Origin of the sequence: Rickettsia montanensis str. OSU 85-930 (assembly GCF_000284175.1) — a bacterium.
Classification (GTDB): Bacteria; Pseudomonadota; Alphaproteobacteria; order Rickettsiales; family Rickettsiaceae; genus Rickettsia; species Rickettsia rickettsii.
This window is the reverse complement of the sequence record NC_017043.1, coordinates 863,411-921,081: the sequence shown is the minus strand read 5'-3', so window position 1 is coordinate 921,081 and position 57,671 is coordinate 863,411. Positions and strand designations below refer to the sequence as shown.

Here is a 57,671-nt window from a genome sequence, read left to right as displayed (position 1 = left end):
GCTCAAACTTTACCTGTTTTATATTCTGCAAATATGAGTATAGGAGCTAATTTGCTTAGCTATCTAGCTAAAGAAGTAATAAAAATACTAGATGATTACGATGTTGAAATTCTAGAAACGCATCACCGTAATAAAAAAGATTCACCCTCAGGAACTGCTGTTATGCTTGCTGAAACAATTGCAAGCAAAAAAGGATTAAATATAACATTTAATCGTGGTAATAGACTAAGAAGCGAAAAAGAAATAGGTATTTCCTCGCTTCGTGGTGGAAATGTTCACGGTATGCATGAAATATCTTTCCTAGGTGACGATGAAATAATCACCTTAAAACACGAAGCTCTGAATAAAAATTCTTTTTCTATTGGTGCAATTAAAGCCGCTATTTGGCTACAAGATAAACCTTCTGCTTTATATTCAATGCAAGATATTTATAAAATATAATTAATATAGCTTGAAAAAATACCTTTAAGAGGCTATATTTTATTATGTAAATAACATAATCCCAAGGTTACTTATGATCGATTATACAAAAACTTTAACTGCCGCCTCAAAAAATAAAACTTTTGATGATGGCTTAAGAAAATACATGCTTAAGGTATATAATTATATGGCTTTAGCACTTTTACTAACCGGTGTAGCAGCCGTAACGACTATATCAGTTGAGCCTATTTATAATTTAATGTTTCAAACAGGTTTCGGTACTATTATAATGTTTGCTCCGCTCGGTATTGCTTTATATTTCTTTATGGGCTTCGGACGAATGAACCTGCAAACGGCACAAATATTATTTTGGGTTTATGCCGGTTTAACCGGTATGTCGCTTGCATATTTAGCTCTTATTTATACCGGTGCATCAATAGCTCGTACTTTCTTTATTTGCTCTTCCGTTTTTGGAGCAATGAGTTTATACGGTTATAGTACAAGTAGAGATTTAACATCTATGGGTTCATTTTTTGCAATGGGTCTTATAGGTCTTATCATTGCTTCATTAGTCAACTTGTTTTTAAAAAGCTCGGCTCTTTCTTTTGCTACTTCTCTTATTGGAATAGTAATATTTATGGGATTAATTGCTTGGGATACTCAAAAGATTAAGTCTATGTATTACATGGCAGGAAACGATGAAGTAGGACAAAAGCTTTCTATTATGGCAGCCTTTACTTTATATTTAGATTTTATAAATCTTTTCCTATATTTAATGAGATTTTTAGGCAATAGAAGAGATTAATTGGTATCATTCTTGCAAAGTCATGATTTTATTTCTCATTGCTTCGGTTTTTTCATTGTTATATCGCGATCAAATCTATAGTACTGAATAATTTTTAAAAAGACCTCGATGTCATATCCCCGCAAAGGCGGGGGCCTTGTTGCACGGCTTGGAAAACTTATTCAATATCATTCCCACGTGGCATTGTTGCGTGGATACCGAATCATCATTGCAAGCGGTCGCAGCGAACTCGACAATCCAGAAAAAATAATAAAAAATTCTGTAAATCAGAATGTTTACTGGATTGCTTCGTCAATTGCTGCGCGGTTTCCTCACAATGATGAGGATTTTGACCCACGCAACAACACTTTTTCACTATTAGTTAATATTAATCAGGTTATTTTTATGTCTAAAGAGAAAACCCAACAGGAGTTATTATTACAAGAGCAACTTTTTAAAGCTCTGAAAACTAACGATACAGAATTGAATGCCAAAATATCTAGAGCTTGCGAAGGCATTGCCGAATCTGTTATTGACCTTTCTAATGACCAATCTCCTACTGCTGAAAGCCTATATATTAGCTACATGGCCCTAGCCGATTTAAACACTAAGGATTTAGCTAAAGTTACAACAATAATAAAAAACTCGTTTCCAGGAGATAAAAACAAGGAATTAAGGGAAATAATCGATGCACCTCTTTTACAGCATTTAGTTATGGCAGAGGCAATAGAACGACAGGTTGGATTAGATGATAGCCGATATAACGCAGATTACAGAAAACGTGAAGGAATAAGAAATCCTAATGACCCTAAAAAAGCAATTGATGCTATGCTACGTGATAAGAGGGTGGCACAGCAAGCTGAGTTTGAGGGGAAAGGAAAAAAGGCAGCAGGAGTCTCGGCCGGTTATGTTGCTAAAGATAACGCCGGTAATACTTTTATTTTAAAACATTTTTATAAAACTCATGCTGCATGCCAAAAAATACAAGATAATAAGGCACAAAAACAGGCTATTGCTGACCGAAGAGACGGAGTACAAGAATTAATAGGCTCTACCATGTATCAATTTTTATTACATGATCGCGCACCAAAAGAAGGGCTGGTAACAGCGGATGAAAAACACCCTGATTCACTTTATGTACGTTCTAAATTTTTTGATAATGCTGTAACACTAACAGAATTTTCCGGTTTATCAGGTCAAACTAGAGTCAGAGCTAATGATCAAAATTTAAAAAAGTTGGAAGGATTTGAAAAAGCCATAGCTGCTTGTCATATGCTGGGGGAAGTAGATTATCATGCTGGTAATTTAATGGTGCAGGATGGTAAAACAATAACCAAAATTGATCATGGTCGCTCTTTTTTAGCATTTCATAAGAATTTTGGCAGTATGATTCAATCGACAGCTAAAATGTTTGCACATCCTGGTGTTGGCTACAGTGCTGCTATTAAAGCAGGTAATTTCTCATTTAGTATCAATAAATATAGCGAGTCGTTAAATCAAATGATAAGTCAATTTGATGAGAAACAGATGGAAGCAATAGTTGATCAAAAAATTGATGAATTAAAAAAAGCTGGGTTTGATCCAAAAAATATTGCGTTATCCACTAATATTAAAAATTTTGATGATTTGAGAAAACACTATAAAGGCAGTATAAAAGAAAATCTTGTTAATATGCAAGAAGTGGCCAAAGGAGCTGAGATAGTAACAAAATTCAGTAATGTTTTACCTGAATTTAACAATGGTGGTTGGTTAGAGGCTTTCGCTAATTCACCTGTAAAAGACCCGGTACTCTATGCAATAGATAATAACATTACAATTGAAGATAAAGATGCTAAAGAGTGGGCGTATGAAAATAATTACCAAATTAAAATTTCTATAGGCTTGAAAAAAGACATAATCAAGGAACAACAATGGAACAAAACTTTGGATGGAAAATGGAAAGAAAAAGAAGTTGAGGTTAAGACAGATAAAGTAGAAGTACAAATTTCTGATCCTGCAAAATCAATGCGTATACAAGACGAATCTACAGGCGAAAAATTGGCATCACTAATTGTTGATTTTACAAAGCAGGCAACAACTCAAAACGTAACCGATAAAGCAGTAGCAAAATTCTACGACAATATAATGAAAGCGCTAAAAAAAGAAAATTATCTTACTGAGCAAGATATTGAGGGTATAAAGAAAAATTTAAAATATCAGGATAATATCGAAAACACGACCAACTTATTAAATGCTAAATCTTTCAAGTTAAATTCTAAAGATACTATATATTACAAGGTAGGAAATTTTTGTGAAAAGAGAGGTTTACCTAGTATCTCAAATTATTTTATAAAACAAATTGCTCCTGAGAATTTAAATAAAATTCATAATACAGAAAAACTTATAGCGGAAAGTATAAAAATTGGTAATGTACTACAACAGAATAAGCAAGCAGGACTCCAAACAAAAAGAGTAGAAACGGTAAAAGGAATCGCATTCTCTAAATTACAAGCTAGGAAGGAAATACATCAACAAAGGTAAGCATTGTTGAGTGTATGCCTTAAACGTCATTGCGAGCAGTCACAGAGTCGTTGTTGCATGGTTCTAATGTCATTTCTCTAGCTAAACTAGAAAAAAATTTAAAAAAGACTAGATCCTGCGATCAAGTCGCAGGATGAGATTAATAGTTACTGGCTTTCCACTTTTAGCTAGAAATGACATACTATAGGCCAAGTTGCGGTATGACATAATGACATACAACAACTATAAATTCTTATTCTTTTTCTGCATTTTTTCTAGCAGACGGTGAGAGCATCATGCTTAGCTCTTTTAGAGCTTTATCCTCTACATAGCTTGGGGCGTTCATTAGTAAATCTTCAGCCTGCTGGTTTAAAGGAAACGCAATTATTTCCCTTATATTTGTTGCTTCCGCAAGCAGCATAACGATTCGGTCAATACCGGGGGCTATTCCACCATGTGGTGGAGCTCCAAACTTAAATGCTCTAATCATCCCTCCAAATCTCTTATCAACTTCCTCTTCACTATAACCTGCTATGGAAAATGCTTTATACATAATTTCCGGCTTATGGTTTCTAATAGCACCGCTGGAAAGTTCAATACCGTTACAAACAATATCATATTGGTATGCGGTAAGTTCTAATAACTCTTCAGTGGTTTTAGCTTGCTCTAAAGCATCTATTCCACCCTGCGGCATAGAAAACGGATTATGGCTAAAATCAATTTTTCCTGTTTCTTCATTTAACTCATAGAATGGAAAATCGGTAATCCAGCAGAATTTAAAACAATCTTTTTCAAGTAAATCAAGCTCTTCACCAAGTCTTATTCTAACCTTACCGGCAAGTTTAGCAGCTTTCTCTTTCTTATCGCTAGCGAAAAATACAGCATCACCGTCACTAATACTAGCTGTAGCTTTTAGACTCTCTAATTGCTGCGGGCTTAAGAATTTTACTACCGGTCCTTTTGCTTCACCGGTTTCACTAAACTGAATATAGCCAAGTCCACCTGCTCCTTCTGATATCGCAAACTCTATCATTTTATCGAAGAAACTACGAGGCAGTGCAGCTGCCTTAGGTGCAGGAATTGCACGAACTATGCTACCTTTTTTAATATTCTCTCTAAAGATTGTAAAATCGGAATCTCTAAATATCTCAGTTACATCAGCAATTATAATAGGGTTACGCAAATCAGGCTTATCAGAGCCGTATTTTAGCATAGATTCATTATATGGAATACAAATGAAAGGAGTCTCTGATACTTTCTTATCCGTGAATTTAGTGAATAAATCATACATCACAGGCTCAATAGTACTAAATACGTCTTCCTGTGTAACAAAGGACATTTCTACATCTAGCTGATAAAACTCGCCGGGTGATCTATCGGCTCTTGCATCTTCATCCCGAAAACAAGGAGCAATTTGGAAATAACGATCAAAGCCTGATACCATCAATAACTGCTTGAATTGCTGAGGTGCTTGCGGTAATGCATAGAACTTACCCGGATGCATTCTACTCGGTACTAAAAAATCCCTAGCCCCCTCAGGTGAGCTTGCTGTTAAAATCGGAGTTTGAAATTCGGTAAAACCGCTTGCCGTCATCAAATGACGAATATGAGAAATAATTTGTGAGCGGAGTATTATATTATTATGTAATTTCTCACGTCTAAGATCTAAAAAGCGATGTTTAAGCCTAGACTCTTCGGGAGCGTCTTTTTCGATATTAATAACAAAAGGTAGAGTGTCCGCAGCTGATTCAACACTAAATTCCACAGCTAGCACTTCAATATGACCTGTCGGAAGCGTATTATTAATCGCGTCCTCTGATCTTGCTACAACTGTACCCCTTACCGTAATTACCGACTCATAACGCAAACGACTTGCATCCTCCATAAGCTGCGGGTTTTGATCGGTAAACACGATTTGAGTTATACCGTAATGATCACGTAAATCTATAAAAACTAGATTCCCGTGATCTCTTCTTCTATGTACCCAACCGGATAGCTTAACTTCTTTTTCTACATCGGATATTTGTAATTCGTTACAATTATGACTTCTGTATTTATGCATTTTTATTTTTTTATTATACGATTTTCCCTATATTATATACATAAAATCGCAAATTTTCGCAAATAAAAACTAAAAATTTATCTTGCCAAAGTTTTATCTTGATATTGCAGCAGCTTTTGGCTTTGATGGGTGTTGCTGATAATTTTGTTGTTGAGGTTTTACTTGATTTAACTCACCTTTAATCCATTCATATATTGCTTTCTTAGGATTTTTAATTATCTCTGCAACATTTTCGACTAGATTTATTATTCCTTTAACTAACGATAATACATCTTTTGCTATTTCACCTATAGAATTATTACCTGCTTGTAGTTTTTCTTGGTCTTGCTTAGACAAATTACTACGTATCCTATTCATTCTTGATTTAAGCTCATCTTGTTTTAGCTCTTCTTTTGTAAAATGTGACTTAAGTTTTCTATCAACAATTTTTTGTTCTTCCGGAGTTAAATTTTTATATTGATCAACAAGCTTATTAACTTTTTCTTGTTCTTCCGGTAGTTTTGAAATATTTTCAGCAATATTTGGCATTTGTTTCTCTTATAAAGTTAAAACATATTAATTTTGCGCATTATATATATATTTTAACTTTGTACAAGAAAAACTTTAATAGAAATTAACCTTTGAACGCAGCCTTAATACCTAGAAAGTCTAAAAAATTTCGTAATTCTTGACGTGCAAGCACGTGTGAGCTATTAAATGCTCTATCATATTTTGCAGTTTTTAGATCAAGTAATGTTAGACCTTGTAAAAATAACTCCCTATATATTACACGTTCACTAAATCCTTCTGCGAGTTTAAAGTTAATTCTTTTAGCAAGTTTAGCTAACACATTTCCTACGCGTCTTTTATTTAATGCATCAAGATTACTTAAACGATTACGAAGTATTACCCAATCTATACTAATTCTATCACGACTAGCACGTTCCATTTTCTGCTCCCAAATCATTTGACTATATATTGATGGGCTAATAATTTCATCCTTGCTATCAACTTTTGCTATTACGTCTAAATCTAGAAAGCTATCATTAATCGGTGTAATAATTGTATTGGCGTAAGAATGAGCAACCCTTGATAAAGGAGTATAACTGCCTGGGGTATCAATCACTACATAATCGACATCCTGATTATTTTTGAGTATCTGCTCAAAACTCTTTGCTTGCTCTTCTACTTCGCTTTCCGATATATGAAAATGTTTCGGTACTAATACAGATTTATCAGGATTTTGTTTATTATGTAAATCTCGATTTTTTAAATAATTCGTTAACGAACTTTGACGTGAATCGGTATCTATACTTACTACCGAATAATTTTGATAAAGCAGAGCGATTATTAGATGCATAGAACAGGTAGTTTTACCTGCTCCGCCTTTCTCATTACCTATAACAAATATATAAGGTTTATTCATTGTGTTCATAATTATATTCAGAATAAACGAATAATAAATAGACGAAGTTTAATGTCATTCTTAGCTCAGTATTGCCCATGTGGATAGTTTTTTCCGTCATTGCGAGCAGCCTTAGGCTGCTCGCAATGACAACTCGGTATCCATACGGGCAATGCAACGCAAGAATAGCATTTAAGTATATTCTTTGATAAATTTCTCTAGTAATCTCACGCCGTATCCTACTGCCCCCTTAGGACCGAGTGCTGAAGCTTTATTACTATTTGCAACGCCTGCTATATCTAAATGAGCCCAATCTACTCCATCTTTAATGAAACGTTTAATGAAATGTGCAGCTATGCAGCTTCCAGCAGCTCCCGGTACGTTCCCGATATTTGCCATATCGGCTATGTCGGAGTTAATCATTGCATCATACTCATCGTGCAGTGGCATTCTCCAAAGTTTTTCATTAACTTCTTCCCCTACTTTTATTAACTTATCAGCTAACTCATCATTATTGGAAAAACAACCAGCATATGTATTACCAAGTGCTACGGTTATTGCTCCTGTTAGAGTTGCAACGTCAATCACGCATTTAGGCTTAAATTTTTCTTGTGCATACCAAACAGCATCAGCAAGTACTAAACGCCCTTCTGCATCGGTATTTAAAACTTCGGCAGTTTGCCCTGACATGGTAGTTACTACATCCCCTGGACGCTGTGCATTACCGGACGGCATATTTTCGACAAGCCCTACAACACCGACTATATTTATAGGTAATTTTTGACCGGCAATCGCAATGATGGTACCCACAACTGCTGCAGAACCTCCCATATCATATCTCATTAAGTGCATATTACTTGACGGTTTTAATGAAATACCACCTGTATCAAAAATCACTCCTTTACCGACCAAAGCAATAGTCGGAGCATCTTTACTACCGCCTTTATATTCCATCACCACTAACTTTGACTCGTTTTGTGAACCTTGCCCCACACCAAGTAATGCTCCCATACCAAGGTTTTTCATCTCACGTTCACCGATAACATCAACATCTACTCCTAGCGGTTCAAGTATATCAACTATTCTTTCGGCATAAACTTGAGGGGTTTTAATATTTGACGGTTCATTACTTATATCTCTTGTAAAAAATACTGCTTCAGCAATTAATTTTTTGATTTCAAATAATTTTGCCGCTTCAGTGCTATTATCGGTAAAAATTTCAATTGACTCTACTGCGAACTTCTCTGCTTCTTTTAAGGTAGTTCTATATTTATCAAATCTGTAAGAAGCAAGAAACGCACCGCTAGCAACTAAAGATGCAAATGTTTGAGATGTAAACCTGCTAATTCTATTTGTAAGTTTTAAGCCGATAGTAGAAATTTTACAATCGGTTGCATACTGTAAGATTTTGCCGCCTAACTCTTCAATTTTTGCTTCAGTTAATTTTTCTTCATTCCCAAGACCTGTTATTATCAAATATCTAACCTCGCCTGATTTAATAACGGACGGAATAACCTTAATCTGTCCATATTTACCGGTAAATTGCAGTTTATTCTGAATAGTTTTAGAAATTAATCCATGATGTTGTTGATCAAGTCCTATTAAATTACTATCAAGCTTTAACTGTTCATCAATAAACACTACTAGACCTTGATTAGTAGATGAGTCTTCATTCACAAAGTTTATGTTAAGCATACTTACTCCTTATATTATTTTTGATTTTGGATCATTCTATTTATCTTGATAAAACTTTGCAAGTATTATATGATTTAAAACAAAATCTCATTAAATAGTATTTGACAAATGTTAACATCTTTTATATCTTGCTGACGGATTTAGTTAAATTTTAAGTAAAAGTAATAATATGCCAGTACATGACATCACCTCTCATTTAATTAATCAGAAGTATAAAATGATTAAAGCATCATGTGAGTTAAACCAAGGTATGGCTGAGATTTATAGTCTCACGCCTCATCCGGTGCGATATACTTGCCTTAACTATTTAAAGTTATTATCTCTACCTATATCGCTAGCATTTTATGTAACAAAGCTTTGTTTTACGACTAATCCGGGATGGACATGGATCGGGGTTAATATTTTGTATAAGAAGATTGGTCAAGCAACAGCCAAAAAAATATTACACGGCTTACCTGACGAAGTAGAACCAGATCAAAATATACCTAAAGTTGTCGAGTATATATTTAGAAAATATGAAGAAAATCCTACACTAATCCCTCTTATTGAACCTACATTTATACAAAAATTTTTAGCAAAGGCCGGTAAATATATTCCTGCTTTGCCTAAAATAGTAAGGTTTTGGAACGAAGGGGGAATTAGCTATTCTGATGAAATACAAACAAAACGAGCATTAATTAACGTTATTTATAAACAAATTATTGCTAAAGCTTATGAAGTAGGTAAAAAAGGAGGAAAACTTGAAATAACGGATGTGATAGCACTTTTCCCAGAGATAAATTTTGAAAAAAAAGTCAATGCTGAATCAGAAAACCTTGAAACAGATAAGGTAGAAGTAAGCAATGAAGAGTCTTTAATTTCTGAATTGCCTGTTAGACACCTTTCTAAACCAGCTTATAGAGAGGAATTTAAAAGAGATACGGAACGCAGCACCGCAGCGTATATAGACATACGTGAGGATGCGAGTACCGGATCGACGTCTAAATTACCTCTAGAAGCGAAGTTTGGAAAGATGTCTATTGATCAAAAACACGAAGAAGCTACGATTACTACTAATGCAAATAATGATATTAACCCATTAGTAAGCTTACTCATGTTAAAAGCTTTACATGATGCAATTTGTCAAGAGGTACTGAAAAATTATGTTAAACATCGTTTAGCAAAAATTCAGATATCTAAAAATCAAGAAACATTTGAAAACTTCCAATATGAAGATTCTTTAGCAAAGTTACAATTATACGGTAATTATAATTATGATGACAATAATACGTGTATCTTTGAACAACCAGTATCTTATTTAGGTCAAACCTACGAGCATTTAACAGCACCGATTGCTTGTTATTAAAGCGTCATTTCGCAAGCGGGAAATAAAAAAAAGCCTATAAAAACCAAGTTTTTTTAGGCTTTTTTTGTCAATAATGCGTAGTAAGGTTATTTTTCTGGACTCCCGCTTCTAGCTAGGAAGGCATTGTTGCGTGGATACCACCTAGTCATTGCGAGGAAATTACAAAGTAATTGACAAAGCCAGCTCAGGAGTTTGTTATTATTTCATGAGATTGCCACGCCAGCATAAATGCTGGCTTGCAATGACGGGTTTTTTATAAACTATCCGGTACATACGAAGATCAACTTGGAAAAGAGCAAAGAGTCTGTAAGTCGAGGAGCGGAGCGTATATTAAACGTTCAGCATCCTAGGACTTACAAAGACGACACAGCCAATTTTTCAAGTTCTATCTTAGTATATTTATACATTCTCTTCATCAAGCTTTACAGCTGCTTTACGCATTTTATCCATAAAGTAACCGGTTCCGGCAGGTACTAATCGTCCAACTATCACGTTTTCTTTTAGTCCTCGCAACTTATCTACTTTACCGGCAATAGCTGCTTCAGTTAAAACTCTAGTAGTCTCTTGGAATGATGCCGCAGAGATAAACGACCTAGTTTGCAGAGAAGCTTTAGTAATACCTTGTAATATTAATTGTGCTTCAGCAGGTTTTAAACCGTTTTTCATAGCTTTTTCATTTATCTCATCAAATTCATGTCTATCTATTTTTTCACCTACTAATAACGTAGTTCCGCCTGAATCCGTAACCTCTACTTTTTGTAACATCTGACGGATAATAACTTCTATGTGCTTATCATCAATCTTTACACCTTGTAGACGATAAACGGCTTGAACCTCCTTAACAATATAATTTGCAAGAACCTCTACGCCCATTACCTTTAAAATATCTTGAAGTACCAGATTACCGTCAATCAATAAATCACCTTTTTTAACAAAATCACCTTCGTTAACTACAACATGCTTGCCTTTTGGTACCATATACTCAATAGACATTGTTTCATCAATCGGATGTATAATAATACGCCTCTTAGATTTATAGTCTTTACCGAATTCTACTCTACCGTCAATTTCTGCAATAACTGCATGATCTTTAGGGCGTCTTGCTTCTACAAGCTCGGCAACTCTCGGTAAACCACCGGTAATATCTTTAGTAGTGGTTGATTCTTTCGGTATACGTGCAATGATATCACCTACCGATATTTGTACTCCGTCTTCTACGCTTAAAACTGCTCCAACCGGCAAGTAATATCTAGCTTCTAAACCGTTTGATAAGGTGATAACTTCACCTTTAGCATCTAAAAGCTGTATACGCGGGCGTAATTCTGCACCGCGTGAATATTGCTTTGATTCAATAATAACTTTACTCGGTATTCCGGTAGCTTCGTCAGTTACGTCACGAATAGAAATACCCTCAACCATATCTTTGAATAAAACTTTACCTGACTTCTCCGTGATAATCGGTATAGTATAAGGATCCCACTCTGCTAGTTTTTGAGTTTTAATCACCATATCACCGTCATCAACAAGTAATCTAGCACCGTATGGAATTTTATGACGAGCCTTTTCATTACCGTTATTATCAAGCAATAATAATTCACAATTTCGGCTCATAACAATTTTGCGTTCTTCGGAATTAATAACAACGTTACGGCTTATAATTTTCACTTTTGCGTCATAGGAAGCGTCTACGGAAGAAACCTCAGCACCTTTTGTTGCCGCTCCTCCGATATGGAAAGTTCTCATTGTAAGCTGCGTACCCGGTTCACCGATAGATTGAGCAGCAATAACCCCGATTGCTTCACCCTCCGATACTAATGTACCAGTAGCAAGATCCCTACCGTAACATATGCTACATATACCGGTAGTACTTTCACAGGTTAATACGGATTTTATCATAATTCTGTCGAGTCCCGCCGACTCAATCTGCTCTAACTTTGCTTCATTAATAAGCTCGCCTTTATTGAGAATTAGATCATTAGTTACCGGATGAAATATATCAATAGCAGCAGTACGACCTAAAATCTTTTCAGCTAAAGGTACTATAACTTCTCCGCCTTCAATAACACTCTTAACTTCAATTCCTTTATCAGTTCCACAATCTTTTTCAGTAATAATACAATCTTGTGCAACATCTACTAATTTTCTTGTTAAGTAACCTGAACTTGCCGTTTTTAAAGCCGTATCTATTTGCCCTTTACGCATTCCGTTAGCAGAATTAAAACACTCAAATTCAGTTAATCCTTCCTTAAAGTTAGAGATAATAGGAGTTTGTATAATTTGACCGTTTGATTTGGTCATTAAACCCCGCATACCGCCTAGCTGCTTAATTTGCTGGAAAGAACCTCTTGCTCCAGAAATAGCCATCATATATATAGCATTTATTTTCTGATGATTTGGATCATCATTAACCGGAGGCGTAGCAATCTCTTTCATCATGTCGTTTGCTACTCTATCGGTACATCTTGACCAAGCATCGACTACTTTATTATATTTCTCTCCGTAAGTAATTAAACCGTTTGAATATTGTTGTTCAAATTCTTTTATTTCAAGCTGAGTTTCGTTGATATGAGTACTCTTAGATTCCGGTACTACCATATCGTCCATTCCAAAAGAAATACCTGAAGAACAAGCATATTTAAAACCTAGTTTCATTAGCTGATCGGCAAAAATTACCGTAGCTTTTTGACCGCAGTGACGATAAACTAAATCTATAACTAATGATATGTCTTTTTTAGTTAGTTGTTTATTAATAAACTTGAATTCTATATTAGGGTTAGAAGGCAATAACTCACCGACCATTAACCTACCGTAAGTAGTATCAATGATAACAGGGACCATTTTACCTTCGGCATTTAACTGATTTCTGCGATATTTTATCTTTGTATGAATAGTTATAAATTTATTATATAAAGCATGTTCCATCTCAGCTAAATCTGAGAACATCATCCCTGCGCCTACTTCATTATCAAATGCAAGGGTTAGATAATATAAACCAAGCACTATATCTTTATCCGGTACAATGATAGGACGACCATTTGCAGGGCTTAAGATATTATTTGTAGACATCATAAATACCCTAGCTTCAAGCTGTGCTTCAATCGATAACGGGATATGTACTGCCATCTGATCACCATCAAAATCCGCATTGAACGCAGTACACACAAGCGGATGAAGCTGGATCGCTTTACCTTCAATTAATAGCGGTTCAAATGCTTGAATACCAAGCCTATGTAACGTCGGAGCCCTATTAAGTAAAACCGGATGCTCTCTAATTACCTCTTCAAGCACGTCCCACACTTCGGATTTTTCAGCTTCCACCATTCTTTTAGCGGCTTTAATAGTTGTAGCGATGCCGTACAACTCAAGCTTAGAATAAATAAACGGCTTAAATAACTCCAGAGCCATTTTTTTAGGTAAACCGCACTGGTGAAGTTTAAGCTCAGGTCCTACCACGATAACCGAACGTCCTGAGTAATCAACCCTCTTACCTAGCAAGTTCTGACGGAAACGCCCCTGCTTACCTTTAAGCATATCACTTAATGACTTAAATGGACGCTTATTAGCATTTTTCGCTGCTCTACCGCGACGACCGTTATCAAATAACGCATCCACCGCTTCTTGTAACATTCTTTTTTCGTTTCTGACTATTATATCAGGAGCTTTTGACTCTATTAATTTCTTTAAACGATTATTTCTATTAATTACTCTTCTATAAAGTTCATTTAAGTCTGAAGTAGCAAATCTTCCGCCGTCAAGCATAACAAGCGGTCTAATTTCAGGAGGAATAACCGGTAAAACATCCATAATCATCCATTCCGGCTTGTTTTCCGACTCTAAAAAATCCTCTACTAATTTTAAACGCTTTACTAATTTTTTCTTTTTGACTTCTGAAGAAGTGGTTTGTAATTCCTCGTATAATTCTTGCTTTAACTTTGAAAAATCAAGCTCTTTAAGCATTTGTTGTATTACTTCTGCACCTATAGAGGCAGTAAATGCATCTTCACCGTACTTATCTTTTGCTTTCTGTAATTCTTCCTCTGTTAAGAGTTCGCCTTTTTGTAAAATCGATAGCCCTGGGTCAACTACTACATAATTTTCAAAATAAAGAATCTTTTCTACATCTCGCATTGTCATATCAAGAAGTGTACTAATTCTTGAAGGTAGCGACTTTAAAAACCAAATATGAGCAACGGGAGCTGCAAGTTCAATATGCCCCATTCTTTCACGTCTTACTCTAGAAACCGTAACTTCAACGCCGCATTTCTCACACGTAATGCCACGGTTTTTCATCCGCTTATATTTACCGCAGAGACATTCATAATCTTTTACCGGACCAAAAATTCTTGCACAAAATAAACCATCTTTCTCAGGTTTAAAAGTTCGATAGTTAATTGTTTCAGGTTTTGTTACTTCACCGAAAGACCACGAACGTACCTGATCGGGACTTGCTATATTAATCCTTATCTGATCAAATTGTTGAGTATTACTTAATTGTCCGTAAAAATTTACTACGCTCATAAATACTTTTCCTTAAAAATTACTCGTATATACTCGGTGAATTTCAAAAATTGGCGTTGTCGTTCTACAAGTTCTGCGGTGCTCACGTATTAATTATACACTCCGCTCCTCGCTTTGTGAACTCCTAGCTCTTTTTGAAATTGACCTTCGTCTACCAAGAGTTCTTATTACACCCTATATGTCATTCCTGCAAAAGCGGGAATCCAGTAAAACAGATAAAAAACTTGTTTTTTATCTGTCTAAACGACCTGCCTTTCTTAACTTGAAGTTACTTCAAGCTTTACGTTAAGACATAAAGATCTAAATTCTTTTATCATAACATTAAATGATTCAGGAATGCCTGATTCAAAATTATTTTCACCACGTACTATAGAATCATAAGTTTTGATCCTACCGTTTACGTCATCCGACTTAACCGTTAACATTTCCTGTAACGTATAAGCTGCACCGTAAGCTTGTAATGCCCAGCATTCCATTTCCCCGAAACGCTGTCCGCCGAAATGAGACTTACCTCCAAGCGGTTGCTGCGTTACTAAGCTATAAGGCCCTATAGAACGGGAGTGAATTTTATTATCGACTAAATGATGCAATTTCAGCAAATATTTCTGTCCGACGGTTACTAGACGGTCAAAATATTCACCGGTTCTACCATCAATTAATTTCACTTGTCCTGAAGGGTCTTGACCGGCAAGCTTTAGCATATCTTTAATGTCCTGAACTTTTGCTCCATCAAATACAGGAGTTGCAAAATGTACGCCTTTACTTACTTTCTTACAAAAAGAGATAATCTCTTCTTCCGGTCTTTCAAGTACAGAATTAATATTCTCTCCATACAGTTCAATTAAGAATTTCTTAATCTGCTCAATACCTATATGTTTATTTTTATATTCCTTTACTAAGGTAGATATTTTTTTTGCTAAATTTATTGATGCCCACCCAAGATGCGTTTCTAAAATCTGTCCTATATTCATACGGGATGGAAGACCTAGAGGGTTAAGAACAATATCTACCACAGTTCCATCTTCTAAAAACGGCATATCCTCTTCAGGTACGATACGTGAAATAACACCTTTATTTCCGTGTCTTCCTGCCATTTTATCCCCGGGTTGTAATTTATGCTTAGTTGCAATAAATACTTTTACTACTTTTAAAGCTCCCTGAGGTAAATCATCACCACTTTGCAATTTCTCTACCTTAGTAGCAAATCTTTTATCAAGAGCCTCTTTTTTCTCATCATAATGAGTCTTTATCTGTGCTATTTCATTCATTACATTTGCATCTTCCACGGTAATCTGCCAAAATTGCCCTTTAGATAAGCCTTTTAGCATTTCAGTAGTAATAGTTTGTCCTACTTTTACTTGCTTAGGACCGTTAATAATCACCTGCCCTACTAAAAGCTTTTCAAGCCAACTAAACACAAAATGCTCAATAATTTCTAATTCATCGTCTCTGTCTTTTGCTAATTTTTCAATTTGTTGTTTTTCAATAGCAATAGCTCGCTGGTCTTTTTCTACACCTCTACGAGAAAATACCCTTACTTCTACTACAGTACCGCTAACTCCGGAAGGTACATGCAGCGATGAATCTTTTACGTCAAAAGCCTTTTCCCCGAAAATAGCACGTAGTAGCTTCTCTTCAGGAGTAATAGGCGATTCACTTTTCGGTGTTACTTTTCCGACTAAAATATCACCGGCTTTTACTTCTGCACCTATATCAATTATTCCGACCTCATCAAGATGACGCAACGCTTCTTCACTTACATTCGGTATATCACGGGTAATTTCTTCAGGACCAAGGCGTGTATCTCTAGCTATTACTTCAAACTCTTCAATATGAATAGATGTAAATACATCCTCTTTTACTATACGTTCGGATATTAAAATTGAATCTTCAAAATTATAACCGTTCCAAGGTAAGAAAGCCACAAGCACGTTTCTACCTAAAGCAATTTCACCGTTATCCGTACTAGGACCGTCAGCTATAATATCGTTTTTCTTAACGTAATGACCGACCTTAACTAAAGGCTTTTGATTTATACAAGTATTATGATTGGATTTTTGGAATTTTAGTAAGTTATAAATATCAACCGAAGGAGAACCGTCAACTTTTTGTTCTAGAGTTCTAATCACGATTCTATTTGAATCTACCTGCTCAACAATACCGTCATGTAATGCAAGCACTGACGCTCCGGAATCTTTAGCTACTACCCCTTCAACTCCGGTACCTACAAAAGGTGCATCCGTTTTAATTAAAGGAACGGCTTGTCTTTGCATGTTTGAACCCATCAAAGCACGGTTAGCATCATCGTTTTCTAAGAAAGGTATAAGAGAAGCCGCAACCGATACTACCTGCATAGGAGTCACATCAATGAAGTCTACCTCATACGGTTCTACCATTACAAAATTACCGCCTTCAACACGGCAGTTAATAAACTCTCCTTGCAGCTTTCCATCTTTATTAACTTTAGAATTTGCTTGTCCGATTTTGTATTTACCTTCTTCAATAGCAGAAAGATATACCACTTCATCGGTTACACATCCATCTTTAACTCTTCTATACGGACTCTCTATAAAACCGTGTTTATTTATTCTAGCATAAGTAGCCATAGAGTTAATTAACCCGATATTCTGACCTTCAGGTGTTTCAATAGGACAAATACGACCGTAATGAGTCGGATGTACGTCACGCACCTCAAAACCTGCTCGATCTCGACTAAGACCTCCGGGACCGAGTGCCGACAGCCTTCTTTTATGAGTTATTTCCGATAATGGATTTGTTTGATCCATAAATTGGGATAATTGGGAGGTACTAAAAAATTCTTTTACTACTGAAACTAAAATTTTAGAATTTACTAAATCATGAGGCATTACGGTATCAATATCACCTGCCGACATCCTTTCAATTACAGATTTTTCCATTCGGACTAAACCTATTCTAAATTGATTTTCTATCAATTCACCTACCGATCTAACCCTTCTATTACCTAAATGATCAATATCGTCCATGATACCTTTACCGTCTTTAAGCTCTACTAAAACTCTTACGATATTTTTAATATCATCAATTGTTAAAACCGTAACTTCTTCAGAAATATTCAGCTCTAACCTAGAATTCATTTTTATTCGCCCGACTTCTGAAAGATCATATCTTTCCGCATCAAAGAATAAATTATAAAACAGGCTTTCAGCCGCTTCGATATTAGCAGGTTCGCCTGGTCTTAGAACCCTAAAAATATCACATAATGCTGCCTCACGATCCTGATTTTTATCAGCAAATAAGGTGTTCCTTATATATGGACCGGATTGAGGATTGATTACTAATACGTTAACATTTTTAATTTTAAGATCATTAATAACATTTAGCATATCAGCAGTAATCATTTCACCGATTTTTGCTAATACTTCATCGCTTGCAGGATCTCTTAAATCTTCGGATAGATATTTGCCGATTAAAGTTTCATGAGCTACTAAAATATTATTAAGCCCTTCCCCAAAATATTTTTTAGCCAAACGCGGAGTAATTTTTTGTCCTGCTTTCAGTAGAATATTGCCGGTATCTGCATCTACTAAATCACTTGTTAAACGATGAGCAGTAATATGCTGAGGTATAAATTTAACAGCCCAACCTTTATTTTTAACAAGCTTATAAGTTACTGAATTATAATAAAATTTTATAATTTCTTCAGTACTCATACCTATAGCTCTAAGCAAAGTAGTAGTATAAAGCTTTCTTTTTCTATCAATCCTGAAATAAATAACATCCTTAGCGTCGAATTCTAAATCAAGCCAAGACCCTCTATATGGAATAACACGAGCAGAATATAAAAGCTTGCCGGAAGAGTGGACTTTTCCTTCATCATGATAAAAGAATACACCAGGTGAGCGATGCATTTGTGATACAACTACTCTTTCCGTACCGTTGATAATAAAAGTACCGTTTTTAGTCATTAATGGGATATCACCCATATATACTTCTTGCTCTTTAATCCCTTTAATTTCTCTAGTACCGGTATCCTCATCTATATCCCAAATACTTAATCTTAAAGTAACTTTAAGAGGAGCAGCATAACTTAAACTTCTTTGACTGCACTCTTCTACATCATATTTTGGAGTATCGAATTCATATTTTACAAATTCTAAATTAGCAATATTGGAGGAATCTGAAATAGGAAAAATTGAGTTTAATATAGATTGTAAACCTTTGTTTTTTCTTTCAGAATCTTTAATATTTAACTGTAGAAAGTTTTTCTCATATGAATTTTTTTGAATTTCAATCAAATTCGGTATATCTGCTACTAAATTTATGTGACCGAAATTTTTTCTTATTCTTCTATTATGTGACAAGGGTTGTGCTTCTATATTATCCCTTAATGAAACCATATAATCTCCTGACTGATAAAATTACTGCCTGTATTGCAGTGATTAGGTCTTATGCACTTTTAATAGAATAATCATAATTATGGCTCTTTTTAGCTGTAAATCATAAGATTTTTTTGAAATAGTAATAAACTCTCCTCTCAAAAATCTTATTAATTTTCGCCTAAAAATATCTCCTAATTATAACCATTAATCAAAAGTATTCAGAACCTAGGTTCTGTATATAAAATTTAAATTATTTATATTTAAAACAGCAAAGTTTTTATTGGAATAGATACCTATTTCAATAAAATGCTTATAATTTGCAGTAAAATAAAATATACTGTTTTAAACTTTTTTACATAGAACTTAAATTAAAGAAACCTAGTAAGTTTCTTATTTAGATCTTGTGTGGCTCTACGAACATTTCCCAAAAGATTTGATTTTGGTTATTTGTTTGTTGCAACAAATTATAATATTTTTTTAAAATAGGTAGCTATCCCTTCAAAAATCTCATTAATTTTCACTAAAAATCAATTATAAATGTTCACAGAACCTAGAAAATTTCAATAATTTAAATTCCTAGACGTATGGTATGTTAACAAAATTATTTTAATCAATAAGATTTTTAATGTAATAGCTTTATCCTATTTCAAAAAAATAACTCAAATTAGCTTTAAAATAATTTTTAAACAAAAAAGCCTTATTCAAATTTAATTACTAAAATAAGGCTTTTTGGATTTTAAGAAGTTAATTTAAAGCTATAAAATATTTCATCTGTAATACAAAAACATTAGATCCTGTAAAAAAATTAATCTATACTTAGTTATTTTTGATTGAAAATCATAAGATTTTTCTTGGAATAAAAACAACTGTTTCAACAAGAATCTTATTAATTTTTACTTAAAAATATCTAAAAAGCAGAAATAATTATTTTAATTCAACTTTTGCTCCGGCAGCTTCTAACTTACCTTTGATTTCGTCTGCTTCTGCTTTTTTCACATTGCTTTTAATCGGCTTTGGAGCTTCATCAACTAACTTCTTAGCTTCAATTAAACCAAGACCTGTGATATCCTTCACAACTTTAATTACTTCAACTTTCTTGTCACCAGCAGCTGTTAAAACTACTTCAAACTCAGTTTTTTCAGCTACTGCTTCAGCCGCAGGAGCTGCAACACCAGCAGCTGCTGCAGCTACAGGAGCTGCTGCAGATACACCCCATTTTTCTTCTAGCATTTTCACAAGCTCAGCTGCTTGCATTAATGTTAATGATGATAATTGTTCTTCAATTTTAGCTAAATCTGCCATAATTTTTTCCTTTTTACTTTATTTTATATTGAGAAATTACTACATCAGGCATTTTAAAGTTAATTAAATTCTTTTTTGCTTCAAACTATAAGACTTTTTTAAAATAAGAATAATATCCTATAAAAAACCTTATTAATTTTCACTATAAAAATTCTTTAATTATCAATTAAAATACCTGATGCAGTAACCTTTAAGTTAATTTTTACTAGCATGTGCTTGTATTACTCTTGCCATACTCGAAGACGGGGCTTGTAAAACACCTACAACCTTAGTAGCCGGTGCTTGTAATAACCCAACAATTTTACCCCTAAGCTCATTAAGTGCAGGTAGCTTAGAAAGTTCTTTTATTGAATGTTCATCTAATACGTGATTATCGACTATTCCACCGATAATCTTAAGATTATCATTAGCCTTAGCAAAATTAACTACTAATTTTGCCATCTCAACCGGTTCTTTAGAATAAACAATAGCAGTAGGACCTGCAAATAAATTAGCAATACTATCAAGCCCTGTTTGATTTGCAGCTATTTTTGCTAAAGTATTTTTAACTACTTTAAAACCTGCTTCTTGAGATTTAAGTGATTCTCTAAGCGAACTCACTTGACTAACGGTTAATCCGTGATAATGAGTAATAATTATAGAGGGCGATTCTTTATAAATATTTACAATATCCTCGACTGCTACCGGTTTTTCTGATCTTAACACCTTTTAATTCTCCTTTTATAATACAGTTTAATATATTTAAACTGATACAAATGCTTAAAATAACAAAATTTTTTTATTATTACTATACTATCGTTAAACGGCTATAAAAATTATGCTATACTAGTTAAATCTATTTGTACCGATGCTCCCATAGTAGAAGATAAATACATTGCTTTTAAATAACTTCCTTTTAATCCGGCAGGTTTTGCTTTAATTACTGCCTCAATAAACGCACTTAAATTTTTTAATAAATCTTGGTCTGAAAAAGATAATTTTCCAAGCCCTGCATGAATTATACCTGCTTTCTCTGCTCTATATTCTACCTGACCGCTTTTAGCATTTTTAATAGCATTTTTAATATCTAAAGTTACGGTACCAAGTTTAGGGTTAGGCATTAAACCTTTTGGCCCTAAAATTCTTGCAACTGAACCTACAGCTGCCATCATATCGGGAGTAGCTATACATACATCGAAATTAATTTTTCCTGCTTTAATTTCATCAATAATATTTGTTGAACCTACTAAATCTGCTCCGGCACTTTTAGCTTCTTCTTCTCTTTCTTCTTTACAAATAACGGCAACTCTTACGGTTTTGCCTGTACCGGCAGGTAAATTAACTACACCACGTACCATTTGATCGGAATGCCTAGGATCAATTCCAAGCTTCATAACTATTTCTAAGGCCGGGTCAAATTTAACATATGATGCTGATTTTAACCGTTCAACTGCATTTGTTAAATTATATAAAGTATCTGATTTTACTTTTTCTCTAGCTTCTCTTATTTTTTTACCGCCGCTAATTTTTACAGCAACATCTTTCTTATTTGACATAATAATTAACTCCCCACTACTTCAAGTCCCATAGATGCAGCACTACCACAAATAATTTTTGTTGCTGCTTCAATATTTTTTGTATTTAAATCAGGCATTTTTAACTTTGCAATTTCACGACAATCATCCATAGTAACTTTACCTACTACGGCTTCTTTTTTAGTAGCACTAGAACCTTTAGTAATTTTAGCATACTTCTTTAAAAAGTAAGAAGCAGGAGAAGTTTTTATTTTAAAAGAAAAACTACTATCTTCATAAACGGTAATTACGATTGGCAGAGGTATTCCTTTTTCCATACCTTGCGTAGCATCATTAAAATCTTTACAAAATGCTGCAATATTAACTTTTCTTTGTCCTAGGGCCGGTCCTATAGGAGGTGCAGGAGTGGCTCCGGCAGCCGGAATTATCAAGTTAACATAACCTTTTATTGCTTTCTGAGACATTTATAAATATCCTTATTTTTCTCTTAAATTAATATTACTTTGTAACAATTGCATGGATCTTGTTTCCCATCATTGCGAAGAAAAGCTGTAAGTGTTGACAAAACAAGGAAGAAAAAAAATTCTGTAAATCAGAATTTTTTTATTATTTCTTCTAGATTGCCACGCAGCCTACGCCTGCTTGCAATGATGACGCATTATCCCGCAACAATGACATCCTAAACACTCGTACAATACAGCTTAAGTAATTAATAAACCGTATTTAGTCCAACTTTTAATCATTTTTCTTTACTTGATTAAAATTTAGTTCTATTGGAGTTGCTTTACCAAATATTGCAACTGAAACTTTTAACCTATTTTTTTCTTGATCTATTTCTTCTACTGTACCCATGAAAGTTTCAAAAGGACCGTCTGTAACAGTCACTATTTCACCAACTTCATACAATTTAGAATTCTTTGCCTCTTTAGCTTCTGCTTCCAAATTATTAAAAATATTTTGTATTTCACTTTCTGTAAGAGCTTTTGGCGTGGTTTTGCTTCCTAAAAAGCCGGTTACTCCAGATATATTTTTTACTAAATGCCAAGATTTATCAGTCATATTCATCTTTATCAAGATATAACTCGGCATTAGTTTTTTTTCTACCTTGACATTTTTACCGCGTTTAACTTCAGAAACTCCAAAAACAGGTATTAATATATCTTCAAAAAAATCCGTCATTTTCTGTTTAGCGATTTTTCTAAGCATATCTTCTTTAATACGTTTCTCTGCTCCTGATGCCGTATGTACTACATACCACTGCTTTACATTTTTTTCAGAAGAAGGCAATATATTATCTATACTCTGTTCTGTCACAATTTATTCCTTATACTATTTGCCGATATTAAGCAAAAGCTGCATTATGTTATGTATACTATAATCAAGTACCAAACAAATTAGGCTAAAAATAAAAACTGCTACTACTACTACTAATGTTGAAGCAACAAGCTCTTTTCTAGTTGGCCAAACTACCTTATAAGTTTCTTGTTTAACTTGTTCAAAAAACTTATAAATTTTATATTCTTTAAACATATTTTTGTTAGGTAATTTATTAGACTTCTTACAGAATTCTACTTCTAGAGGCAATTGAGACGATGATCCAACACTGTAATTCTCACATACTAGTATGTACGCTGCGATTCGAGGTGAAGTACCTCTTTCAAATTTCTCTCTATAAGCAAATTTTGTAAAAATTCCATATTTTATAGCAAAAAAGCTCTAAGCCTATAATGGCAGGAGCGACAGGCATCGAACCCGCAACCTCCGGTTTTGGAGACCGGCGCTCTACCAATTGAGCTACACTCCTATCATATTTTTAATAAAAAATCAATAAAGTTTATTAAAAATATTTGTTATTATTAAAAAATTACTATAATAAACAGTACTTCTAATTTATAAGCTGCCACAGCAAAACAACATTTATTTCTGTAAGACGTGACATCTCACCCCTAAATTATTTTTTAGCTTTAATAATATCAGCTACTTGACTCGGCACTTGATCATAATGAGAGAATATCATACTAAACTGAGCTCTACCTTGAGATAAAGACCTAAGCGTATTAACATAACCAAACATTTCCGCTAAAGGAACATTCGCAATAACTACTTGAGCATTCCCTCTTGGATCCATGCTTTGAATTTGTCCTCTACGACTATTTAAATCGCCTATAATATCACCCATATATTCATCAGGAGTGATAACTTCAACTTGCATAATCGGCTCAAGTAATTTAGGATTACCTTTCGGCATCCCTTCTCTAAATGCTGCCTTTGCAGCAATTTCAAACGCAAGTACACTAGAATCTACATCATGAAACGCACCGTCAACTAAAGTTGCTTTAAAATCAATCATAGGATAACCGGCAATAACACCGGTTTCTCTAATATTATTTAATCCTTTTTCAACACCTGGTATATATTCTTTAGGCACGGCACCGCCGATGATTTTACTTTCAAAGACAAAAATTTTATTTTTATCCTCATCCTTTAAATCTTTTACCTCTTTTAGAGGCTCAAAAATAATTTTTACACGAGCAAATTGTCCTGCACCGCCGGATTGTTTCTTATGGGTATAATCAATTTCACAAGCTTTTGTTATAGTTTCACGATATGCTACTTGAGGAGCTCCAATATTTGCTTCGACCTTAAACTCTCTTCTCATACGATCAATGATAATTTCTAAATGGAGTTCTCCCATTCCTTTTATCACTGTTTGTCCTGTTTCATGATCAGTTGACACTCTAAATGATGGATCTTCAGCTGCTAAACGAGAAAGTGCGAGGCCCATTTTTTCTTGATCGGCTGTTGATTTAGGTTCTACCGCAAGCTCAATTACCGGCTCTGGAAATTCCATTCTTTCTAAGATTACTTGCTGATCAATATCGGATAACGTATCACCTGTGGTAGTATCTTTAAGGCCTGCTAAAGCTACTATATCACCTGCTGATGCTTCTTTTACGTCTTCACGATTATTAGCATGCATTAATAGCATTCTACCGATTTTTTCTCTTTTATTCTTTACGGTATTAATAACAGTTGTTCCTGAAGTAATTTTACCTGAATATATTCTAATAAAAGTTAATGAACCGACAAACGGGTCATTCATAATTTTAAATGCTAAAGCTGCAAAAGGCTCAGTTACCGAAATAGGGAAATCTTTTTCTTCACCGGTACTTACTTCCATGCCTTTTACTATACCTATATCAATAGGCGAAGGTAGGAAATCTACTACGGCATCAAGTAAAGGCTGTACCCCTTTATTTTTAAAAGCACTACCGCATAAAACCGGATAAAATGCTGCTGAAATAGTACCTTTTCTGATTAATCTTTTAATCTCTTCTGCTGTTACTTCTTCACCTAATAAATATTTTTCCATAACATGATCATCTAACTCAACAACCATATCAAGTAATTTAGCACGATATTCTTCAGCTTTATCTTTCATATCGGCAGGTATATCTTCTTCAAAATACTCAGCTCCAAGTGCTTCATCTTTCCAAATCACTGCTTTCATTTTAACAAGATCAATTATACCTTTAAAATTTTCTTCAATCCCTATAGGCAACTGAATAATAAGCGGTTTTGCTCCTAAACGATCTTTGAGCATTTCAACGCATCTATAAAAATCTGCTCCCATTCTGTCCATTTTATTGACAAAACACATTCTAGGAACATTATATTTATCTGCTTGCCTCCAAACCGTTTCTGACTGCGGTTCAACACCTGCTACACCGTCAAATACTGCAACCGCACCGTCAAGAACACGAAGCGAACGCTCTACTTCGATAGTAAAGTCAACGTGTCCAGGAGTATCGATAATATTAATTATTTTATCTTGCCATCTACAAGTAGTAGCAGCTGAGGTAATGGTTATACCGCGTTCTTGTTCTTGTTCCATCCAATCCATGGTAGCACCACCCTCATGAACTTCACCTATTTTATGCGATTTACCGGTATAATATAAAATACGTTCGGTAGTTGTGGTTTTACCGGCATCAATGTGAGCACATATACCGATATTACGAATATGCTCAAGTTTATTTATTTTACTCATTACACCCTACCTTATTTCATTTTTTTAGGGCTAAAATGAGAGAAAGCTTTATTAGCTTCGGCCATTTTATGAGTATCTTCTTTCTTCTTAATGGCAACGCCTCTATTATTAGAAGCTTCAAACAGCTCTTCGGCAAGTTTATCAATCATCATTTTTTCAGAACGTTTTGACGCAGCATTAATAATCCAACGGCTAGCAAGGGCATATCCTCTTCTTTCACCAACATGCGTCGGAACTTGATAATTAGCTCCTCCAACCCTAACCGAAGTTACTTCTAAATGCGGCTTCACGTTATGCATAGCATTATTAAAGGTTTGATACGGATCAACTCTATGCTTCTTTTCAATTTTATTAAAGGCTGAATAAACAATTTTCTCTGCAAGGGCTTTCTTCCCTTCTTTCATAATATTATTGATAAATCTTGACAGTAAAATACTGTTATATTTCATATCAGGTAAAATTACTCGCTTTTCCGCGGCATGACGACGTGACATTTTATTTTTTCTCTCTAACTAATAATTTATTTTTTTGTAACTGCAACTTGTTTACGAGGAGCACCGTAACGTGACCGACCTTGCTTACGTCCTTTAACTCCGGCAATATCATAAGCACCGAGTACGATATGATATTTCACTCCCGGAAGATCAGGAACCTGACCGCCTCTTACTAACACCCTATCATGTTCCTTTACACTATGCTTTTCACCAGGAATATATGCATTTACGGTTCTTTTATTACTTAAACGCACCGTTGCAATCTTACGAAGTGCAGAGTTAGGCTTTTTAGGGGTAACGGTTTTCACAACTAGGCAAACACCGCTTTTAAAAGGATTAGATTCTAAGGCAGGAGATTTGGTCTTACGAGTTTTTGACTTTCTCCCAAAACGTACTAATTGATTATATGTCGGCATTAAAAAAAATACTCCAAAAAAACTTATACATACGATAATTAAAGGGTGAAAAATACTTCCACCCTTTATTTTCAATCATTTCTAAATACAAATTATAAGAATTTGTAAATTACACTAAATTTAAATTATAATTACTTTTTCCATAAAAGCAAGCATGTTTTAATTAACAATCATTTTTTTCTCAATTATTTTTGCTATAAAGCTGATTAACATCACTAAAATATAGTAACAGCACGCAGCAATAAGCATTGGCAAAAAATAATTATATGTTTCAATTGATACAATTTGTGCTCTACGCATTAAATCCATTTCTCCAAGCATAGAAATAATGGCTGATTCTTTAATCAAATTTACAAGCTCATTTACTAATGACGGAAAAATATTTTTAACTGCTTGCGGCAGGATTATATCTTTCGTTATTAAAAACTTTGGAATAGCAAGAGCTTCAGCCGCTTCAAGCTGCCCTTTATCAACTGCATTAATCCCTGCCCTGATTACTTCGGAAACATATGCTCCCGAATTAAGAGAAAAAGAAATAGCTCCCGCCATAAACACACTAAATTTAACGCCTATGATATAAGGTGAAGCAAAATAAATAATACTTAATTGAATTAATAAAGGCGTTCCTCTGAAAATAGAAGTATAGAAATTTGCAAAAAGCCTTAAAACACGATTTTTATTTACCTTACAAATAGCGAGCAGCATCCCTATTACTAAACCGAATATAACGGCAATAACGCTATATTTTAAAGTGACCAAAGTTCCCTCTACAATAAAAAAGATTTTTGGATAGAATTTTATTAAATACTCAAACATATTTTATATATATTTTTTTCTTGTCATACCGCGGCTTGACCGTGATATCTAAAAAAATAAGCATTTTTGGATCCCGCGATTAAATCGCGGGATGACATTAAAGATTTCTAGATTCCTGCTTTTGCAGGAATGACATAAGAACATTCATCAGTACACTCTCTTCGCCGGCGGGACTGCTGTTACTTCATCGGTTAAAGTAGTTAAAGTCACAGGTTTATAATCAAGAACTACTTCACCTGCTTCATCGATAGAGCTAAGAGTATGCTTCATCCAATCCCCATCATTACGATCAGGATAATCTTCACGTGCATGAGCTCCTCTGCTTTCTTTTCTTGCAGCTGCCGAATATACCGTTACTAAAGCTTGATCAAGTAGATTATCTAGCTCTAAGGCTTCCACTAAATCACTATTCCAAATTAAAGATTTATCGTTAATTTTTATATCTTTATAGCCGCTTCTTATTTCGCTAATCATTCCTGCTCCTTCATCTAGTACCTCTTGAGTTCTAAATACCGAAGCATGGCTTTGCATAGTTCTTTGCATTTTAAGCCTTAACTCTGCAACTAAAATATTACCGTTAGCGTGACGGACTTTATCAAATCTATTTATAATTTTTTCAAGGCTTTCTTCTTTTATAGACTTGTGGGGACTCGCAGGCTTAATAAGCTCGGCTGCTTTTAATGCAGAACTTCTACCAAATACTACTAAATCAAGCAAAGAATTTGATCCTAATCGGTTAGCACCGTGTACCGATACGCAAGCCGCTTCACCGATTGCCATAAGCCCTTTTACTACGCTATTATGATTTTTACCGTCTTTGATTATGACTTGACCGTGATAATTCGTCGGTATCCCGCCCATATTATAATGTACCGTAGGAAGTACCGGTATCGGCTCTTTAGTCACGTCAACACCGGCAAAAATTTTAGCCGTCTCAGAGATACCGGGCAAACGACTATGTAAAATCTCAGGCGATAAATGATTTAAATGTAAAAATACATGATCTTTATGCTCGCCGACTCCTCGCCCCTCTCTGATTTCTATAGTCATTGCTCTTGAAACTACATCTCTTGAAGCTAAATCCTTTGCAGCAGGAGCATAACGCTCCATAAAACGCTCACCATTTGCATTAACGAGATATCCCCCTTCGCCTCTTGCCCCCTCGGTAATAAGACAGCCCACCGAATATATACCTGTCGGATGGAACTGTACAAATTCCATATCTTGCAGTGGAAGACCGGCTCTAATCGCCATGCCACCCCCATCACCCGTACAAGTATGAGCAGACGTCGCCGAAAAATAAGCACGCCCGTATCCGCCCGTTGCAAGCACTACACTATGAGCTCTAAAACAATGCAGACTACCGTCATCTAAATTCCACGCAACTACTCCTCTACATTCACCATCTTCCATCAATAAATCAATAGCAAAATACTCAACGAAAAACTGTACTTTATGTTTTAGTGACTGTTGATATAAAGTATGAAGCATGGCATGCCCCGTACGATCTGCCGCAGCACATGTACGCTGAGCTGCTTTTCCTTTGCCGTACTCTGTTGTCATTCCTCCAAAAGGACGCTGATAAATTTTTCCCTCTTCAGTTCTTGAGAAAGGTACACCGTAATGCTCTAGCTCTAAAATCGCATCGGGAGCGTTTTTGCACATATACTCAATGGCATCCTGATCGCCTAACCAATCAGAACCTTTTACCGTATCATACATATGCCAACGCCAATCATCTTCGCCCATATTCCCAAGAGCCGCACTAATTCCGCCCTGAGCAGCCACAGTATGACTACGGGTTGGGAACAGCTTAGTTATACAAGCAGTATTTAGTCCTTCTTTAGCCATACCGAATGCAGAACGAAGACCTGCTCCGCCTGCACCTACAACTACTACGTCAAATTTATGATGAATGATATTATACGCTTTGGTCATTAAATTAATTTTTTACTATTTCGATACGTGAATTGTCTACCTCTGTCACCACATGGCTTGACCACGGGGTCCAGTAATTCAATACACAATAATGCTATAAATTGTTTTCTGGATACCGCGGTCAAGCCGCGGTATGACAATTTTTATCCTTTATAAAACATCGCTACTATAAAAGCTACAATAGTCACAATGCAAAATAATTGCACTATTATAATCAATGTATTACGTAATTTGTGACAACTTATATAATCCTCAATTACTACACGCATACCAAGCATCGCATGATACAACGAAATAACCACCGTAATTAACAAAGCTACTACATTAAAAGGCTTTTTAAGCTCCCACATAATAATATTTATATCATTATTTTTGTTGGTTAACGTAAAATATATTAGCCACACAGAACATAAAACTAATATAATCCCCGTTACTCTTTGCAATAACCAATGATGAGAACCGCTTTTAGCAGAACCGCTATTTTTTGCTTTTACAATTTCTGCTTTAAAATCATATACCATTAATTTTCTCTATTATTTGTTTTAGCTTTTCGTCATTGCAAGGAAATTGCATAGCAATTGACTAAGCAATCTCAGGCATTTGTTATTATTCCTGAGATTGCCACGTCGATGCTACGTATCTCCTCACAATGACGTTTTTAATTACTACACCCTTAACAATACCGTTAATAATACAGATCCTACCACTACACACCAACCGGTGATATTAACCAATTTTATAGAAAAACCGTAACCGATATCCCAAAATAAATGCCGAATGCCGTTACATAAATGATAAAACCAAGCGTAGCTAATAGCTACTAAGCATATTTTTATAATACAGCATTCAGCAAGCTGTAAATAATTATTGTCATATTTACTAAGAATCAACCACCACGCCAAGATTGACACCGCAAAAAACAAAGCTACACCGGTCATACGATGCAAAATTGATAATGTAGAACTTATTTGCGGCTTATATATAGTTAAATGCGGCGAAGTTGGACGCTTATTATAAATTTCTTGTTTGGTTTTAGTCATATATTTCTAATAAATAAAAAAGAGTTATGTCATTCCCGCGGAAGCGGGAATCCAGAAAAAAGAGAGCTTTTAATTTTAAAAATTCAGTATATATGTATTTTTTAATTACTGGATTCCTGCTTCCGCGGGAATGACATACTACACGTTTCAATCGGTCAACGACATCTATCTCTGCAACCAATGTCTTTCTACGGGCGATAAATCATCTGTCACTGCTCTCCTATCATCGAAGACAAAACATTCACCTTGCCATAAATTGTTCTTGTTTTGTGTATCTTCTAGATATTGCAGTATTCCACCCTTTAAATGATATACCTCATCATAACCTATGCTTTTAAGTAAGCTGGTGGATTTTTCACACCTGATACCACCTGTACAAACCATAGCAATTTTCTTACCTTTGAGCAATTCTTGATTCTGCTGAACCCAAGTAGGAAATTGTTTAAATGTTTTGGTATTAGGATTAATTGCTGATTTAAATGTACCGACCTCTACTTCATAATCATTTCGAGTATCTATTACTATAACATCTTGTTTTGTGATAAATTCATCCCAATCTTTCGGCTCTATATATTCACCTTTAAACAAATCAACATTTAAATCATCAACGTTCATTGCTACGATCTCTTTCTTAAGTCTGACTTTCAATTTCTGAAAAGGATGAACATCACTATAATTTATTTTAACGTTAACATCTCTGGGACCGATCAGTTTTATCAATTCTTCAAGTACAAGATTTACATTTTCATATGAACCTGAAAAAGAACCGTTAAAGCCTTCATTAGCTAATAAAATAGTACCTTTAACATATTTTCTTTTACCGATAAGCAAAAGTTTCGGTATCAAATTCGCCGGTTCTTCTATATTAACAAAACTATATGCACTTAAAATTGCTATTTTTTCATTCATAAATTATTTAGGTATTATTTTTACATTCTATGTCATTCCCGCCTTCGCGGGAATGACATAGAAAACTATAGCTTACATAACCTGCAATGGTACGAACATATTACTACTACCCCTTTCAATCAGGAGCAAAATATTTTGCTTATCTGATTTTTTAGCATTTTCATATAATTCTTCTAGCTTACTTATATCGTCTATGCTTTCTTGATTAATATTGGTTATCAGATCGCCAATTTTGAAGCTACTTTCTTCTTCATCAATATTGATTATAACTATTCCCATTTTATCTTGAGGAATGGTATATTTTTGTCTTAGTTCTTCAGTCAAATTACCAAAAGTAATATTATTTTTAGTAATAGATAAATTATTTTCTTCTTTATTTGTCATTTCTTTCTTATTGGTCTCTTCTGTAGAATCTTTGGTAACCTCTTCATTATCCAAAGTAATTTTAATAGGTAATTCAAGCTCCTTTTTATCACGAAGTATTTTTATTTTTACTTCCTGATCAATAGGAGCATCTGCAATAATTACACGTAATTTTTTAGTATTTTTAACCGGTATATCTGCAAACTCTATTATTATATCACCTGTTTTAATTCCCGCTTTATCACCTGGACCGTCTTCTTGTACTTTAGCTACTAATACCCCCCTAGTATCTTTAAGTCCTAGCCCTTCAGAAATTTCCTCGGTTAAATCTTGTATTGTTACTCCAAGGCGTCCTCTACTTACTTTTCCATCTTTCTTAAGACGTTCGATTATAGGCTTTGCAGTATTTGACGGTATTGCAAAACCGATACCTATATTAGTACCGAGCGGTGAAAAAATTGCCGTATTTACGCCGATTACTTTCCGATCCAAATTAAACATAGGACCACCGGAATTACCGTTATTAATTGCAGCATCCGTTTGAATAAAATTATCGACTATATTGTCCGTATCTATATCGATATCCCGCCCTTTAGAAGAAATAATACCGCTTGTCACCGTACCGCCTAGATTACCGAACGGATTACCGATCGCAATAACCCAATCTCCTACTCTTGCATCATTTGAATCTCCAAACTCAACAAAAGGTAGAGGTTCCTCACTATCTATTTTTAAGAGAGCTAAATCGGTTTTAGTATCGTTACCTATTAATTTAGCCGATAATTCAGTATTATCTGCAAGTTTTATATTAATTTTATCAACATTTGCAATTACATGATAGTTTGTCACTATTAAGCCGTTAGGTTCAATAATAAATCCTGAACCAAGCGGCACACTTTTCGGAGTTTGATCGACCTCTTCCAAATTCAGCGGTATATTAAGCTTTTCTAAAAAATCATTAACTTTTTCTTGTAGAGGATCTTTCTCGGCATTTTCCGATTTACTATTAACATATTCTATTGTTGAAATATTAACGACTGCAGGAATTAACGGTTCAACTATATCGGCAAAGCTATAACGGGCGGCTTCACTTACTTTAAAAGTAGCAGAATTTATTTCCGTAAATTCATTCTCTTCTTGATCTGCTACTTTTAAAGACTTACTATTTTCTTTTGCTAGAACAACGTTACTTGATATTAAAACTATTATAACAAGAACTATTTTCAGATTAACCATATACTCCAAGTAAATAAAAAGTAGATAGACTAGTGTACTACTTAGTTAGATTTAGATATTTTAAAACTTCAGCATCCGGTGAAATTACAAAATTAGTATCCTCTTTCTTTAAAGAATTTTTATATACTAAAAGTGATCTATAAAATTTATAAAATTCCGGGTCGACTGAATAAGCAGAATTATATATTTTTGCCGCTTTCTCATCGCCGTCACCTTTAATAATTTGTGCATCTCGATAAGCTTTAGCAAGTATTATTTTGCTTTCTTTATCTGCTTTTGAACGAATACGCACGCTTTCTTCTTGTCCTTCCGCTCTAATTTGGGTTGCCTCTTTTTCACGTGCCGTTTGCATACGACGATAAATAGCCGCACTATTTTCTTGTGGTAAGTCTGCTCTTAAAATTCTAACATCTACAACATCAATACCGAAGCTTTTAGCTTCACCGTCCACTTGATTTAAGATATTTAACATTACGTTACTACGTTCCTGACTTAAAAGGCTACTTAGCGAGATTTTACCTATCACCTTACGCATTGACGATTCAAGATTACGGGTCAGCCTAATTTTCACACCTTGATAATCATGTACCGTTTTATAAAACATTACGGGATTATTAATTTGGAATTTGGCATAGGCATCAACAATAACTCGTTTACCGTCAGCAGCCGTTAATTCTTTTGCCTCAACCTCAACATCTAAAAGACGCTTATCAAAAAATTCAACATTTTGAATAAACGGGATTTTAATATTCAGTCCTGGATTTTCTATAGTTCTAACTGCCTCACCAAACTGGAATACTACTGCAGATTGGCGTTGGTCAACTGAAAATAAGGAGCTAGAAATCAGTATCAGCCCAAAAACAATTGTAAAAATTATATAATAAATCTTTTGTTGCATTTAATATTCCTTGTTGTTTAGATGTCATTAGTGTATAGCGTGATCATTCCCGCGCAAGCGGGAATGACACAGCACCTCTATGGTTTAATAGCCATGTGCGGCAGTAGTGCATTATTAATAATCGTTTTATTTGAACCGCCTAATATCTCTTCGACTACTTCTAAATATAATCTATCTCTAGTTACTTGCCTACCTGTAGCATATTGTTTATAAATAGCATTAAATCTTTGGCTATCACCTTCTGCTTTCGATATAACTTCTTCTCTATAACCTTCTGCTTCTTGTATAATCTTTGCAGCCGCTCCTCTAGCTTCCGGCAAAATCTTATTATTATAGGCTTGAGCTTGATTTATTTCTTTTTCTTTATCTGCTTTTGAAGTTTGCACGTCTCTATAAGCGTCTATTACTTCGGCAGGCGGCTCGGCTTTTAATAATTGTACTTTCTCAATCATAACGCCAGCATTATAACTATCCAATATCTTCTGTGCTAATTTCTCTATTTTATAAGTAATCTCCTGCTTTTGATCGGATAATACCCAAGAAATAGGAGTATTGCCTATGACTTCCCTAACAGCACTCTCGACTGTTGCTTTTACTGTTTCTGCAGGTCTTTGTACGTTAAAAATAAAATCTTCAAGATTATTAATATGCCACATTACGTCACAATTTAAAGCAACGATATTTTCATCACCGGTGAGCATTATACTTTCACCGGCAATATTTTTAGTATTATCGCCACCGCTACGCAGAGAGCTATTTGTACGATAACCAATCTCAATCCGGCGTGATTGTTTAACTTTCTCAACTATTATCTTTTCAAAAGGCGCCGGTAAATGATAATTAAGCCCGGGGTAGCCCTTACGCACAAAACGCCCAAATCTTATTACCGCTGCTTCTTCGCCTTCTTTTATTTCATAAATACCCGAAGCGAGCCATAAAGCAACCACTGCGACAACAGCTAAAATTATTGTTTTAGCATTGAAATTAAACGGGAATTGAAATTGATCAAAATTAAATTGATTTTTACGCGGTCTTGTGAATATGTTATCTTCTTTATCAGAATCAAAATCTTTCCATGGAGATTTTTTTAAAATTGAGATATATTTTTTATTAAGCATTTGCTTTGTTGTTTTATATTATTTTAAAGATGAGATAATTATATATATTATAGTATATAACGTCAAGTTACGAGCTTCAACAGCTTTAAAAAGGAAATTTAATTATGGCGAATTTACACCAACGACAAATTATAGATAAAATTCAGCATATTACCTTTAAAGACGGTACTTTTTTAAATGAAGTTATATCGGATATTATAATTAAAGGTAATAATATCGGTTTCTCAATAGATATATCAGGTAAAAACAAGTTAGAAGCCGAAGAAATTAGACTTAAGGCAATTAATAAACTTAACGAGATTTCGGAAGTAAATAAAATAACAATTGTTTTTACCGAAAGTAAACCGATGGAGAAAAAAGTTCAAAAACCAAAACATTTTGTAGAAAATGTAAAAAAAATTATCTTAGTAGCGTCAGGTAAAGGCGGAGTCGGAAAATCTACAATATCGGCTCTTATTGCTCAGCAGTTAAGTCTAGAAAATTACCGAATCGGGGTAGTAGATGCGGATATTTACGGTCCGTCAATTCCGCACATATTCGGCATTAACGAAGTACCGAAAACGAAAGATGGACGAATAATACCGGTACTTGCTCAAAGCATCGAAATTATGTCTATAGGCTTCGTCGTTAAAGACCACTCGGCAATTATTTGGCGTGGTCCTATGGCAAGTAAGACTATTTATCAATTATTATCGGTAACAAAATGGGATAATTTAGATTATTTAATTATCGATATGCCGCCGGGGACAGGTGATATTCATTTAAGTATACTAGAAAATTATCATTTAGACGGCGTAATAATCGTAACTACACCACAAAAAATATCAGAAATAGACGTAATACGTTCTATAGATTTATATCAAAAACTAAATTTACCTATTTTGGGAATAATTGAGAATATGAGCTATATGCTTAAAAATAATAGCGGCGGACATTTATCGCAAAAATATAATATACCACTAATCACTCAAATTCCGATCACACCGCAAATAGCCGAGGCTTGCGATAAATCACTACCTCTAACAAACTTATTAACATTACCTTTAGAGAAGTATTTACAATGAAAATACACGTATTGGCAGATTATAGAACAGGCAACACCCATCAGGCTATTGCACTTGCTGAAAAATTAACGGAAGAATATACAACAATTAAGCTTGAATATAATTGCTTAGCTAAGCTACCGAACTTTTTACTAAAATATTATCCTATTCATATAAAAAGTGAGCTATTGCAGTATCTTTTGGATAAGTCCCCGCCTGGTATTATAATTACCGCTGGAAGAAGAACGGCAGTACTAGCATTTTATTTAAAAAAGAAATTTAAAGATATCAAGTTAATACAAATAATGCAGCCTAATCTTCCTTACAATGCATTTGATGTCGTTATTCTGCCTTATCATGACCAACAACGTCCTTGCGAAGCCACAAAGTGGCTGAAGCAATCTCAGGACTTTTTTACTAGATTGCTTCGTCAATACTTCGTATTTCCTCGCAATGACGACTTTAAAAACATCATCCCCATCAACGGAGCTATCAACAACGTAACCGAAAAGTGCGCCGCGGCGAACTTGGAACTCCAAAAACATTATCCTAATCTTAAACAGTTTATTGCAGTGATAATCGGTGGGAATAATAAAAAATTTAATTTCCATGAAGATGAAGCAGTTTTATTTGCTTCATTATTAAATAAAATATATACTAATCAAAAAATACCTTTCTTCATTAGTTTTAGTAGACGTACACCACACACTGTAAAATCAATTATTAAAAATAATATGCCGTCTTCCACAATTATTTATGACCCGAACGAAGATGCAGGCTATAATCCTTATATAGCTATGCTCTCCAAGGCAAAATATATAATCTCTACGGCCGACTCAATCTCAATGTGCAGCGAAGCAGCTTCAAGCGGCAAGCCTCTTTATATATTCTGCCCACCAAACTTTAATTCTTCAAAGCATAAGATTTTTATAAAACAGTTAGTAGAACAGAAGATAGCAAGAATTTTTGATAAGTCGGCTATTGCTCTAGAAGAATATAGCTACAAACCCTTAAATGAAGCAGAAAGAGTAGCTGAAATTATTAAATCTTTAATCAAAAGCTGGTAATTATATGGATAAAGATATACAATCATACATATTCATTAATAAGCTAAAATCTTTACCATTTGTCAACGAAATATGGCTTTTTGGCTCTCGTGCTAGAGGGGATAACGATGAGCGTTCCGATATTGATATTGCAATTATCTGCCCTAATATTACAGATCAAGAATGGCTAGAAGTTATGTCTATTATAGAGAATGCCGACACGCTTTTAAAAATAGATTGTGTAAGGTTTGAAAGTACTAAAATAAGCTCTGAACTTTATAAAAATATATTAAAAGAGAAAAAAATTATATATGTCAAAAATAAACCTTAAACTTGAAAAATTTCGTAAAGCTTTTATGACGCTTGAAGATATTTATTTAAAACCGACAACAGAAGATAGGGCTTATATTGATGCCACTATACAAAGATTTGAGTTTACTTTTGAACTCGCTTGGAAGTTTTTAAAAGAATATTTTTCTCAAAAAGGCACAGTTCTTCAATATCCTAAAGCAGTGATAAAGGAAGCTTTTGTTGCCGGTATTATAAATGATGAGAGTTTATGGATTTATATGCTTACTGATAGTAATATGACATCTCATACTTACGATAAAAAGCTTGCCGATGAAATATATAACCGAATAAGAAATTATGTTCCTGAACTTAAGAAATTACTAAATATCATTGATTTAAAGATTTAATAATACCTTGCAGAGTTTGGACTTCAGGGGAAGAGAGACTATTTATACGTGTAAATATATTAGTGATATTTTGTTGCATAGCAGGTTTTTTGTCGGGAGCCTTGAAGAATCCGGCTTTATCGAGTTTGCCGAATAAATTTACTAAAAAATGCTCTATTTCTTCTTTAGTAGCTAATTTTTGAATGTTATGTACATCCTCTCTGGGCGTAGAATTACGAAACAACTCATAGCATATAATAATAACCGCTTGAGCAATGTTTAATGAGCTAAATTCGGTTGTATTAATAGTGATAATCTTATTAGCAAATGCGATTTCTTCGTTGCTAAGCCCATTATTTTCCCGCCCGAACATTATCCCGACTTTTTCAGAATTTGGATAATCTAAAGGTAAATTTTGTGAAAATACATAATCTTTATTCATAGCCCTTTTAATGCAAGTAGTAGCATATAAATATTTGAGGTCTTTAATGCTATCCTCTAGGCTATCAAAAATTTTTGCATGATCTATAATATTAACCGCTCCGACTGCATTACTACGTGCTTGCTCATTAGGCCAGCCGTCTCTTGGAGCTACAATTCTAAGCTCATTTAAGCCAAAATTCTTCATTGCTCTTGCAGTAGCACCGATATTCGCACCCATTTGCGGGGCAACTAATATTATTATTGGATTCATTTTAATAATTTTTTGTAACTAAGCAGGTATAGGCAATCGCTACGGCGTCAGCTTCATCGGAATTGGTAATTAAGGAAGTGCCAGGCAGCAAAAGCTTTATCATATGCAAAATTTGGTCTTTCTCTGCATGCCCATATCCTGTTACGGTTTTTTTTACCGTATTTGGCTTAAATTCTCGCATGTCCAAATTATATCTACCGATCAGCGACATTATCGCCCCTCTAGCATATCCAAGCTTTAAAGAAGTCACGCTATTAGTATTAACAAATGTTTCTTCAATCGCTGCCATATTTGGTTGATATTCTAATATTACTTTTTCTAATGTACTATTAATAAAAGCAAGTCTATGATGAATTTCATCCTTACTATTTGTTTTAATAATACCACTAGCTAAATATTTCAACTGTGCGGTCTCCTTTGCCACTACTGCCCATCCAAGACTCCCAAGTGCCGGATCAATCCCAAGTATTATCATGATTATTTAATGTTATTTTTACATTATTATATGGCTTTTATGTCAAGCCACAGGGTGACAGCTTTATATCTTCATATACTGATAAAATTCTTGATTATTCTCCCACAGCTCACGCACCTTAACGAATAAAAATAAATGAACAGGAAATCCAAAAAACCTCTCCATTTGCATTCGGGATTTTGCTCCTATTTCTTTGATTTTAGAGCCGTTTTTACCGAGTATTATAGTTTTATAGCTCTCTCTTGAAACTACTATAACTTGATTAATCTTTACGGATTTGTCTTTAAGCTCTTCCCATTTTTCGGTTTGTACGGTTAATTTATAAGGGAGTTCTTTCTGCAAATTTAAAAATAACTGCTCTCTTGTAATTTCTGCTGCAATAAAACGCATAGGTAAATCCGTTATGTCGTCTTCCGCATAAAGCCAAGGAGAAATTTTGGCCTTACTTGTTATATATTCAAGTAATCCATCAATATTTTTGCCTGATAAAGCAGATATAGGAAAAAGCAAGCTATCAGGATGATTTTCTGTTAAAAAAGCTTTAATGTCATTTAGATATTTTGATTCGATGTCTATTTTGTTCAATAAAAATATCGGAACAATATTAAGTGAGCGAAGCTTATCTAAAATATTATGCGTTATATCATCAAACGACTTTAGACTATCAATAATTAACAGAACTAAATCCGCACTATGCAAACTAGACCATGCACATCTTACCATTGCTTTCTCTAAGCTCCCTTTCGGCTCAAATATACCGGGCGTATCGTATAAAATTACCTGCGTATCTTTTAAGGTAATAATACCGGTAATAATTGACCTAGTAGTTTGCACTTTTGGGGTAACGATTGAAAGCTTCTCACCGATTATTCTGTTTAATAAAGTTGATTTTCCGCTATTAGGTCGCCCGATTATACAAACCGATACCGTTTTCTGATTAGACATCTTCCCAAACTTCACTTCTAGAGGTAATTTAGACGTCGATCCAGTACTCGCATCCTCGCGTACTAGTGTGTACGCTGCGGCGGCAAGTGCTTCCGTGTCTCCTTTAAATTCCTCTCTATAAGCTGGTTTGGGAAGATGTCTATTAGTCATTTTTAAGTCTATGCAATAAGCTTCGTGCTGCGTTTTTCTCTGCTTCTTTTATTGCGTGACCAGTGCCTGTTTGTTCATAATCTTTTACTTTTACAAGAACCGTAAAAGTCGATGAATGGGAAGCTCCTTCTCTTTTTATCAGACGATATATAGGTAGGTGGTGATCACTAGCTTGAGCCCATTCTTGTAAAGCAGTTTTTGGGTCATAATCCGTTAAATTCTGAACTTTTATAAATTCTACCCATAACTTCGCGATAATATCATGGGTTGTTTCAATATTGCTATCAAGATATATAGCTGCAATTAAAGCTTCCGTGGCATTTTCTATATTATTAAGATTATCACGCCCGCCTGCTACTTCTTCGCCATGAGTCATAATTATATAATCTTTTAAAGTAAGTTTAGCTCCAACCATGCATATTGTTTCTTTGCAAACCAAATATGATCTAATTTTAGCTAAATTCCCCTCATTATAATTTGCAAAATTTCTAAATAAAATTTCTGTGATTACTAAATTTAATACGGCATCACCTAGAAATTCTAATCGTTCATAATCTTTATCATCCTTGTACTCGTGATGTTGCCTTAAAGACGGGTGACTCAACGCCTCTATTAAAAGCTCTTTATTTTTGAAACTATAGCTAAGTAGCTTTTCTAACTTCTCAAATGATTCCATTACGCATCCGTGTTATAAAGATTTCTGAAAATTCGATTTAACCTAACAGATTCAATCCATGGCTTTAACTTTAGTACTAGATTAATAACTCCTATATCATTATCCCACCAAGTTATTTTTGTTGAGAACCAAATAAATTGTGCTTTAGCAATAAAATTTTCAAACGGTACAAATCCAAGATTTACTCTACTATCATTTGACTGATCTCTATTATCCCCTAAAAAGAAATATTTCCCTTCAGGTACATAAAAAACATCCGTATTACTGTATTTATCATTATATATAACGCCACAAATAGGAGCAAGCTTATAAGAAAAATATGTTCTACCGTTTGGCAGTGTTTCTTTAAACTTTAAATATTTTATTCCCTCTTCGCTTATATAAGTTCCAACTTCCGTGCGTTCTACTTTTTTGTCGTTAATATATATTACGTCATCAATCAATTGAATTTTATCGCCGGGTAGCCCTATTAAACGCTTTATATATCTGACACTCATATCGTTAGGCGGACGAAAAACTACAATATCGCCACGCTCCGGTTCACGAGCAAATATTCGCCCTTTAAAAAGAGGAATAAAATCAAAAAAAGATAAAGAATAATTACTATAACCATAACTATATTTCGTAGAAAATATATAGTCATTCTCAAGTATGGTTGCTTTCATAGACCCGGTCGGAACGGTAAACGGCTCCATAATAAGTATTCTAATAAGTAAAGCGATACATATTACAAAAGCAAAAGACCCCCACTCTTGCTTAGCTGTTTTATTAGTGTTTGATTTTGTATTATCTGTTTGCATAATCTCTTAATTATTTATCAATTGGAATCGTCATTGCGAGGAAATTACAAAGTAATTGACGAAGCAATCTCAGGAGTTTGTTATTATTTCATGAGATTGCCACGCTCCTTTCTCCTTTCAGTCGCTCGCAATGACGGCTTAGTATCCACGCGGGCAATATCTCCTCGCAATGACGATAAAGTCAAACCACGCTATAACTCCTTATCCTCGCCTCAATCTCGCTTCTAAAATGGCGTATCAGCCCTTGAATCGGCCAAGCTGCCGCATCACCTAAAGCACAGATAGTATGCCCCTCTATTTCTTTCGTAACGTTAAGGAGTTCGTCTATCTCAGATTTTTTGGCATTACCTTTAACTAGCCGCATCATAACTCGCCACATCCAACCCGTACCCTCACGGCAAGGAGTACATTGCCCACAAGATTCATGCATGTAAAATTTACTAAGCCTTGCTATTGCATAAATAATATCGGTAGATTTATCCATAACTATAATACCACCTGTACCAAGTCCGGAACCTACGGTTCTTAAACTATCAAAATCCATATCCACTTCACATAATGACTTAGGAAGTAAAGGCACGGAAGAACCGCCTGGGATTATGGCTTTAAGATTATCCCATCCACCACAAACACCGCCCGCATATTTCTCAATCAATTCTTTTAACGAAATTCCCATTGCTTCTTCAACATTACAAGGCTTGTTAACATGCCCTGATATGCAGAAAATCTTAGTTCCCGTATTGTTAGGTTTACCTATACCGGCAAACCAGCTAGCTCCTCGTCTTAAAATGGTTGGCACTACTGAGATAGACTCAACATTATTTATAGTAGTCGGGCAGCCATATAACCCAAAGCCGGCAGGAAAAGGCGGCTTTAAACGAGGCATACCTTTTTTGCCCTCTAAGCTTTCAAGCAATGCCGTTTCTTCGCCACAAATATAAGCACCCGCCCCACGATGTAAATAAATATTACAATCAAAGCCCGAACCGCAAGCATTTTTTCCTATTAACCCTTCTTTATAGACTTCATCTAAGGCACGCTGAATATTAGAGGCTTCATTATAAAACTCACCTCTAATATAGATATAACAATTATTCGCTCCTATAGCAAAGCTTGCAAGCAAGCAACCTTCTATTAATTTGTGCGGCTCAAACCTTAATATATCACGATCCTTACAAGTGCCAGGCTCAGACTCGTCGGCATTTACTACTAAATAGCAAGGCTTCTCTGAATTTTTAGGCATAAATGACCATTTCATACCGGTAGAAAATCCGGCACCTCCTCGCCCTCTAAGCCCTGATTTCTTAACCTCTTCAACGATAAAATCTCTACCTTTATCAAGCAAAGCTTTAGTATTTTCCCAATCGCCTCGCTTCTTGCTAGATTTCAAATCATGGCTTTGCTGCCCATGCAGGTTAGTAAAAATTTTGTCTTCTTCTTTCAGCATAAACTATTCTCGTTATGGCTTAAAAACGTCATTGCGAGGAAAAATTGAAAATTTTGACGAAGCAATCTCGTGCCAAAATCCTGAGATTGCCACGCAGCCTACGGCCACTCGCAATGACGATGAAGCCGGTCCACGCAACAATGCCTGCTCGCAATGACGATTCTTTACCTTTCTATTACTTTTTTATTAAACTTCCTATTAACAAACATTGTAAGTATTGGAGCAGAGATAAAAATTGAGGAATAAGTACCGGCTATTATCCCAAAAAATACAAGTACGCTAAAACTACGGATTGCCTCACCGCCAAAAAGAATAAGGGCTAAATTGGCAAGTAGCGTGGTAATGACAGTTAAAATAGTTCTTGATAAAGTCTCATTAATACTTAAATTTATAATTTCCGTGATATTTTTTTTATGATATTTACGTAAATTTTCTCTAATCCTATCATATATTACTACCGAATCATTAACGGAATAACCTATAATAGTTAACACTGCAGCAATAGTACTTAAGTTAAAATCAAGATTTGTCATACTCATAAACCCAAGAGCGAGTATTACGTCATGCACTAAGGCGATAAGTATACCAAGACCGAAATACCACTCAAAACGCACCCAAATATAAACCATAATCGCTAAGAAAGAGAATAGCATCGCTATAGCCCCCGCTTCTATTAGCTGCCTACCGACTTGCGGACCGACAAAATCTACCTTACGATATTCAAACTTATACGAAAAATTACTTTGCAAAGATGCTTTAATTAACTCAATATTTTTCATGAGATTTTCTTCGCTACTACTACCGAATCTAATCGATAAATCATGCTCACTACCGAAATTCTGTAAGACCACTTCACCTATTCCAAGCTTGCCTAGAACCCCACGCATTTTTGGCAAATCAGGAGCTTGATCAAGCCTTACTTCAATAACTATACCGCCGGCAAAATCAATACCGAAATTAAATTTATATATACCGATCCAAATAAAGCTAATGAGTGATAAAATAATTGAGAAAGTGTAGCTAACTTTTTTAAAATTCATAAAATCAAAATCGATTTTATTAGGTAAAAGTCTTAAAGGATAAATTTGCATTATTATATATTTTGTTGAATAAGGATTATATTTGTATTATATAGTAAATTCAAAAAGGTTAAATGATTTTTTATGTCAGAAGTAGTAGTAAAAGAACAATTAGAGCAATATATAAGCAAAATAGAAAGATTAGAACAAGAAAAAGCTGATTTATCTCAAGAAGTAAAAGATATCTTCCAAGATGCTTCTTCACATGGATTTGATGTTAAAGCTATGAAATCTATATTGAAACTAAAGAAATTGGATAAAGATAAACTTGCCGAGCAGGACGCTATGCTTGAGCTTTATAGAGATACCTTAGGGATTTGAGGCATACGTCATTGTGAGGAAATTACGAAGTAATTGACGAAGCAATCCCAGGAGTTTGTTATTATTTCATGAGATTGCCACGCAGCCTACGGCTGCTCGCGATGACGTATTTAGTATTCACGTAGCAACGCACTCTTTCGCAGTAATGACATAAGAGATACAAACATATTTAAGTTTTTGCTGCCTTAGTTTTAGCAATCGGGATATGTCTCTCTTTAATTCTAGCCGACTTACCGCTTCTATTTCTTAAATAATAAAGTTTAGCACGACGAACTACTCCGTATTTTACTACATCAATAGAGTGTACTATCGGCGAGTAAGTCATAAAGCGTCTCTCGACTCCTTCACCGTGGCTAATTTTACGTACTAAGAAAGATGAAGTAATACCGCGATTTCTTTTTGCGATAACTACACCTTCATAAGCTTGAAATCTTTCCGTTAATTTTTCCTTACCGTCTTTCTCAATCGATCTATCAATAATTTTAACAGTTACCTTAACTGTATCGCCGGCTTCAAAATCAGGAATTTTTTTATTTGCAATACGCTTTGAAATATTTTCCTGTTCAAAGCGGTCAATAATATTCATTTTTTAACTCCTTAACTCTATAAATCTTTAAGTAACTCCGGACGGCGCAATTTAGTAATCACATGTGATTGCTCTTTTTTCCATTCATTAATTAGCCTGTGGTTACCGGATAACAAAACACTCGGTACAGCTCGATCACGCCAAATTTCAGGTCTTGTATATAGGCCACATTCAAGCCCGCCCTTAAATTCCCCGTCTTCTTCAAAAGACTCAGAAGATAAGGTATTTTGGTTCATTAAAACACCTGGCAATAGTCTAATTAAGCAATCGAGAATGGTGAGGGTAGGTATTTCTCCGCCGGATAAAATGTAGTCGCCTACACTAATTTCTTTAACATTATACTCTTCAATTACACGTTCGTCAATCCCTTCGTAACGTCCACATAAGAATATGAGGTTTTTATTTTTCAACATCTCTTTAGCAAAGCTTTGGGTAAAGACTCTACCGCGAGGTGAAGGATAGTACATTTCAGCATTAGGATTTAAAGCAAGAGCATGATCTATGCTACTGCCTAGAACATCAGGACGCATTATAAGCCCGTTACCACCGCCATAAGCCTCATCATCAATATTTTTATGCTTAGTTAAACCGAAATCTCGAATATTAATAACGTCATATGACCAAATATTTTTATTTAGTGCTTGTCCTGCTAAAGAATGTCCTAGAGTACCAGGAAACATTTCAGGAAAAACGGTTAAGATTGTGGCATGAAGTATAGACATACGTTTAAAATAGTAGACAGTACCAATTAACGCAATAAAATTATAATTTAATTATTTACCCCACCCACCTGTCCTATAATCTTCTTTTCTTTGTTTTTTAGCAGTAGCTGTTGTACCACTCCTAAATGCTTCAGCCTTTTGTTGATGCGTTTTATGAGCTTGATCACTTTGAAATTTTTGAAATTCTGCTTTCTTAGCAGCTTCTATATAACGACTTGTTATTTTCTCTAAGCGTCTCATAGCATCTTTATCTAAACTAATACCTGCTTCTTTTGCTTGCTGCTCTATTTTTAATGCTGTCTTATAACCTGCTGCTGCGTTTTTAGCTATAACTTGCCTCTGCATAAACCCACTCTAGAATCTTTCTTCATTGCATCATTATATGGATTTATCTTCTGCACGATATCACGCTTATCTTCTAGAGTAGGACGAATATTAATAGCAGCATCGGTAATAATGAACGGTTTTGGAAAGGTAGCAACTGCCATTAAGAAAGCATGGCTTATACGACGTTCGGTACGTAGTCCATTCTCCTTATGAACTACCGTAGACATAAGCTCATCAGTATGAAGCGACCCTTTCATAATAGCCGCAACTCCTCTTTTCTTCACGAGCTCTACGGCTTTTTTTGCTGCTTCGTGGCTATGCTCAACATTAATTACTTGATAATCCTCAAGATCGACATTATTAACTTTTGCTACTGATTCAATTTTATGTTACAGACCAATCAAGACCGGTTTTATTACATTAATTTTATTACATTAAATTGTGCCGCTCTAACTGCACCGAGTAATGATTCTTTATCGATCAGATGAACTACTGCAGTTTTAACAGGCTTAAAGCCATCGGCTCTAAGTAATAGATCGATGAAATGCTTTGCTGCTTCATCAAAGTCAGGATTGTTGATTTCTTTTGGAGGAGTATAAGGAGTACCTAATTTCTTAGCTAGAATGGCATCTAAAAAAGTCTCGTTTATTATATGTTGCTTCTTCATAAACCCCTTAATAAATTAATCACTAACTTAATTAGATAGTATATAAGTTAATTAATAAAGGGAAAACTAATTATTGTTTTTAGCGAGCATTGCTTAAGTGCTATTAACGCAACAGTGTATATCCGAATTCCGTGTAGGCATTGTTGCGTAGTTCGGAAAATACCTTTTATGTCATTCCCGCGGAAGCGAGAATCCAGTAAAGCATAAAAAAACTTGTTTTTTATATGCTTATTTTATCAAATATGTAACTTCTGTATCAATATTGAAGTTATTTTTCTGGATTCCTGCTTTCGCAGGAATGACATAAGAGCTATATATCAATCATTTAAATAATTTCCAATTTCGTTCTTGCGGTGGAGAATCTTCTCTTCCTGCAGAAAAAAAATCATTAGTAGGATTTGAGCTTAGTTCTGTAAATATTTCTTCCCAACTTTTTTGCGGTTTTAAGCTTTTATCTGATGATAAATACTTGAGTTCTTCAGAACCATTTTCAGTTTGATCGTTCATAAATATTTTTGTTTTTACATATTCTATATACTTATAATTGTTTAAAAAAACAACTATTAGTTATTCTACTTCATATTTCTTAAATGATCTTCTAATTTTCTTAGCTTTCTACCATCGTTTACTATAGGCTTTACATAGGTTTGCATTTTGGCATTTTCTCTATATTTATTAATCTGATCGATCTGAGCATTGACTTCATCGGTAATGACTTGCTTTCTATCCTCTATTTTATTTAATACTTCAGTACTATATTCATAATTTTTAACATCAGCATTAAAGTTATTAAGCTCTTCCGTAATCTTCTGGTCTATTTCAGCTCCCTCGGCGGTATCTTTAACTTTTTGTGCTATTAATGCCGGCATTTCTTCGATCTTGATATCATCTCTTTTGAAATGATCTTTAAGCTCTTTATAAGTTTGCTCTAAATTTTCCTGGGCTTTCTCGTGCATAATATCATAATGCTCTTGGCGACGAGTATATCGATCTCCATCTATAAATTCTGCATGTTTTCTATGAGCGTTATCTATCATATCTCGCATCTGAGAATCAGTAGCTTTCTCACGCATAAATCTGTCGCCCATCATTACCGGTTCACCTTCCTCAAATAACCTACAATGCACCTCATAAATAAGCTTTCTTTGAGCTAATTCTTGATAATATTCCACATCACTATGTCTACCTGCTTTTTCTAGTCTTGCTAGATATTCCGGTGATAATATATCTGCTTGAGCAGCTAGCGCTTCCTTATTAATATGCATTTGGAGCTCTTCATGTTCTCGTGTTTTTTCATCATCTTTTAATTTTTCGCTATAAGTTCTAAGCCTTGGGTCGTTATATTCAAAATCATGCCATTCGGCACTGGTTAGATTACCCTCATAAGCATCACGTAAATCTTTACCGACTATTGCAGTTAAAGCTCCTCTTTTTATTCCTGTATAACCTGCATATATTTTTTCGCCTATACCTACACGCTTTTCTTCTTTTAATTTACGTTTTGTATCAACACGATGCTCTATCTCGTGCCAGCTTCTAAGCACTCCTATATTCTTACCGAACAGACCAACACCTCGCCCTGACATTTCTTGGTGAGCATTTTTATAAGCATCTTGATAATCTCTAGTAAAGTTTGCATCGCTAGCGAGTTCACGTAAGTTAGCATCTTTTAATGACTTATCAAGCTCAGCTTTTTGTTCGTTACTTAAAGCAGCGTAATCTTTCACTCCATATTTATTTGCAGCAATTTTATCTCGAAGCTGAGTAAACTTCATTTGCGATAGTTCTTTTGCTTTTAATTCATTCCCCTTAGGTAAATTCTTTAATAATTCTGCAATACCGTTTTCATAATCCGTAATAGCATTCATTTTTACATCTTTAGAATCTATACCGTATTTTCTCTTAACCTCATTTTGTACGGTTTTATTTGCTGAAGAACCGAGAGCTTGCTTTTCAAGCCTTCCCATCATCATATTTTCAAATTTCTCGGCAAAGAACATACGAGCTTGCTCTTTCCCTGCACTTACACGGCTAGTTACAGGTGCACTTACCGTCTTAACCACATAATTTAGCGGTCTATTCATTTGTTTCGCTGCAGATTCATAAGATTGCTGATTAACTTTTTGTATGTCTGTTAAATTACCTGAAGTACCAGCAATAAATTGTGCCGTCGATATAGCAGTATCGTTAAATTTACTTAGCAAATAAATAGACACAAAAATTAGTAATATCCCGTCAAGTTGTACAAACTTCCCATTTATAAAATTACTAATTCTTTTTGCATCTTTAACTAAATCTAAAAACGGTAATTCAATGTAGCGTTCATCTATACACTCATACGCAGCACAATGCTTACATTTATCAGGGTCATTCTTACAAGAATCATCTACTATTATATGATCTTCAGGAACTAATATATTTGCTTTGTGGAAATTATTTATACCGCCTTTCATCGGTACTGGGAACCACCAATAAAATATTGAATGACCCAGGCTTGGATCTATATCCTCAAGGAAACTACCGAATATTTCATTTATCGGACCTAAATTAGGAAAATCATGTTTACATACCGCAAAACCAAGCGTTGAATATATTTCGGTTCTGATGATCATTGAAATAAAAGCAATACCGGCAAATAAAATTATAGGCTGTAATGCATATGATATTAATTGTCTTAACCAATTCTCAAATAACGAACGAGTTATATTAAACAACATGAAACAAATAAATATCGGTCCCATAATTATAATCATACCGATAGTTATAAGAGCGGTTAGATAGATAATAGTGGCTTTAAATATAAGAAAGAAAATAAAATATAAGGCTATTAAATATAGAATGATATATATAAAACCAAGCCAATCAACAAATAGTAAAGAAAATAATTTAGATAAAGTTTGAGGAGAAATAAGTAACCCAAGCAAGCTTTGAGAACCGGGGCCGGTAGCCGAAGCTTCATTAATTATTTGCAGTATTTGCTGAACCCCATCAATAAAAAATACGAATAAATAATCATGAAAAAATGTCCAAGCTTTATCCGTACTTAATAATATTGAGACTATACTAACTTTTAATATTCTAACTATAAGTTCGACATGAGTAAGGTTTATATTACCTATTAAAAAGGAAAAGCCCGTAAACATTATATATAGAGTTAAAATAGCCGAGACACTCATCCTATAACCCGACGTATCAATTATTTGTTGATAAGTTTTCTTTATAATCCCATCCTTACCAAATAATACTCCTTTTATTAAATCCGTTAAAAATTGTAGCGGATCGGGTCTAGTATCAGTAACTCCGGACTTTATTACTAATCTATATTGCCCGCTATTATCATCATAAAATTTATCTATAATCTTAAAATAAAGAGGAGATTGAGCATATTTTGACTTATCTTCACCTTTATATTGATAATTTATACCGCCGGCTTTCAAGAATTGTCCTGTACTACTAACACTATAAAATTCATAGCCTACACTCGAAGTAAGCTCTCCTAAATGCTGAGTTATACCTTGCGGTTTACGCTGTGAGTCCGGTGAAATATTGGGATCGGTATTTTTAGCGGCAATAAGAAAATAAAGCCCGACACCGTCTGTCATTATACATGGAGCATTACTAATCATTGCATCATTTTGATTTGCGGGATTAGGAGTACACATATCAAGTCTAGCATTATCCCAAAAAGTACACGGTTGTAGCTTAACGCAAAAAGCAGCCAAAGTAGTTGTATTATCTTTTTGACCATACCATGGACACCATGCAGATAACTGACCTGAAGTATTTTTATCGCCAAGTATATAACTCCATGGTCTTACCATAACGATTAAAGGATAGCCGTTTACTTTATAAGCACTATCACGCCATGGTGCTACCTGATCACCTTCCTGTCTTGAAGTAATTTCTTCCGGATCATATCTAGAAGAGACATCGAATTTGATAAAACCAAAATCATCAGGATCAATACAAGTATCGCCGGTACAACCGGAAAGCAGCAATAGCGATATTAATAATGTAATAAAAATATTTTTGTTCATTTATTTTATGTGTTATTTCCATATGTCTCAATTTCAACGTCATTGCGAGCAACCATAGGGAGCGTGGCAATCTCATGAAGCAGTACTAAATTCCTGAGATTGCTTCGTCAATTGCTATGCAATTTCCTCGCAATGATGGTGAAAATATTTACAATTATTCTTTCTTCTCTCCTGCCTCTTTCTTCACATCATTACGCTCAGCAAGAAATTTATTTGTAAATTCACCACCTCTTTCCGATTTTCTAGCTTTATAATTTTGATCAATTATCTTGTTTTTGAAAACTCTAGCCGGAGCCATTGCAGCCTTTTTAACCGGTTTTGTTACCGAATCTATATCCTGCATAACGGCTCCCACAGGATCAGAACGTTCTTGATAATTTCCTGATATTCGTGCCGGTGTAACATTTGTAAGCATTCCAACTACTATATTTACAAAAGTTACTAAACCATATGACATCAAGCAATATGAATAAAATAATAAAGCCGTAGTAAATAATACTAAGAAAGTATTAGCATTGTTCGTTAGAATATTCGAGCTACTAATTTCCGGAACATCCGGTACATAGAAAGGTATTCCGGGTAAGAACGGTAATGTAAAAGAGAAATGAATCGGAATACCAAGATTTGTTAAATCAAGCCCTATTTTTATTGGTATAAGAGTATCCCAACAGGCTCTAACTACTACTTTTAAAAGCTGCTCAGATAAAACCTGATCTATCAATAAAAAGAAAATCAACAATATTGTCGGCTGCACTACATAGCTAAGCAATGTCGATATCCAATTATCAAATAAACTTTTAGTTTTTTCAAATAACATTAATATTATAAAAAATGGTGCTAATGAAATCATAACAGTTACCCCTATGAATGCAATAACATAACCTATTATAACTTCTAAAATAGCTCTAAAATAAGTAATAAGTGAATAAATGGTTATAATAGCGATAAATGCTAAACCATTATGTATTTGTAATAATTCAATAAATAGTAATCCCCAAATCCTACCGTTAGTATATTTATCAAATATAGGATCAATAAAACCAAAAATATTAGATCTAGAGCTTGTAGCACCTACTACGTTAGTTACAAAGAAATCAATACCGTCAGTAAATGCACTAAAGAAGTATGTATTAAAGAAGCTCCAACTTTCTTCTCTAATTAAAAAAGCTACTATAGCTATTTTGCATATACGTGTTATTACTTCTACGGCAGTTAATTTTAATGCTCCTGCAACGAACATTAGCCCAAATATAGTAACATAAAGGGTTAATGCAGCTTTAGCTAAATTCTGCACTGCAGAATTTTTAACTAACTTAATATAAAAGTTTTGACTAAAAGTTCTAAACTGATCGGTAATAGGTTTAATAGCACCGTTATATATTATATCAGAAAACCAAGTTGTACCAGTATAATTAGCATAATTTACACTAACTACCCCTTGTATATTACTATTAGGATTTACCACCCTTAACCATAAATATCCATCTTGCGGTACATCAGCCGCAAAGTTATAATCTACTGGCGTACCACGAACAGATGGATCAGGTAACGTACCATCAGATGTTATTAAATATTCTAACTTTATATTTTGTTGATCACCAGGATCAATTGAATTTGTCCCATTACCTATTTCAACAACCATCGAATAACGACCAAAATATAAAAAATTAGCTGACCAATCATTCTTATTTATATAATCTACAAAACTAGCATAATTTGAAAAATTTCGGCTCCAATCACTCATTAAAACTGAATTACTAAACATGTTACTAACTTGCCAATCGCTAGTAAAATCCATAGTACCGCCGCTAGTGGCTTGATAATATATAAAGCTATTTTGAACGCTGCCTGAATTTACAAAACTCTGATCTCGTCCCTTAATAACCTGCCCGCCTACTTTAATTATCATCCCTCTACCTTGATCGTAATAGCAAGCAGGGCTAGTATTTATACCGGCATTAGCAGGACAAGTATTAATTAAGTCCATGAAATACTGTACCGCTCTCATTGTCATAGGCTTACCGACTATTACTCCATTATCGGTATTTTTATACTTTGTAGCAGTACCCGTGCCGCTACATACACTTTTTCTTTCCTTATCTATCATATTACACACCTGCTCTGCAGAAGAATAAATTATTCTATTATCAAAATTTCCAAGGTTACTTTGAGTATAAAGTGCAGAAGCAGCGAATATCGAGCTATCAAGTTCCTGTGTTAAAATATTATCTAGAGTATTAGAGCTAAAAAAATTATCTTTATCAATTAAACTAATATTCACTACATCGCCGGCCTTAACTTCAATTCTCGAATTACCGTTAGAATAGTTAAAATATTTGACAGCATCAGACATTTTAGTAAATGAAAGTGCATCAAGGTCTTTATCAGGCGGTATAGCCCCCAGTGTTTCACTGTTATTGTCCGTAACAAAACGAGGAAATCCTAAAGCTTCAAATTGTAATTTAGAATAATTATAAGTTTTAATGAAAACTTGCGGCGTACTAAACCTTGGATCGATTCTATATAATACTAGATATTTTCTAGGTTTAGAAGTAACACCTGAAGTAGACCAATTTATTTTTAACAATTTACCTTTCTCAACAGTATTACCTGTTGATTGCCAAATTCCGGCTGTAGATATACTAATTCCTATATTACCCTCTTGAAAACTTGTAAATTCAGGCACCTCTAAACAACCGAATAAGCTTTTTAACCCGCCAAAACTGGTTGACATCCACGAAAAAGCATCATCGGCTTTAGCTGGCATCGCCATAAACAAAACTAATAAAACTAAACTCTTAAGAATTTTCATAATTTTAAATTGTTATCCAACACGTCACACCGTGGCTTGTCCATAGTATTAAATAGTAAACCCGTCATTGCGAGCAGCCGTATGGCTGCGCGGCAATCTCATGAAATAACTCCTGAGATTGCTTCGTCAATTATTTCATCATTTCCTCACAATGACGATTTTCGATTCACCCTCTATTTCGGTGTTTCAGGTTTAGGTGGTTCTTCATTTGTCTTCTCTCCCCCTTCTTTTGGCGTATTTTTCCTATTTTTTTCAGCCTGATCTAATGTCTTATTGCGTTGTTTTAATCGTGCTTCCGCTCTGCCGGTAATACCTTGTCTTGTTTTATAATCCATTCCTATTGGACTTAATGCTTTTTGTCCTGCATCATGAGACATTTGACCACCAATTTCAGTAGCCGAAGGCCCAACAGCACTAGTTAATTTTACTACCATACGTCCTGAAAATTCGACATAACCGTACATACCGTAAGCAATAATAACTAGAGCTACGATATTTTGCATATTTACTCCCATCATACCCGACATATAATCCATTCCCCAAGGGGCAAACCAATTAATACAGAAGATAGGTACATTCAGCAATGCAATAGGTAAAATAGTACCGATAAACGGAATTTTTATCGGTAAAGCACATTTCCAACACACGCTATAACCTAAAACAAAATCTAGATAAATGGTAAATAGCTGTGTTAGCACTATAATACCTGCCATCATAACTACCGGTTCTATCATATAACGGATCGTAAACCTCACCCAATTATCAAATAAATACCTAGTAAAATCAAATAATAAGAAACTAATAAATAAAGGGGCTATACCGATTAATATACAAGTTGCCATAAATGCCATAATATAAACGGCAACAGCTCTAAGTGCCGTAATAATTACTATACCAACCGCAATAAAAGTAATTATAAAATATATAATACCGCTAAGCCCAAGAGAAAGAAGTGCAAGTAATTGAGCGATAAAGGTTTGACTAAAAAATATTTTACTCATTACTGCATCTAAAAACATGAAAGGATTAGAAATAGTATTAGTAGAAGTAAACAAACTATATCCACTCATATTAGCAATAATTGAGTCTGAAAAATTGGTAATTGCATCAAAAAGATAGTTATTGAAAAATTCAAAGGTATTACCGTTCATAAGTCCGCTAACTACCCCGATTTTTGCTATTCTAATTACTAGCTCTTTTTGGTTTATCTTAGCAAAACCAAGCAAAAACATTGCTCCGTAAGTCATCACATACAGAATTAAAATTGCTTTAATATAGATAAAAAAGTTAGTACAGGACGAGCTATCATTAGCTTTATAACATACCATATTTTTAAAAATAGAAGTAGCAGCCCCTTGCACTTTAGTTTTAAATAACTGAAGTAACGGATTCATTACTTTAATAGTAAAACTTCCTACTTTTAAGGATGTTGAGAAATGTACTTTATAGGTACCTTCACTATCTTTATAGTCCCTTAAATTATTACCAGGATCATTTAGAATTTTCATCCATATATAACCCGCCTCATTTGCGTTAAAGCTATATTTACCTTCACTATCAACGCTAATTCCTTGAGGTGAATAGGTTTTACCGCTAGTATTTGGGTTTTCCGAAGGCTTTACTATTATGTATTGCACTCGTCCTCGATCATCAAAAGTATCGTTAAAACTATTACCGTTTTCTCTATAGCATTTAGTCTGTTTAATATTTAAAACGTATCCCCCCGTATTCTTACTACTATCTTGTGAGGTAGGAGACCACAGCCTATATTGTAAATAACTTTTTTCAATATTACTGTTAAAAGGTATATTATATATAACTTTATATAAATATTTACCGTCTTTATCTTTATATTCAGGCGGTTGATCTGTATCTGCAACAAATTTAGCAAATTCTAGCTTAGAAGGCAGCGCTTTACTTACAGAACCCGCATCATTCATTTGATATATTAATCCAGTTGGTCCTTTGCCTCCTTTACCGTCCGCCGTATACCAAAATCTTCGATTCTTTTGAAAATCTCCATCGCTACATATTCCCGAAGTACAATTTACACCTCCAATATAATCTTTATCTTTTGGATTACGATCACTAACACTATCAGGACATTTATCATTTGGAGGAATATTAGCATTATTAGAACATTGAAGGGCTGAATAGTCGGTAAATAATTTACCTGTGTCGTCAGACCACGAAAATGTAAAACTCTCATCATCTAGGTAGTTTTCTGGTGCCGGTCTAGTTATATTAGTCCAAGCCATACATTTCTCTTTACATTCTGGTTTCTTATCACACCTAGGATTACAGCCGAATGGTCCCCAGTCGCAACCTACTTGCTCAAACCAGTTAGCGCACCTCCATGTGACTTGACAATTCCAATACTGCTCTTTTAACTCGCAAGCATTGACATACTCACCTGAATAAACAGAATATTTTCCACAAATTGGATTATAAGTAGTTTTATTCTCTGAACAATCTTTCGTAACTTCAACACCTTTAAAAGCATCCTTAACTGTCGCATCCGTATTGGCAAAATTAGGAGATACGGAAACTAAAACTCTATCATTGGCGTATAATTCGGCAATATTACGCCATTCATTATTTTTTGCATCCATTATTAGAGAGACAGGTGGATTATTTGCATCGTTAATACGAGGAATCGAAATCATTTGACCGTTATCGTCTAAATTAGATCCAACCCCTGTACGTTGTAAATTATCTTTCGGTATATAAGCTAAACACAAACTAATCTGACCGACCACTTGTAAATTCACCAGTTGGTTGTTTTCTACTAGCACCTGAGTATTTAGCCATTCACCGTAACGAGTAGGATCAGGAACAAGCAAAGTCGTGCCGTCGGGCAACATCTTAGAAGTGTTTACATAATTAGCATTAGCATTAAGGGTTATAGTACCGGTTATTGAATCCACCCCTCCTTTACCGTCCGACGCATATCTCATGTAGCAGCCGTCACCGACTTTTACTGCTCCTATCATACCAAGTGCTGCAAAAATAAAGCAAACTAACGTTGCTACTATAGCAAGTACTCCTAAAACTTTTAATAAGTTATCCTGCATATTCTATCATTTACCTCCACCCGCACCGCTTGCTAAATCAGCTAATCCTTCGCCTGTGCTGCTTTCTGAATCCCCGCCTTGCTGCTCTTCCTCTTTACGCCTACCTCCAACATCCGACTTATTTCTTACCGGCGGCTTACCTTGCGAAGCCATAGCAGCATCCTTAAGGAAAGCTGCTCCTTTCTTTACTAAATCAACGATTTTAGTTGGACTTGCCGTTACTGCATCCATATTAGGACCATTAGTTAAATCAGAAGCAAATCGCCCTATAGATTTAGAGAAGTAATAAAAAATAACCGAAAATACTAATACGCATAAAAGTTCCGCTAAAATAGATACAACATCTCTAACAATTGATTTTATTGGAAAAAGTATCAATAAATGCTCTTCCCAACCTTCACCTGCATAATATTCTAACATTTTATATCCAAAACTTTCCTGACATTTATCTGCCCCGCCGACAGGAAGCCTTAACTCAAAAGTACTAAATCTAATATCACCTTTTTCATAATCATATCTAAGGAATTCACAATTTTTAAATATTGCGGAATCATACATAGTTATTAATAAAGCTATAAAACCTGCTACTACTGCCGGCTGCAATGCACATGAAATACATACTTTTAGCCACCCGTCAAAATAAGCTTTTGTACGAGTAAATAGAGCCATAGGAATGAATATAGGAGAAATATATGTCATAACGTAAATAGTAATCATGCAAACTAAATAATGCGTAATAAAATATAAAAGTATAGATAAAAATATTACAGAAAATACTAAACCTGCTGCAAATATAATAATGTTTCCGGCCATAAAGAATCCAAACATAACGGTAAAAAACCTAAGTGCTCCTGCTTTACTTAAATCCTTCGGTCTGTCATTTTTGCCATCAGGATCAAAATTAGGTATAGGTGTATTATTACCACGGGG

General features: G+C 34.6%; 47 protein-coding genes, 1 tRNA gene and 1 pseudogene (2 of these 49 running past the window's edge). 9 read left to right on the top strand and 40 right to left on the bottom strand.

Annotated elements, in window-relative coordinates:
• The 3 genes from dapB to MCI_RS04975 form a co-directional block, all read left to right on the top strand.
• Positions 1–441: the 3' portion of a 4-hydroxy-tetrahydrodipicolinate reductase gene (dapB, locus tag MCI_RS04985; protein WP_014409920.1), read on the top strand. Its footprint begins 279 nt before the window's first position; the window shows 441 of its 720 coding nt (coding positions 280–720); its start codon lies beyond the left edge, outside the window; the stop codon is at positions 439–441.
• A 73-nt stretch (positions 442–514) separates the two neighbouring features.
• A complete protein-coding gene (locus tag MCI_RS04980; RefSeq protein WP_014409919.1) occupies positions 515–1,225 on the top strand; it encodes a Bax inhibitor-1/YccA family protein in 711 nt (236 codons plus the stop codon).
• A gap of 384 nt (positions 1,226–1,609) precedes the next feature.
• The gene (locus MCI_RS04975; RefSeq protein ID WP_014409918.1) at positions 1,610–3,724 is read left to right on the top strand and encodes a hypothetical protein; all 2,115 of its coding nucleotides are present in this window, start codon (positions 1,610–1,612) and stop codon (positions 3,722–3,724) included.
• A 232-nt stretch (positions 3,725–3,956) separates the two neighbouring features.
• Here the strand turns inward: MCI_RS04975 and aspS are convergent, their stop codons facing one another.
• From aspS to MCI_RS04955, 4 genes are all read right to left on the bottom strand, one after another.
• Positions 3,957–5,765 (bottom strand): aspartate--tRNA ligase, encoded by a 1,809-nt coding sequence (gene aspS, locus MCI_RS04970; protein ID WP_014409917.1) that lies wholly within the window; start codon positions 5,763–5,765, stop codon positions 3,957–3,959.
• A 93-nt stretch (positions 5,766–5,858) separates the two neighbouring features.
• Positions 5,859–6,293: a hypothetical protein gene (locus MCI_RS04965; protein ID WP_014409916.1), complete on the bottom strand. Its 435-nt coding sequence runs from the start codon at positions 6,291–6,293 to the stop codon at positions 5,859–5,861.
• An 85-nt stretch (positions 6,294–6,378) separates the two neighbouring features.
• Positions 6,379–7,179 carry a division plane positioning ATPase MipZ gene (locus MCI_RS04960; RefSeq protein ID WP_014409915.1) on the bottom strand — a complete coding sequence of 267 codons (801 nt, stop codon included), beginning with the start codon at positions 7,177–7,179 and terminating at the stop codon, positions 6,379–6,381.
• A gap of 162 nt (positions 7,180–7,341) precedes the next feature.
• Complete coding sequence (locus tag MCI_RS04955) at positions 7,342–8,844, bottom strand: leucyl aminopeptidase (RefSeq protein ID WP_014409914.1); 1,503 nt, start codon at positions 8,842–8,844, stop codon at positions 7,342–7,344.
• A gap of 169 nt (positions 8,845–9,013) precedes the next feature.
• Here MCI_RS04955 and MCI_RS04950 point away from each other — a divergent pair, with 169 nt between their 5' ends.
• Entirely contained in the window at positions 9,014–10,189 is a 1,176-nt protein-coding gene (locus tag MCI_RS04950; RefSeq protein ID WP_014409913.1) for a palindromic element RPE1 domain-containing protein, read from the top strand.
• Between the two features lie 399 nt (positions 10,190–10,588).
• Here MCI_RS04950 and rpoC read toward each other — a convergent pair whose 3' ends face one another.
• From rpoC to hflK, 20 genes are all read right to left on the bottom strand, one after another.
• Entirely contained in the window at positions 10,589–14,707 is a 4,119-nt protein-coding gene (gene rpoC / locus MCI_RS04945) for a DNA-directed RNA polymerase subunit beta' (protein ID WP_014409912.1), read from the bottom strand.
• Positions 14,708–14,964: 257 nt separating this feature from the next.
• Positions 14,965–19,086: a DNA-directed RNA polymerase subunit beta gene (rpoB, locus tag MCI_RS04940; RefSeq protein ID WP_014409911.1), complete on the bottom strand. Its 4,122-nt coding sequence runs from the start codon at positions 19,084–19,086 to the stop codon at positions 14,965–14,967.
• Positions 19,087–19,992: 906 nt separating this feature from the next.
• Entirely contained in the window at positions 19,993–20,370 is a 378-nt protein-coding gene (gene rplL / locus MCI_RS04935) for a 50S ribosomal protein L7/L12 (RefSeq protein ID WP_014409910.1), read from the bottom strand.
• 195 nt (positions 20,371–20,565) lie between these two features.
• A complete protein-coding gene (rplJ, locus tag MCI_RS04930) occupies positions 20,566–21,075 on the bottom strand; it encodes a 50S ribosomal protein L10 (RefSeq protein WP_014409909.1) in 510 nt (169 codons plus the stop codon).
• A gap of 110 nt (positions 21,076–21,185) precedes the next feature.
• Positions 21,186–21,905 (bottom strand): 50S ribosomal protein L1, encoded by a 720-nt coding sequence (gene rplA, locus MCI_RS04925; RefSeq protein WP_014409908.1) that lies wholly within the window; start codon positions 21,903–21,905, stop codon positions 21,186–21,188.
• 5 nt (positions 21,906–21,910) lie between these two features.
• A complete protein-coding gene (gene rplK / locus MCI_RS04920) occupies positions 21,911–22,348 on the bottom strand; it encodes a 50S ribosomal protein L11 (RefSeq protein ID WP_014409907.1) in 438 nt (145 codons plus the stop codon).
• A gap of 271 nt (positions 22,349–22,619) precedes the next feature.
• A complete protein-coding gene (gene nusG / locus MCI_RS04915; RefSeq protein ID WP_014409906.1) occupies positions 22,620–23,198 on the bottom strand; it encodes a transcription termination/antitermination protein NusG in 579 nt (192 codons plus the stop codon).
• 15 nt (positions 23,199–23,213) lie between these two features.
• Complete coding sequence (secE, locus tag MCI_RS07890) at positions 23,214–23,414, bottom strand: preprotein translocase subunit SecE (protein WP_004996644.1); 201 nt, start codon at positions 23,412–23,414, stop codon at positions 23,214–23,216.
• Between the two features lie 198 nt (positions 23,415–23,612).
• Positions 23,613–23,688 (bottom strand) — tRNA-Trp (locus MCI_RS04905).
• A gap of 147 nt (positions 23,689–23,835) precedes the next feature.
• Positions 23,836–25,935, bottom strand: coding sequence for an elongation factor G (fusA, locus tag MCI_RS04900; protein ID WP_014409905.1), 2,100 nt, complete (start codon positions 25,933–25,935; stop codon positions 23,836–23,838).
• An 11-nt stretch (positions 25,936–25,946) separates the two neighbouring features.
• Positions 25,947–26,429, bottom strand: coding sequence for a 30S ribosomal protein S7 (gene rpsG, locus MCI_RS04895; protein ID WP_014409904.1), 483 nt, complete (start codon positions 26,427–26,429; stop codon positions 25,947–25,949).
• 26 nt (positions 26,430–26,455) lie between these two features.
• Positions 26,456–26,845, bottom strand: a complete 390-nt coding sequence (gene rpsL, locus MCI_RS04890) for a 30S ribosomal protein S12 (RefSeq protein ID WP_004996647.1) — start codon at positions 26,843–26,845, stop codon at positions 26,456–26,458.
• Positions 26,846–27,004: 159 nt separating this feature from the next.
• On the bottom strand, positions 27,005–27,661 hold the full coding sequence (locus tag MCI_RS04885; RefSeq protein ID WP_014409903.1) for an amino acid ABC transporter permease: 657 nt from the start codon (positions 27,659–27,661) through the stop codon (positions 27,005–27,007).
• 147 nt (positions 27,662–27,808) lie between these two features.
• Complete coding sequence (sdhA, locus tag MCI_RS04880) at positions 27,809–29,599, bottom strand: succinate dehydrogenase flavoprotein subunit (protein ID WP_014409902.1); 1,791 nt, start codon at positions 29,597–29,599, stop codon at positions 27,809–27,811.
• Between the two features lie 143 nt (positions 29,600–29,742).
• A complete protein-coding gene (sdhD, locus tag MCI_RS04875) occupies positions 29,743–30,120 on the bottom strand; it encodes a succinate dehydrogenase, hydrophobic membrane anchor protein (protein WP_014409901.1) in 378 nt (125 codons plus the stop codon).
• 144 nt (positions 30,121–30,264) lie between these two features.
• On the bottom strand, positions 30,265–30,639 hold the full coding sequence (gene sdhC / locus MCI_RS04870; RefSeq protein WP_014409900.1) for a succinate dehydrogenase, cytochrome b556 subunit: 375 nt from the start codon (positions 30,637–30,639) through the stop codon (positions 30,265–30,267).
• Between the two features lie 165 nt (positions 30,640–30,804).
• On the bottom strand, positions 30,805–31,548 hold the full coding sequence (locus MCI_RS04865; RefSeq protein WP_014409899.1) for a rhodanese domain-containing protein: 744 nt from the start codon (positions 31,546–31,548) through the stop codon (positions 30,805–30,807).
• A gap of 72 nt (positions 31,549–31,620) precedes the next feature.
• A complete protein-coding gene (locus MCI_RS04860) occupies positions 31,621–33,147 on the bottom strand; it encodes a Do family serine endopeptidase (protein ID WP_014409898.1) in 1,527 nt (508 codons plus the stop codon).
• Positions 33,148–33,184: 37 nt separating this feature from the next.
• Entirely contained in the window at positions 33,185–34,045 is an 861-nt protein-coding gene (gene hflC, locus MCI_RS04855; protein ID WP_014409897.1) for a protease modulator HflC, read from the bottom strand.
• 77 nt (positions 34,046–34,122) lie between these two features.
• A complete protein-coding gene (gene hflK, locus MCI_RS04850) occupies positions 34,123–35,163 on the bottom strand; it encodes an FtsH protease activity modulator HflK (protein ID WP_014409896.1) in 1,041 nt (346 codons plus the stop codon).
• 104 nt (positions 35,164–35,267) lie between these two features.
• Between hflK and MCI_RS04845 the strand changes: the two genes are divergently transcribed.
• The 4 genes from MCI_RS04845 to MCI_RS04830 are packed head-to-tail and all read left to right on the top strand — an operon-like array spanning position 35,268 to position 37,950.
• Positions 35,268–36,227, top strand: coding sequence for an Mrp/NBP35 family ATP-binding protein (locus MCI_RS04845; protein ID WP_014409895.1), 960 nt, complete (start codon positions 35,268–35,270; stop codon positions 36,225–36,227).
• A complete protein-coding gene (locus MCI_RS04840; protein WP_014409894.1) occupies positions 36,224–37,273 on the top strand; it encodes a mitochondrial fission ELM1 family protein in 1,050 nt (349 codons plus the stop codon). Before MCI_RS04845 ends, MCI_RS04840 begins: the two co-directional genes overlap by 4 nt.
• A 4-nt stretch (positions 37,274–37,277) precedes the next feature.
• Positions 37,278–37,583: a nucleotidyltransferase domain-containing protein gene (locus MCI_RS04835; protein ID WP_014408212.1), complete on the top strand. Its 306-nt coding sequence runs from the start codon at positions 37,278–37,280 to the stop codon at positions 37,581–37,583.
• Positions 37,564–37,950: a nucleotidyltransferase substrate binding protein gene (locus tag MCI_RS04830; protein WP_014409893.1), complete on the top strand. Its 387-nt coding sequence runs from the start codon at positions 37,564–37,566 to the stop codon at positions 37,948–37,950. Before MCI_RS04835 ends, MCI_RS04830 begins: the two co-directional genes overlap by 20 nt.
• Here the strand turns inward: MCI_RS04830 and MCI_RS04825 are convergent.
• The 7 genes from MCI_RS04825 to secF form a co-directional block, all read right to left on the bottom strand.
• Positions 37,931–38,623, bottom strand: coding sequence for an RNA methyltransferase (locus MCI_RS04825; RefSeq protein ID WP_014409892.1), 693 nt, complete (start codon positions 38,621–38,623; stop codon positions 37,931–37,933). The genes MCI_RS04830 and MCI_RS04825 overlap by 20 nt on opposite strands.
• A 1-nt stretch (position 38,624) precedes the next feature.
• The gene (gene ruvC, locus MCI_RS04820) at positions 38,625–39,098 is read right to left on the bottom strand and encodes a crossover junction endodeoxyribonuclease RuvC (protein ID WP_014409891.1); all 474 of its coding nucleotides are present in this window, start codon (positions 39,096–39,098) and stop codon (positions 38,625–38,627) included.
• Positions 39,099–39,161: 63 nt separating this feature from the next.
• Entirely contained in the window at positions 39,162–40,193 is a 1,032-nt protein-coding gene (gene era, locus MCI_RS04815; protein WP_014409890.1) for a GTPase Era, read from the bottom strand.
• Positions 40,186–40,869: a ribonuclease III gene (gene rnc, locus MCI_RS04810; protein WP_014409889.1), complete on the bottom strand. Its 684-nt coding sequence runs from the start codon at positions 40,867–40,869 to the stop codon at positions 40,186–40,188. Before rnc ends, era begins: the two co-directional genes overlap by 8 nt.
• The gene (lepB, locus tag MCI_RS04805; RefSeq protein WP_014409888.1) at positions 40,869–41,669 is read right to left on the bottom strand and encodes a signal peptidase I; all 801 of its coding nucleotides are present in this window, start codon (positions 41,667–41,669) and stop codon (positions 40,869–40,871) included. Before lepB ends, rnc begins: the two co-directional genes overlap by 1 nt.
• Positions 41,670–41,850: 181 nt before the next feature.
• Positions 41,851–43,116: an NADH-quinone oxidoreductase subunit NuoF gene (gene nuoF / locus MCI_RS04800; protein ID WP_014409887.1), complete on the bottom strand. Its 1,266-nt coding sequence runs from the start codon at positions 43,114–43,116 to the stop codon at positions 41,851–41,853.
• A gap of 164 nt (positions 43,117–43,280) precedes the next feature.
• A complete protein-coding gene (gene secF, locus MCI_RS04795; protein WP_014409886.1) occupies positions 43,281–44,207 on the bottom strand; it encodes a protein translocase subunit SecF in 927 nt (308 codons plus the stop codon).
• A gap of 72 nt (positions 44,208–44,279) precedes the next feature.
• Between secF and MCI_RS04790 the strand changes: the two genes are divergently transcribed.
• Positions 44,280–44,516 carry a DUF2312 domain-containing protein gene (locus tag MCI_RS04790; protein ID WP_004996682.1) on the top strand — a complete coding sequence of 79 codons (237 nt, stop codon included), beginning with the start codon at positions 44,280–44,282 and terminating at the stop codon, positions 44,514–44,516.
• Between the two features lie 169 nt (positions 44,517–44,685).
• On the opposite strand, the gene rplS is transcribed toward MCI_RS04790, so the two are convergent.
• From rplS to MCI_RS04745, 9 genes and pseudogenes are all read right to left on the bottom strand, one after another.
• Positions 44,686–45,102: a 50S ribosomal protein L19 gene (gene rplS / locus MCI_RS04785; RefSeq protein WP_014409885.1), complete on the bottom strand. Its 417-nt coding sequence runs from the start codon at positions 45,100–45,102 to the stop codon at positions 44,686–44,688.
• A gap of 17 nt (positions 45,103–45,119) precedes the next feature.
• Positions 45,120–45,824: a tRNA (guanosine(37)-N1)-methyltransferase TrmD gene (gene trmD / locus MCI_RS04780; RefSeq protein ID WP_014409884.1), complete on the bottom strand. Its 705-nt coding sequence runs from the start codon at positions 45,822–45,824 to the stop codon at positions 45,120–45,122.
• Positions 45,825–45,875: 51 nt separating this feature from the next.
• On the bottom strand, positions 45,876–46,169 hold the full coding sequence (locus MCI_RS04775) for a hypothetical protein (protein WP_014409883.1): 294 nt from the start codon (positions 46,167–46,169) through the stop codon (positions 45,876–45,878).
• A 5-nt stretch (positions 46,170–46,174) separates the two neighbouring features.
• Positions 46,175–46,818: pseudogene (locus tag MCI_RS04770) on the bottom strand (phosphate acyltransferase); the annotation flags it as partial.
• Positions 46,819–47,139: 321 nt separating this feature from the next.
• The gene (locus MCI_RS04765) at positions 47,140–47,325 is read right to left on the bottom strand and encodes a hypothetical protein (protein ID WP_014409882.1); all 186 of its coding nucleotides are present in this window, start codon (positions 47,323–47,325) and stop codon (positions 47,140–47,142) included.
• A 65-nt stretch (positions 47,326–47,390) separates the two neighbouring features.
• Positions 47,391–50,855 carry a type IV secretion system protein gene (locus MCI_RS04760; protein ID WP_014409881.1) on the bottom strand — a complete coding sequence of 1,155 codons (3,465 nt, stop codon included), beginning with the start codon at positions 50,853–50,855 and terminating at the stop codon, positions 47,391–47,393.
• Between the two features lie 154 nt (positions 50,856–51,009).
• A complete protein-coding gene (locus MCI_RS04755; RefSeq protein WP_014409880.1) occupies positions 51,010–53,667 on the bottom strand; it encodes a type IV secretion system protein in 2,658 nt (885 codons plus the stop codon).
• Between the two features lie 173 nt (positions 53,668–53,840).
• Entirely contained in the window at positions 53,841–56,741 is a 2,901-nt protein-coding gene (locus MCI_RS04750; RefSeq protein ID WP_014409879.1) for a type IV secretion system protein, read from the bottom strand.
• 6 nt (positions 56,742–56,747) lie between these two features.
• Positions 56,748–57,671: the 3' portion of a type IV secretion system protein gene (locus tag MCI_RS04745; RefSeq protein WP_014409878.1), read on the bottom strand. Its footprint extends 1,095 nt past the window's final position; only the last 924 of its 2,019 coding nucleotides appear in the window; the start codon falls outside the window, past its right edge — the gene reads right to left on this strand; its stop codon occupies positions 56,748–56,750.

Bases quoted from the DNA above. Each gene is read 5' to 3' on its own strand.
- MCI_RS04790 (WP_004996682.1), top strand. From the start codon at position 44,280: ATGTCAGAAGTAGTAGTAAAAGAACAATTAGAGCAATATATAAGCAAA.
- sdhA (WP_014409902.1), bottom strand. From the start codon at position 29,599: ATGACCAAAGCGTATAATATCATTCATCATAAATTTGACGTAGTAGTT.
- rnc (WP_014409889.1), bottom strand. From the start codon at position 40,869: ATGGAATCATTTGAGAAGTTAGAAAAGCTACTTAGCTATAGTTTCAAA.
- MCI_RS04975 (WP_014409918.1), top strand. From the start codon at position 1,610: ATGTCTAAAGAGAAAACCCAACAGGAGTTATTATTACAAGAGCAACTT.
- MCI_RS04965 (WP_014409916.1), bottom strand. From the start codon at position 6,293: ATGCCAAATATTGCTGAAAATATTTCAAAACTACCGGAAGAACAAGAA.
- rpoB (WP_014409911.1), bottom strand. From the start codon at position 19,086: ATGGTTTCATTAAGGGATAATATAGAAGCACAACCCTTGTCACATAAT.
- MCI_RS04860 (WP_014409898.1), bottom strand. From the start codon at position 33,147: ATGGTTAATCTGAAAATAGTTCTTGTTATAATAGTTTTAATATCAAGT.
- MCI_RS04865 (WP_014409899.1), bottom strand. From the start codon at position 31,548: ATGAATGAAAAAATAGCAATTTTAAGTGCATATAGTTTTGTTAATATA.
- hflC (WP_014409897.1), bottom strand. From the start codon at position 34,045: ATGCAACAAAAGATTTATTATATAATTTTTACAATTGTTTTTGGGCTG.
- MCI_RS04750 (WP_014409879.1), bottom strand. From the start codon at position 56,741: ATGCAGGATAACTTATTAAAAGTTTTAGGAGTACTTGCTATAGTAGCA.
- MCI_RS04955 (WP_014409914.1), bottom strand. From the start codon at position 8,844: ATGCTTAACATAAACTTTGTGAATGAAGACTCATCTACTAATCAAGGT.
- MCI_RS04755 (WP_014409880.1), bottom strand. From the start codon at position 53,667: ATGAAAATTCTTAAGAGTTTAGTTTTATTAGTTTTGTTTATGGCGATG.
- secE (WP_004996644.1), bottom strand. From the start codon at position 23,414: ATGTTTAAAGAATATAAAATTTATAAGTTTTTTGAACAAGTTAAACAA.
- secF (WP_014409886.1), bottom strand. From the start codon at position 44,207: ATGCAAATTTATCCTTTAAGACTTTTACCTAATAAAATCGATTTTGAT.
- MCI_RS04825 (WP_014409892.1), bottom strand. From the start codon at position 38,623: ATGAATCCAATAATAATATTAGTTGCCCCGCAAATGGGTGCGAATATC.
- rpsL (WP_004996647.1), bottom strand. From the start codon at position 26,845: ATGCCGACATATAATCAATTAGTACGTTTTGGGAGAAAGTCAAAAACT.
- MCI_RS04830 (WP_014409893.1), top strand. From the start codon at position 37,564: ATGTCAAAAATAAACCTTAAACTTGAAAAATTTCGTAAAGCTTTTATG.
- sdhC (WP_014409900.1), bottom strand. From the start codon at position 30,639: ATGACTAAAACCAAACAAGAAATTTATAATAAGCGTCCAACTTCGCCG.
- MCI_RS04980 (WP_014409919.1), top strand. From the start codon at position 515: ATGATCGATTATACAAAAACTTTAACTGCCGCCTCAAAAAATAAAACT.
- MCI_RS04885 (WP_014409903.1), bottom strand. From the start codon at position 27,661: ATGTTTGAGTATTTAATAAAATTCTATCCAAAAATCTTTTTTATTGTA.
- rplA (WP_014409908.1), bottom strand. From the start codon at position 21,905: ATGTCAAATAAGAAAGATGTTGCTGTAAAAATTAGCGGCGGTAAAAAA.
- lepB (WP_014409888.1), bottom strand. From the start codon at position 41,669: ATGCAAACAGATAATACAAAATCAAACACTAATAAAACAGCTAAGCAA.
- MCI_RS04760 (WP_014409881.1), bottom strand. From the start codon at position 50,855: ATGAACAAAAATATTTTTATTACATTATTAATATCGCTATTGCTGCTT.
- rplS (WP_014409885.1), bottom strand. From the start codon at position 45,102: ATGAATATTATTGACCGCTTTGAACAGGAAAATATTTCAAAGCGTATT.
- aspS (WP_014409917.1), bottom strand. From the start codon at position 5,765: ATGCATAAATACAGAAGTCATAATTGTAACGAATTACAAATATCCGAT.
- MCI_RS04775 (WP_014409883.1), bottom strand. From the start codon at position 46,169: ATGCAGAGGCAAGTTATAGCTAAAAACGCAGCAGCAGGTTATAAGACA.
- MCI_RS04840 (WP_014409894.1), top strand. From the start codon at position 36,224: ATGAAAATACACGTATTGGCAGATTATAGAACAGGCAACACCCATCAG.
- nuoF (WP_014409887.1), bottom strand. From the start codon at position 43,116: ATGCTGAAAGAAGAAGACAAAATTTTTACTAACCTGCATGGGCAGCAA.
- MCI_RS04835 (WP_014408212.1), top strand. From the start codon at position 37,278: ATGGATAAAGATATACAATCATACATATTCATTAATAAGCTAAAATCT.
- ruvC (WP_014409891.1), bottom strand. From the start codon at position 39,098: ATGATAATACTTGGGATTGATCCGGCACTTGGGAGTCTTGGATGGGCA.
- MCI_RS04960 (WP_014409915.1), bottom strand. From the start codon at position 7,179: ATGAACACAATGAATAAACCTTATATATTTGTTATAGGTAATGAGAAA.
- rpsG (WP_014409904.1), bottom strand. From the start codon at position 26,429: ATGTCACGTCGTCATGCCGCGGAAAAGCGAGTAATTTTACCTGATATG.
- rplK (WP_014409907.1), bottom strand. From the start codon at position 22,348: ATGTCTCAGAAAGCAATAAAAGGTTATGTTAACTTGATAATTCCGGCT.
- MCI_RS04950 (WP_014409913.1), top strand. From the start codon at position 9,014: ATGCCAGTACATGACATCACCTCTCATTTAATTAATCAGAAGTATAAA.
- fusA (WP_014409905.1), bottom strand. From the start codon at position 25,935: ATGAGTAAAATAAATAAACTTGAGCATATTCGTAATATCGGTATATGT.
- MCI_RS04765 (WP_014409882.1), bottom strand. From the start codon at position 47,325: ATGAACGATCAAACTGAAAATGGTTCTGAAGAACTCAAGTATTTATCA.
- sdhD (WP_014409901.1), bottom strand. From the start codon at position 30,120: ATGGTATATGATTTTAAAGCAGAAATTGTAAAAGCAAAAAATAGCGGT.
- trmD (WP_014409884.1), bottom strand. From the start codon at position 45,824: ATGTCTATACTTCATGCCACAATCTTAACCGTTTTTCCTGAAATGTTT.
- MCI_RS04845 (WP_014409895.1), top strand. From the start codon at position 35,268: ATGGCGAATTTACACCAACGACAAATTATAGATAAAATTCAGCATATT.
- hflK (WP_014409896.1), bottom strand. From the start codon at position 35,163: ATGCTTAATAAAAAATATATCTCAATTTTAAAAAAATCTCCATGGAAA.
- rpoC (WP_014409912.1), bottom strand. From the start codon at position 14,707: ATGAGCGTAGTAAATTTTTACGGACAATTAAGTAATACTCAACAATTT.
- era (WP_014409890.1), bottom strand. From the start codon at position 40,193: ATGACTAATAGACATCTTCCCAAACCAGCTTATAGAGAGGAATTTAAA.
- rplL (WP_014409910.1), bottom strand. From the start codon at position 20,370: ATGGCAGATTTAGCTAAAATTGAAGAACAATTATCATCATTAACATTA.